Below are 57,531 nucleotides of genomic sequence, written 5' to 3'. Positions count from 1 at the left end.
TATATGTTCGCCCCGTGGATTCGACGTATCTTCATCGCGACCGATTCGCCCGCGCCGGAGTGGCTGGCCGAGCATCCGCGTGTCACGATCATGCGCAGTGAAGACTTCTTCGTTGACACGAGCGTGCTGCCCATTCATAATTCGCACGCCGTGGAAAGCCAGCTGCACCACATTCCGGGCCTGGCCGAGCACTTTCTATACTCGAACGACGACATGTTCTTCGGTCGCCCGGTCGGTCCAGAGCTGTTCTTCTCGCCGGGCGGGGTGACCAAATTCGTAGAGGCAGCCACTCGTATCGGTTTGGGCGAGAACGACCCGACCCGCAGTGGCTTCGAGAACGCCGCTCGGGTGAATCGCGCGCTGTTGCGGGGGCGCTTTGGCAAAGTCACCACTCGGCACCTCGAACACACGCCGGCGCCCATGCGCAAGAGCGTGTTGCTCGAGCTGGAACAGGAGTTTCCCGAGGATTTCAGCCGCACAGCCGCCAGCCGGTTCCGCTCGGCGACCGACATCTCGGTCACCAACTCGCTCTATCACTACTACGCCTTGATGACTGGTCGCGCGGTCGCGCAGACGCAGGCGCGCTCGCTTTATATCGAAACGACGCTGCGCATCGCCCTGCGACAGATGAATCACCTGCGCAAGCATCGCGATCAGGACATGTTCTGCCTGAACGACGGCAGTCGCCCGGAAATCTCTACCGAAGTGCGCCGCGCCGCTGTGACCGAATTTCTGGAACTGTACTTTCCGATCGTGGCACCGTGGGAACGGACCAGCCCGGCGACTAGCGCAGAACCGGGATCGGCCTGGTCATCGGGGGCTCGCGCAGTGCGGGCAGAGTTGCCGACGGCGTAGTCTCGACGCCGGAAGCGTGCAGGCGACGCGCGCTTTCGGCGGCATCGACGTATTCCAGCGTTGGATGCTGGCCTAGTGGCACCACGGAGTGCAGCACGGTGCCCGGGAAGACGTGCACCAGGTTGAATGCGCGAGCACCGTCCCTGCCGAGGGTGCCGCCGACGGGAACGTTGAGGTCCTGGGTGTAGCAGGTCGCTGACGAAACCGACACGGGGATGCCCGCGAACATCGCCATCGACGAGTAATGCAGGTGACCGGCGATGATGCTGCGCACGTCGGAACCGCGCAGTACCTCGGCCAGACGCTCCTGATCGCGCAACTCGACGGCGGTGGCCAGGTCGAGCACGCTCGGAATCGGCGGGTGGTGCATGGCGAGAATGGTGCCGTCGGGCGCGGGCACGCGCAGTTCCTCGGCGAGCCAGAGCAGCTGCTGGTTGGTCACGGCGCCGTGGTGGTGGCCCGGAACAGACGTATCAAGGGTGATGATTCGCAAACCATTGAGGTCATAGGACCGGTCGATGGGCGATTCACTGGGCAGTTGGTCGAGCAGTTCAGTGCGAAACGCCGAGCGATTGTCGTGGTTGCCCATCACCCAGATAACGCGGGCGCCAAGACGTTCAGCGGCCGGCTCGACGATTGCACGCAGCAGTTCATAAGCGCCCGGTTCGCCCTTGTCGGCGAGATCGCCGGTGAAGACGATGGCCTCGGGGCGGGCGCCAGAGGCCTCGACCTCGGCGAAAAGGTCGGCCAGATGGATTTCAGCATTGACGCTGCCATAAAGCTTCGAGCCCCCCGCCAGCAGGTGGGTGTCGCTCAGGTGTAACAGAAAGTGGTCCGGCCGGGGGAATTCAGCCGTTCGAATGCTCACAGAGCGTCCATTCGTTTGTCGCGGGCGTGCTCAATCTGGCGCGTCGTCACGATTGTTTCTCCTATTCGATCAGAAGTTCTTGAACAACGGGTGTACGCCACACATCAATCGAACATCACTGGGGTAAATGGGGAAAAAGTTCGTTCGATCAGTGAAGGCGCTACGCTGGCGGCCGGCTGTACCGCGCTACGAGGCGGTTTCGCCCGGCGGCAACGACTACGGCAACGGCAACGGCAACGGCTACGATTTCTCCGGTGTCGTCGACGAGTTAGGCGATGCTGTCGCGGGTTTTCCAATCGGTGATGCCGTTAGCGGCGGCAAGCGGATGCATGCCCAGGTAAACGTCGTCGTCGACGCGACGCGCATCCCCACGGAGCCGGCCGCGATCACCGACGGGCAGGCAGGGGGTCTCGACAGTGCGGTACGTGCAGCCTGGGCTAGTGTTGCGGCCCCGGCCTGATCGCAGGCGACACCGTACCTCCCCGAAACACGTGGCATGCTTGACCGTGCGCAATTGGTTACCTCGAAGCTCCCTCCGGCAGGGATCGCTGATGTACCTCGTCGGGGCGTCGTTGACCGCGTTCGCCTTCTTTGGCCTCTACCTGTTCTTCGTGCGCAGCCACGCCGGCCAGGAGGCCGACCAGCTCGCGTATGACGGCGCCGAATTCGGTCGCCTCAGCATCACGCCGTTCACCGGCCGGGTGCTCGACTCCGTGCCGGATATCGCCGTGGTATTCGGGGTGGTCCTGACTGCGATCATCGCGCGGGTGCGCCGCAACTGGCGCACCCTGATCGTTGCGCTGGTCGCGGCGGCGGCGGCCACGGCGTCGGCGCAACTGCTGAAATACGGGATACTGGCCCGGCCCGACCTTGCGGTCGAGGGGTATGCCGGAAATTCATTCCCGTCGGGGCATACGACGGTGGCGGCGGCATCCGCTCTCGTGGTGTTTCTGGTCGCGAGCCCGCGCCTACGCCCGATGGTCGCGGGCTGGGGCACAGCCTTCGCTGTGCTGGCCGGTGTGGCAACGCTCGCCAACCAATGGCATCGACCGAGTGACGTCATCGCAGCCCTGCTCTGGGTCGCCCTGTGGGGGTGCCTCGCCGGGGCGGTTCTGGCCTGGCCGCGCCCGGGCATCGTGACGCGAGCCGGTACTGCGACCCCGGCCCCGACAGCCCGGCGCCGGGAATTCACCGGGCTGCGCCACTCGACGGTTCGCATTGTTCGGTGGGTATCGATTGGCTGTGGGGCGTTCTCTGCCGTGGCGTTCATCGCGACTCTCGTGTTGGACAGCAGCCTGTTCGAGCGCGTCGGCACGCTGGGAACCGTCATTGCCTACCTGGGCGGAGTGGCGGCCATCGTGACGGCCGGGCTGCTGCTCGCGCTCAGCGGAACCCGGCTGTTCGCCCGCCTGCACTAGATTCATCGCCGAGGGGTGTACTCAATCAGAGCCACGTGCGACACTGACTCATGGCCGTCACGCTAAGAGCGATCCAGACTGTAGTTCCCCCGACGATTCTGATTCAAGAGCAGGTGCGCGATATCTTCGCCGCCCAGCCGGGGCTGAGCCGACTAGCTCAACGGCTGGTCAGCACGAGTTTCAACGTGTCGGGCATCGAGACCCGACACACCGTCATCGACGAACTCACCATCGACAACGATTCGGCCGAACCACATTTCTTCGATGCGCGCCAGCAGCTTCTGCTGGTGCCGAGCACCAAAGTGCGCAACGAGCTCTACATCACCGAGGCCACCAAACTCTTCGTTGAGGCTGGCCGCCGGGCGCTCGCCGCCTGCCCCGACATCCGGCCCGACGATGTGACCCACGTCGTCACCGTCTCCTGCACCGGGTTCTACGCGCCCGGCCCCGACTACATGCTGGTGCGGGAGCTCGGGCTGAAGGCCAATACCCAGCGTTACCACCTGGGATTCATGGGCTGCTACGCAGCAATGCCGGCCCTTCGCACCGCAAAGCAGTTCGTCGAGGCTGACCCGAACGCGGTCGTGCTCGTGGTGAGCGCGGAACTCTGCTCGCTGCACCTGCGCACCTCGAACGACCCGGACACCATCGTTGCCTCCTCGCTATTTTCTGACGGTGCCGCCGCCGGCATCGTTAGCGCCAGAGCCCCGCTGCCCGGTGAGAAGGCCCTCGGCCTCGACCTGTTCGAAACGGTGATCACCCCGGTCGGCGAAGGCGACATGGCGTGGAAGATCGGCGATGAGGGCTTCGAGATGATTTTGAGTACTTATGTGCCGCACATCATCGACGAGCACATCGAGGGAGCCCTCGCCCCACTGTTCGCCCGCGATGCGTCAATTACCGCGCAGCTCGCGGCTCCGCTCCGCGAGGAAACGAGCGAATCAGCTGCGGGAGGTAGCGAGGCCGCCCATGTTCTCACCCTCGCGCCCCCGGCCTCGCTCAGCTCGGTGATCGAGCACTGGGCAATCCACCCCGGCGGCCGAAGCATTCTCGACAAGACCGAAGCAAAGCTCGAACTGCGCGCCGACCAGCTGAATCCATCGCGAGAGACTCTGCGCACCAATGGCAATATGAGCAGCGCGACCATTCTGTTCGTGATGAAATCCATTCTCGACGGCGCGGCCACCGCCGATGGCGAACGGGTCTGCGCCATGGCGTTTGGGCCCGGCCTCACGGTGGAGTCCGGCCTGATGACTGTGATCGAGGGCTGAATGGCCCTTCCCTCGCTCCGCGTGCGGGCGCACAGGGCCGTGGAAATCATGGATTCTCCGCTGTGCGACCCGGCCATGCTCACCCGCACCTATCAGGATTTTCGCGTGGTCAATGCAGTCGTGTCTGGCTGGTGGAAGATCTATCGCCGCAGTATCCGCCCTGCTCTGTCGACGACGACCGAGATGACACTGCTCGACGTCGGCTCCGGGGGCGGCGACGTGTCGCGGGCGCTGGCTCGCTGGGCCGTGCGCGATGGCCTGCGGCTCAAAGTGACCGGCATCGATCCGGATGCCCGCGCGCACGTGTTCGCGACCAGTCAGCCGAAAATCGTCGGGCTGTCATTTCAGCGGGCGCTGAGTTCTGACCTCGTAGCCGACGGCGAGCGCTTCGACTTCGTGGTCTCGAATCACGTGCTGCACCACTTGAGCGTCGACGAGCTGAAAGGGTTGCTCTTGGATTCGGAGGCGCTCGCCCGTCGCCGGGCGCTGCACGCCGACCTCGAGCGGTCGAATTTCGCCTACCTCGGGTTCGCGGCGGCGACGTCGCCGTTCTTTCGGCACTCCTACATACGCCCCGACGGGCTCACCTCGATTCAACGCAGCTATACCGCCGAAGAATTGCGGGCGGTTGTGCCCGCCGAGTGGACCGTGTCGCGCGGCCTCCCCTCTCGGTTGGAGCTGCGCTGGGAAGCTCCGAGGCAGCCGGCAACGACCGCGGCTGAGTCCGCGCTGCAAGAAGCGCCACCTGCCCCGGATGCGCCAGGGCCTGCGGGTAAACGATCAGGGCCTGACTCGGCGTCAGAGGCGGAAAGCACATCGGATGCGTGACGTGCTTATCGTCGGTGGGGGACCGGTGGGCACGATGCTCGCCTGCGTCCTGGCCGTCGGCGGGCTCGACGTCGAGGTACTCGAGCAGCGTGCGCAGCCGTCGCTGCGCTCGCGGGCGATCGGCATCCACCCGCCGTCGCTGCGGGCACTCGCCGCAATCGGCGTTGCCGACGCCCTCCTTGAGCGAGCCGTGCGCATTCGCGCGGGGGAGGTGCGCTCCGACGGCCGTAAGCTCGGGCAGCTGTCGTTTGAACGGGCAGCGCCGGGATATCCGTTCGTGGTCGCCCTGCCGCAGTACGAGACGGAGGCCCTGCTGCGCGCGCGGTTCGACGAGCTCCGGCCCGGACGATATCGCAGCGGCGTGACAATGACCGGTGTGCGCGACCACGGTGACGCCGTCGCGGTGTCCACCGATTCCGGCCCGATCGAGGCTCGCTATGTGATCGGGGCCGACGGAGCGCGCAGCCGGGTACGCGAGGCGGCGGGCATCGCGTGGCGGCAGCTCGGGCGCAGCGAAACCTATCTCATGGGCGACTTCGTCGACACTGCCCCGACGAGCACGCATCCGGACGACGCCGGCGCGGTGCTCTATTTCGAGCGCGGTGGCGTGGTCGAGTCGTTTCCGCTGCCCGATGGTCGTCGCCGCTGGGTGGCGATGACCGATTTTCTCGCAACGGATGCCGACAGCGCCGACCTGGCCGCGCTTATCCGTCATCGAACGGGGGTGCGTGTGGTCGAACCCCTCGGGGCCGCCAGCGCGTTTGCCGTACAGCAGAGGCTGGCCCGGCGCATGCATTCGAAATCGCTGCGCGTTCCGGGCGGGCCGATGTCCGGTCCCCGCGCTGCGGGCCGCATCGTGCTGGTTGGGGACGCGGCGCACGAGATCAGTCCGATCGGCGGGCAGGGCATGAATCTCGGCTGGCTCGACGCCGTTGCACTCGCACCGGCGCTGCAGCGGGCGCTGCTCGATCCGGCGGCGGCGGCATCCGTTTTGGCAAAATATGACCGCACCCGTCGCAGTGCAGGGCGTCGCGCTGCCCTGCAGGCCGGATTCAACATGAATATGGGCCGCCCCGCCCACGGTGCGCGGCTCCGCGCCCGCAACGCCGTCGTGCGCTCACTCACGTTGCCGCCGGCCAACGAGGTCGTTGCCCGCGCGTTCACCATGCGCTGGCTGTGACTGGTGCGGGCGCCGGCCGCGCATCGAGTTGAATAGGTGGGTGACTTCTGCAACTCTCATACCTCGCCTCCGCACCGACCTCGCTGCCGCCCACTTCTCGGTTCCCGGCCTGACCGGCCTGTGGGGGATCGAAGCGGATGCCGCGCTGCACCGCAACCAGCGGGTTCCGGCCCGGCGGGCGCTCGCCGCCCTTGCCGTCAAACTCGGCCGAAACGAGCCCGCCGCGACCCTGGCCCGGCTGTTCCTGCTCGGTGACCCGGTTTCGGTCGTTGACCTCGACGCCGCGCTGCCGTCGCTCGGGGCTGCCGGCGCTCGGGAGCTTGGTCTTGTGGCCACCGACGATGACTCGCGCGTGCGCCCGCTCGTCGACCTGCGCCCGTATAGCTTCATCGACGCCCACGGCGCCGACAGCTGGTGGATCGTGAGCGATCTCGGGGAGCTGGCGCTTGGGCATGCGCTCGGCGAAACCCATGTTCTCGGCATCGGCGGGGCGTCCCTCACCCTGAGCGGACTCATGATGCCGAACCCGGTGGAGCGCACGCTCGACATCGGCACCGGCTGCGGAATCCAGGCCATGCATGCCTCCCGGAACGCCGAGCATGTCGTTGCGACCGATATCTCGGTGCGGGCGCTCGAGCTCGCGGCGCTGAACGCGACGCTCAACGAGATCGACAATATCGAGTTTCGGTTCGGCAGCCTGTTCGAGCCGGTGGCGGGGGAGAAGTTCGATCACATCATCTCGAATCCGCCGTTCGTGATCACCCCCCGGGCCGAGGGCGTGCCGAGCTACGAGTACCGCGACGGCGGAATGGTCGGCGACGCGCTGGTCGAGGCCGTCGTGCGCGGGGCCGCCAGCCACCTCACGCCCGGCGGCGTCGTGCAGCTGCTCGGCAATTGGGAATACCACGGCGAAACGGATGCCTTCGAGCGGCTCGAGCGCTGGCTCACGCCCGCGACGCTCCCGGGGGCCGGCGCGCCCGCGACATTCCCGGGGGCCGCACCAGCGGCATCCTCGCCGGCACTCGACGCCTGGATCATCGAACGCGAAGTGCAATCGCCAGGCCAATACGCCGAAACCTGGATTCGCGACGGCGGCACCCGGCCCGGCCCCGACTTCGACCGGCTGTACGACGCCTGGTTACAGGACTTCGACGCGCGCGGCGTGCGCCGGGTCGGGTTCGGCTACCTGCTGCTGCGGCTGCCTCACGCGGGTCTTGCCGCCCCCACCCTGCGTCGCCTCGAACGGATGCCCGATGCCCTCGGCCACAACCCGGCCGGCCTCGGCGCGCACCTCGCCGAGTGCCTCACCGCCCACGACTGGCAGGTTCAAGCGGAGGACGCGCTCCTGTTGCGCACGCAGCTCACCGTGGCCTCCGACGTCACCGAGGAACGCCACTACTGGCCCGGTCAGCAGGATCCGACGCTCATGACCCTGCATCAGGGCAGCGGATTCGGTCGCTCGGTTCCCCTCGACACGGCCCTGGCCGGGCTGGTCGGAGCCTGCGACGGCGACCTCGCCGTCGGCGCTATCATCGGCGCTCTCGCCCAGCTGCTCGCGGCGGACGAGGCAGCGCTCACCGCCGAACTCCTGCCGAAGGTGCGCGAGCTGCTCGTCGACGGCTTCCTGTTGTTGCCCCAGCCCGCCTAGGGCAGCGGCCTCGCCCCGCCCATAACTCCTGCAATGTGCACACGCCCCAGAAAATTCGGCCGGAATTCCGGGCATCCGCTGGGTACCGGCCACAAATTGCAGGAGTTATGCGCCGGGCGGGGGCGTCGGGCGCACCGCGCTTGTCACCCGGGCGGGGAGCGCCACCGGCATCGGCTTCGCTGCAGCACGGATGCTCGGTGAACTCGGCGCCCGGGTGATTCTCACCGGAACGACGGCGCGGGTATTCGACCGCGCGGAAGAACTCACCGCCGACGGCCTCGATGCCGTCGGAATCGTCTGTACCCGCGACTCGGCCGCCGGCGCTGCGGGACTGGAGGCGGCCCTCACCGCGGGCGGGCACAAGCCGACGATTCTCGTGAACAACGCCGGCACGGTCGCCGTCGGTGACGCCAAGATGGGCCACGGCGACATTCTCACCAGCCCCGCCGAGTGGGATCGGGGCCTTGCCAGCAACCTGTCCACGGCCTTTCACGCCACGCGCGCCGTAACCAGTTTCATGCGCGCGGCCGGCTGGGGCCGCATTGTGACGGTGTCGAGCGTGAGCGGAACCATCATGGCGAGTCGCGGCGATGTCGCCTACGCCGCGGCGAAGGCCCGCTTGGTGGGGCTGACCCGAGCCCTCGACCTCGCCGTCAACGAAGCCGGTGCCGGCATCACCTCCAACGCCGTCGCCCCTGGCTGGATCGCGACCGGCTCCCAACTCACGAGCGAGGCCCTGGCAGGTGCGCTCGTACCGGCTGGTCGCAGCCGGTTCACCGGTCAGTCGGTCAGATGACTGACTAACGACCTTCAGGATAAAGTGTCAGTCCGCACGGTCTGCGGTAGTTTGGACTCATGACTGGCGCCGTACTGAACAACCACGGGCGAGCGCCCGAGATCAGCCGTTCTGAAACAGACCGATCGTGAATCGGCGCACTTTTCTGCTCGGCACGGCGTCGGGATTTTCGGTCTTGGCGCTCGCAGCGTGCGTGACGCCGCAGCCGGTGCCATCACCGTCCGTGACACCATCCACGCTGACACCGTCGATCGTGCCCCAGCCGCTCACGGTCTCCCGCACCAACTGGTCGAGCGACCCCTTCTCCCGCGGATCCTTCAGCTACGCCGCCGTCGGAGCCACTCCCGAGCACCGTGTGGACCTCGGTCAGTCCGTCGACGCCCGCGTGTTCTTCGCCGGTGAAGCTACCGCGGCTGAGGAGCCCGGAACCGTGCAGGGCGCGCGTGCCTCTGGCCTGCTGGCGGCCAGCCAGGTACGTGACGTCGCGGCCCCGGGAGAACGCATCACCGTCATTGGTGCCGGAATTGCCGGCATCACGGCGGCTCGCCAACTCGTCGACGACGGCTTCAACGTGGTCGTCATCGAGGCGCGGGACCGCATCGGCGGGCGTATCGACACCGTCAGTGGCGACTGGCCGTTTCCGATCGAACGGGGTCCCTCGTTCGTGCATCGCACGTCGGTGGATTTTCTGGACGACGAACTGACCGCCCTCGGGGTGAGGCTCTTACCGTTCGCGCGCACGCCAGAGGTGCGTACCCGGGCCGGGGCTGTCGTGGACGTGTCGCCGCTGGGTGCTCAAGCCGTAGCCGGCGCCCTCAGCTGGGCGGCCAGTCAGCAGCAGGATGTCTCGGTCGAACGCGCCCTGATCGATTCGGGCGAGGCCAGCCTGTCGAAGACCCCGAACGCCGAAGGCCTCTCGGATGCCGACTGGCTCGAGTACGAAATCGCTACGAAACTCAAGGTCGAATCCGGGGCCACCCCGAGCCAGCAATCGGCCTGGTACACAACCGACATCGCGAGTACCGACGACGATCAAATCGTGATCGGCGGATACTCGACCCTGCTCAACAGCGATGCGGAAGGCCTCGAACTGTTGCTCTCCAAGGTGGTCAACCGTGTGGCCCACGACAACAACGGCGTGAGCCTGCGCCTCGGCACCGGTGAGTCGTTGTCCGCCGATCGAGTCATCGTGACCGTGCCGCTTGGCGTGCTGAAGGATGCGGCGATCGAATTCTCGCCGGCGCTGCCGTTTTCTCACCGAGGTGCCATCGCCGCCCTTGGCATGGGCGTGGTCGATAAGATCTGGCTGCGCTTCGACGTGCCGTTCTGGGACACGTCGGCCAGGCTCTGGACCATCGTGGGCGAAGACGCCGACTTTCCGGTTTGGATCAACATGATGCCGCTCACCGGCGAACCCGTTCTGATGGGCCTGGTCGCCGCCGAAAACGCGACGAGGCTATCCGAGCTCGATGATGACGCCTTTCTCGCGGCAGCGCTCACCGGCCTCGAGCCGTTCCTCGCGGTGCCTGACGCGAAGTAGCCGAACGCGAAGTAGCCGAACGCGAAGCAGCCACACGTCAAGCAGCCAAAGCGGAAGGCTCAGGCGGAGTTGCGCCACGGCGGAAGAAGATGCCGCGGCATCCGCTTCAGCCGGGTGATCCCCGTGAGCAGCGCCGCAATTCCGGTGATGATCATCACGATGATCAAGCAGTACAACACGGTCTCGCCGGGGCCGTTCACCTGCCGGGCGTCGAGAAAAAAGTAGGGGTACCAGCCCACGATCGGCCCACGAATGAGCGTGAAGACTAGCCAGAACACGGGGAAAACGATGGCCCAACCGAGATATTTCCACGGCAGGCGGGCCTTATACGGGTCGACGATCCAGTCGATGAGGGCGAATACCGGAATCACGAAGTGCAGAAACTGGCTCGACCACGGCACCTCGATGGAGTAGTTCGCGCTGGAGGACTGCCAGACGATGATGCCGTAGACCACGCCCGAAACCAGAATATAGGTCGTGACCATGGCCCGAAGCATGTCGAGCCAGGCCGGGTCGGTCGGCCGTCGCAGCGCGACAACGGCGGCCGACATGAAGACGAGAATCGATACGATGGCGCTCTGCACCGTGAAATAGCTGAAGAAATTCGCGATCGCGAACGTGGACACGCCGAGTGTGTACTGAAAATATCCGATGAGGGCAACGAGTCCCGTCGCGGTCAGTCCCAGGCGCGCCACACCGAACGCGGTCCGCGCTCTCATTCCCGTACCCTGGCAGGGCTCGTGCGCGCGGTCATGCACTAACGCTACGCCAGCGCCGGGGAGCGCCCATCCGCAGGAGATGATCAGAAACTCGCCCTCGACGGTGGCAGCGGCATCACTCACCTTGAGGGCGGTCACGGCGGCGCAGCACGGTGCGGTTTTCAGCCAGGGCAGCATGCATATAACGGATGCTTTCCACCCCTCGATCTCGACACTGCCTTCGGGTTGGTTATGAGCGCAGGTGTGCACGGTTACGGCAGGCACGAGGCCGGCCCTACTCTGGAAGCACCGAGACCCTGGAGGAACAATGACCGTTTTGACCGCCGATTTGTATGATGAGCGTGGCGACGAGCTGCAATCCGTACCCCTGCAGTTTCAGACGATCGGCGGACGAGCCCGGTTCAGCGGCCCCATCCGCACCGTCACCTGTTTCGAAGACAACGCGCTGCTCAAGTCGATCCTGTCCACGCCGGGTAATGGGGCGGTGCTCGTCATCGATGGCGGCGGCTCACTCAACACGGCGCTCATGGGCGACATGATCGCCGACCTCGCCGTGGCGAACGGCTGGTCCGGCGCGATCATCAACGGTGCCGTGCGTGACCGTATCGCTATTGGAGCCCTCGACCTTGGGGTGAAAGCCCTCGGCAGTAACCCGCGTAAGAGTTCCAAGACCGGGGCCGGTGTAGCGGATGCTGTCGTCGAGATCGCTGGCGTCGTCTTCACGCCCGGACGCACCGTCTACTGCGACGAAGACGGCATCCTGGTCGAGCGCTAACGACGTCGAACGCGTGTGGCGCTGAGCGAATTCGCTCAGCGCCACACGCGAAAACGGGTCTTACTGCTGCACGTCGTCGATGCTGACGACGACGAAGTTGGCGTCGAGGTCGACGTCCCGGTCGGTGCCATCATCGACGGTGACCTCAACCTCGTAGAGGTGGTTCCAGTCGTCGTCCCGGTCGAAGTCGGTCACCCGGCCGCTGCCGATCGCAGCGAGAGCGGCGGCCTCAGCGCTGGCTCGCTCGCTCGCCGCCTGGTCGATGGCACTCGTGTCGGCTTCGGCGCTAGGGGTGGCGTCGGGCGTGGATGAGCTGCTGCTGGTGCTTGAACTGTCGGAGTCGTCAGTGTCGAAATCGCCAACCCACACCACATCGAATGCATCGTTGAGCTCAACGTCGACGGTCCTGCCGTCGTCGAGGCGCAACTCAAGGTCATAGGCGCTTCCGCCGTCATCATTGCGTTCGGCCTTGGTCACGGTGCCGGGGCCGACCCCGGCCATGGCTGCATTGCTCGCGCGGTCGAGGGTCTCGCCGGTGAGCGGGCCGTCATTGTCGTTGCCGCTCACGGCCAGGGCAGTGCCGGCGCCGGCGAGTAGTAGAACTACGCCTGCGGCGGCAGCGATGAGAATATTCTTCTTATTCATGGTGCAAGTGCCTAACGTCGGTGCCCCCAGAAGCCGGAGACCGAACGGCCGTGCCCAAGTTGCTTGGTTCAGCATAAGCGAAGAAATGTACGCCCCTTTTATGCCGGCGCAAGCCCCAGTCGATTCCCGGGAAGATCATGCAAGCGCCGTTGACCTGCCAGCGCGGTCGGCCGGTCAGAGGCGGTTCAACGCATCCGTTGCGGCGAACTGTTCGAGCACGGCCCGCACCTGAATAGACGCCTCGGTGCGCCCCGATCGTACGTCCGGGATGCGCAGGGCCGGAAGCTCGCCCGGCGTCGGAAAATTCGTGTAGGCATCGCGCATGAATCGGTCGAGGCGCTCACCCACCTTGGGATCCTCGGTCCACGTCCGCGGAAGTCGGGCCGGCTGGCTGAGCGGATCAAAACCGAGCAGGGCTACCCGCGTAACGGATGCCGCGGTTGCGCCTGCGTCGTCCAGGGGCAGCGGGCGAGCCATGCGCACTCCGGCGAAGACCACTCCGGTGCCAAGCAGCAGCCAGGCGATGGGAAGGATCGCCTGCATGCTGACTTGACCGCCGGTGACCAGGACAAAGAAGTAGGCGAAGACCCAGACCACCGGGGACAGCAGCATAAGAGCGACACCACCTCGACGAATGGATCGCGAGCGTTGTGATCGAGACGCGGTCGTGCCCAGCTGACTCGTGGTGAAGGCTTCGCGCTGTGCCGACGAGATGACCTGGCTGGCATCGAACCGCCAGGCGGCGGTGATGGCTTCATCGCGAGCGGCGATCGCCTGGCTCAGCAGGGCTGCTCGGGGAGCCCAATCACAGTATTTCTGACCATCGAGCGACTGCACCCACAACCGATAGTTGATGTGACGCTGCTCGCTGACTCCTTGCTGGGTGGCGTAGGACGTCGCCGAAGCAGCGGCGGTCGCCCGGGCGTTCGTCGTGAAGGAGGTTTGCTGGCCCTCCGGTAGCTCCGGTGACGTGCTCGCATTGAACGCGACCACGGCGGCCGTCGCTGCGGCCTGCGTGTTTGTGACAGCGCGCGACAGATCATTGTCGATCATGGACTTCCCCTGGACATTTTTACGACTGGAGGCAACATGCCTTGCTGGTCGTGCCGTGGGGTTGCTGTCGAACAACCGGGCCCTGTCATCGTGGCACAAACCGTGGGGTGGCAGGCTATCCGGGCCGATGCCTCCCCCCGTACTGGGGTGTACGAAGTTCTCGGAACGCGGTAATTCAGGCACCTGGTGCGCGCACCGCCCGATCGGGGGCTGCTCCAACTGGCTGCCGGGCGGTTATATTCAAGCACCGAACAGGAGAACCGTGACAATCGATGCGCCCATAATGCGACTGCGGTGCCCCGCGCAGTCGATCATAGAAGTGCTCCTCCTCGAGCAACGGCTGGTTGCCCCCCGCCGGAAGCTGGAGCGCCTGGTCGGTCGGTCGCCGCTCGGCGCCGACAGCGTGCGTTGCCTCGACGCCGCCCGGGCGGAAATCGCCGTGGGGCTCGCGCTGGCCGAGCTGCCTCGGGGATGGATCGTCTTCCATTCCCTGCCGGTGGGCGACAGCGGCGCCGACGTCGACCACCTCGTGATCGGACCCGGCGGCGTATTCGCCCTCCATTCTGACCGTCAGGCGCGCAAATCTGTACTGGTCGCCGGACGCAGCGTACTCGTCGGCGCCCGAAAGATTCCGTATATAAGGGAGGCCGAATTCGAGGCGGTCAGTCTCACCACCCTGCTTTCCAAGCGGATGCCGAGCACAGTGTCGGTACGGGGTGTCGTCGTACTCGTCGATACCAAACGTGTGACCGTGCAGACGCAGCCGTCGCGGGTAAAAATCATCGAGGCCACCGACCTGTGTACCTGGTTGCAGGGGCTCCCCTCCGTACTAGCCCCCCTCGACCGGTTGGAAATTACCCGATTCGTCGAGAACCCCGCGCTCTGGCAGGCGCTCACTGCACTGAAGCCGGCTGAGATTCTGCAGCGCTTTAGCGAGCTCGAGGCAGAAGTGGCCCACGCGCGATACACCCGCCTGCGATGGATGACACTCGGAATAGTTCTCAGCACACTCGGTGCCCTGCATGTGCTGCTGCTGCTTCCGCAGATTGCCAGCGCTCGGTAGCCGCGCCGGAACCAAAGGGTCGAGCCCTGCAGAAGTGGCGCGACACTATGCGAGCGCACGGCGCAAAGCGGCTTCTGCGCGGGACTATTCGCAGCCGGCGCCGTCGCCGTCGCGATCGAGATGGCCGCCGTAGCCGGGGTCACCGACGTGAACCGGGGCTGCACCGGACTCACGGGCCGCGGTGCAGTTGTGAAAATAGACGTCGCGCGGAGTCTCGGCGACCGGCGCCGACGTAGGCGCGACGACGGCGTCCGTCGTCGGGGTCGTCGTCGTCGCGAGTTCGTTGGGGCAGTTGGACAGGATGCGCGTCATCGCATCGTGTTCGGCGGCGGTCACCCACAGCGCATAGGTCGCCTTCACCGAAACCTGCCGTGCTACGTAGGCGCAACGGAAGGTTTTCAGCGGCGGCAACCAGGTGGCCGTGTCGCCGTCACCCTTGCGTGAATTGGTCACGCCGTCAACGGCGAGCAGATTGAGGGGATCATTGGCGAGCGCCACCCGCTGTTCCTGCGACAGCTGCTGCGCTCCGGTCTGCCAGGCATTGGACAGTGCCACGAGGTGGTCGATCTGCACGAGCGACGAGGTCGCCCGCCCGCGCACGAAGGTGATGGTCAGGCCGGTGTACGGTCCGAGCAGGGTGCCGCCCTGCACCTCGCAGCCGCCCTCAACCACGAGGGCGCTCAGGTCGCGGGCCAGGATGTCGTTGCGGGTGTCGCATCCGTTCTGGTCCACGTCTTGCCAGGCCGATCCGAAACTTTCCTCGCGGTCGTAGCCGGTCTGGGGCGCGCGCCCCTTCACCGGCAGGGTCTCCAGCACGGAAAGGGCCGCGGTGTCGGTCGTGGCCGTCGCTTCGGCGGTCGAATCGGGCGTCAGTGCGGGTTCGGCTGTCGCTGTTGGCAGCGCGCTGGTTGTCGGGACGGCCAGGTTCGACGAGACGGATGATCCCGCCACCGCGGTTCCCACCAGGATCGCCCCGAGCACACCCACGACCAACCCCATCACCAGAAATGATCGGGTCGAGCGTCGAACGGTCATGATGCTCCTTCTGGCCGCACGGCACGACCCTCCGAATATACGTGGTGTGGCGCGGGCGCCTCGCAACGGGGCAAGATCCGTTTCGAAAAACGTCCCCCATTCTGGGGGTCTTGCGACAGGGGTGGCACTGGCAAGATATAGAACCCGGCGAGGAGCACTGATGATTCATATACTCTCCACGTGGCGGCGTGCTTCGACGCCCCCGGAACCACTCGAATCGAATCGCACCGCAACGCCACGATCATTGGTAGGGCCAGCCTGGCTCCCCGGCTATGCGCCCCGCCCTGCGGTCACGCCGATCGACCTGGCGTTGGCCGGAGCTCGCAGTGAATCGGCCATCGACACGCTGCTCGCGGCGCTTCCCGAAAACTGGGCCGCATTCACGTTGCCCAGGTTCGGCGGTGATGGCGCGGGCGTGATGCGCCTGCTGGTGGGCCCCGGCGGGGTTCTTGCCCTGCATGCACGACTGTTCGACGGCCAGATCGCCTGGGTGCACCGACAGACTGTGCTCGTTGCCGGGCAGCGCGCGCCGGATCTCACGGTGGCCACAGCCGGCGCCAACCGCCTCACGGTGCTCCTGCGCGGTCGACTGCCGCTGCGCACCGCGGTGCAGCCCGCACTCGTGCTGCTGGGCACCCGCGCGCTATGGATCACCGGCCGTTCGGGTTGGGTCAAGTCGGGTTTGGGCACGGCGGGGCCGACCAAAATGGCCTCTGGCCGGACACCATCGGTGCCGGTGCTCGGTGCTGCAGCGCTCGGCGACTGGCTGGTCGCACGCCCACAGGTGCTACGCCCGATCGAACGAATGGAACTCGCCGCCGTGATCGACAACCCGCTGACCTGGGGTATTCGTCCGACGATCCTGCCCCAGCCCGGTAGCGTGGGGGTCTAGCGCACGCGCTTCGTCGGGCCGTGACCCTTGGCCGACAGCAGTCGCGCGCGCACCGAGAACGCGCCACCGACGACGAGCGAGACCACGGCGGCCGGTAGGATCACGTCGACGAACTGGTTACTCGAGAGCAGGTTGGCCAGCAGCAGAAGCACGGCCAGGCCGCTGAAGGCGAGTCCCGCGATCGCGCAAACAGTGAAAGTCAGGTGTTTCACGAGTGAATCCAATCGGTGGGGTGATTTCAGGCTAGCCGACGTTGCCCTACTTAGTGGGGGAGGCCCCGGCAGGGGGCGCCACCTTATATTGACAGCAAATGCTTTGCACCAGCCTCGGGGGTCGCCTCGGAGCGTGAATGAGTATTACTTACGATTTGCTAACTAAAGCTGTGGCGCAGCCGATTGTTAGGACGGAATCGGCAGGTGTCGGTGGCACGATGATACGGGGTTCGAACCCGTGGTGAGGCAAGTGAACGTGGCTATGACAACTCTTGGTGCTGGAATGCAGGCTCATGATCACGAGCCGGCAGTCTCTGTGGCGCGCAGCATGCCCCCGGTGTCCATCGCCCCGGGTCGGTTCGCCGGTCAATCCGTTGTCGAGGAACTGCTGCGCCAGCACGAAGATCGGCCGCCGCAGTCCTGGTTCGCACGCACCCTGGGTGTCGCGCCGCTCGATGCGAATGGACTGGGCTGGCTCCGCGCTGCGCAGGCCGAGATGATTGTCGGCGACATTCTCACACGGCTGCCCGATGACTACAGTGTTTATCATTCCCTGCCCATTCGCAGTACGGCGTTCTGGGTCGACCACCTCGTCGTGGGTCCGGGAGGGGTCTTCTCGATCAACGCGAAAACTCACTGGGACCGCGACCTGACGGGGTCGCCGCGCTCGATTCCCATCGGCAACCACGCCATGCCGTACCTGCGTGATGCTCGGTTTGAATCGGCCCAGATCACCGCGTTGTTGGCGGCGGTGATGCCGGCAGCGAGCGTTGTTGAACCCATGATCGTGCTGGTCAACCCGCACAAAATTCTGCTTGACCGCAAACCCAATGCCGTCACAGTCATCGATTCGCCGAGACTGCGCCGGTGGCTCGTGGCGCGCCCGCGAACGCTCACCCCGGAACAGCAGGCCGCGGTCACCGCGCTCATCGACGACCCCGCGACCTGGCGAGCAGCTCCCCAGCGGCTTGCGCCAGCGCACCTGCACGCCCGGTTCACCGCACTCGAACAGCAGGTCGCGGCCGCCCGAACGCGGCGTACCACGTTCACGGTGCTCGCCGCCGCGGCGGCCGCGACGTTGCTTGCCGCCTTCACATCGCCCCTCATTGTCGCTGCCGTGGAGTACCTCGCCGTACGCTGAGCCAATCGGTCAGGTGAGGCGCTCGAGAACCGTGCCCTCGCGCATCCGCTCGACGCGTACGACGTGGTCGCGCAGGTCGCGCACCCCGCGCGCGATGGCGAGTTCGGCGATGTCCTGTCCCTTGGTCACCGCGTGAGAACGGGCCGGGTGCCGGTAGTCTTCGATCGATTCGAAGGTGCCCCGCCCGCGCGGCTCCTTGTTGTGCCGCTGCGCGAAGCCGGAGTTGATCGCGCTCAGCTCGATCTCGTCTTCGTGGGCAGCGACCAGGCTCCTGGTGTTCACGGTGATCACCGTGTGGGCATCGTCGCGATAGGAGCGGGCATTCAGCAGGTCGCGCAGCAGCCGTGGCTGCAGGTGAAAGAAGACGCGGTCGTTCAGCGCCGCGTACCATTCGGCCAATGTCATGTCTTCGAGGGCGTCTTCGAGCGACGGCTCATGGATGGCCTTCTGGTGACGGATGACCGCGGTGCCGAATTGGGCATGCTCCAGCACGCGCGACTCGCCTCGGCGCTTGCCCAGAATGGCAGCCTGAGGGGCACCCTGCTTGACGCCCCATCGGGTGACGAGCGCGGCTGGACTAAGCAGCCCGTGCCGCCAGATGGCGGGCCAGCTTCCATCGGCGGCCACGTGGTAGAGCTCGGGGTACAGCCGAATCAGATCGCGAGACAACACATTTCGAGCGTACTCGTCGCCGGAGCGGCCCCGAGCCAGCCCGAAAGTTCGCAGTCGGCACCGTCGGCACCGTCGGCACAGTCGGCGCATTCGGCGCAGGCAGCCGGGGCAGCCGGGGCAGGTCGAGCGTCGTGAGCGCCGCCGTCAGGGCACCATCCAGCTGAGCACGGGGGTGGATTGGAGCCAGATCAAGAGGGTCATCAGCACGAGGAGGCCCAGACTCCAACCGATCAGCTTGCGGAGGAGCGTGCTCTCCGCCCCGGCGAGCCCCACGGCGGCCGCGGCCACTGCAAGATTTTGCAGCGAGAGCATCTTGCCCAGCACTCCGGCTGAGGAATTCGCGGCAGCCATCAAGACCGGCGAGAGGCCAGCCGAGTTGGCGGCGGAGACCTGCAACTGCCCGAACAGGGAGTTGGACGAGGTGTCGGATCCCGTCAACGCCACACCGATCCACCCCAGCAGCGGGGAGAGCAGGGCGAAGAAACCGCCCGTGGAGGCGAGGGCGACGCCCAGCGTGCTGGCCTGTCCGGACAAATTCATCACGAATGACAGGGCGAGTACGGCGGTGACGGTGACGATGGTCCAACGCAGCTGCATCAGCGTTTCCCGGTAAATCCGCAGTCCCTGGCGGGGCGTGATCTTGTACAGGGCCATCAAGACCGCACCGGAGATCAGCACGGATGTGCCCGCTGCTTTGAGATGGTCCAGTTTGAAGAGCTGAGCGACAACCGGATTGCCGGCCGGGTCGATCACATCCAGCCCCGGCCACCGGAACGTCACGCTGCCGAAAGCGGTCAGCCAGGCCTTGACTACCGGCACTTGGGCAATCGAGAAGATCGCGATGATGATCAGGTAGGGAGCGATGGCCGTCCAGACCTGTCGGGCGGCGGGCCGCATCGTTTTCACCGGCGCCGCGTCGATCGATGACGTTGCCACAGCGAAGGAGGAAGCGGCAGCGGACGCCCCGGCCCGAGCCGCCAGCGCACCGCCGCTGTGGGCGGCGCCGGTGCGCACCCGCAAGTCATCCAAGGGTGAATTGGTGGCTGTCGCTGACAATCCGATGGTTTCGCGCGGCTGCCAGAACCGCAACATGGCCAGCACGGCGGCGATGGTTGCGAGGGCGGCAATCACGTCGACAAGTTCGACGGCGAGAAAGTTGGAGGCGAAAAACTGTGCCACCGCGAAGACAACGCCGGCGACTACCGCCACCGGCCAGGTCTGTTTCACGCCGCGCTTGCCGTCGACGATGAAGACCAACACGAGCGGTACCAGCAGGGCCATGAACGGGGTTTGCCGACCGATCATCGACGCGAGGTCATGAATGGGGAGCCCAGTGACGCCGCTGAGGGCGATGATCGGTGCCGCCACCGATCCAAAAGCCACCGGGGCAGTGTTTGCAAGGAGGGCCACCATCGCCGATTTGAGCGGTTTCATGCCGGCGGCCAGGAGCATGGCCGCGGTGATGGCCACCGGTGCCCCGAAACCAGCCAGTGCCTCGAGCAGGGCGCCGAAGCAGAAGGCGATCAGGATCGACAGAATCCGCATGTCATCGCTGATGGAACGGATGGTGCGTCCGAGTACCTCGAACCACGGGGTCGCGACGGTCAGCTTGAAGATCCACAGGGCGTTGATCAGGATCCACAGGATCGGGATCATTCCGTAGACGGCTCCTGCTCCGACGGCGCTGAGTGTCTGGCCGAGGGGCATCTGCCAGCCGACCAGGGCGAGCATAACGGACAGCAGCAGGCTGGCCAGGGCGGCCTTGTGCGCCTTGACCTTGAAAACGCCGAGCAGCACGAAGAGAAGAATGAGGGGCAGGGCCGCGCAGATGGCCGAAAAGACCAGGGATCCAGCGATCGGATCAATGATTTGCTGAAATGGTGCATCGACTAATTTCACAGAAAAACTCCTTTGTTTTCAAGTGGTGGTGCGTGTTGGAGCTTCAGCTCACTAGGGTCGCGTCACCTCCTCCAGGATTTCGAGTACGTGACGATACGGTTTGCCGGTGGCACGCGTCATTCCGAGTTCGCAGGTGCGGTTGCAGGAGGCGTGGGCGGTGGCGCCCATGGCGACGACGTCCGCGGCCTGAGCGCGGGTGGCAGATGCGGTGAGTTCAGGATGGAGCATTCCTCGGTCGCCGGCGAACGCGCAACACCCCCAGTTCTCAGGGATCTCGACGCGTTCGGCGATGGCGTCGGCGATGGTGTCGAGGGCCGGGTTGATGCCCATTCGGGTCGAGGAGCAGGTGGGGTGCAGCGCGAGAGACTCGATTTTTTGATACCCCGGCAGGCTCGGCAGGATGTGGGTGGCTGCGAACTCCACCGCGTCGATGACGGTCAGGGGCCGCTCGCTGGTATCGCCCTCGATGATGTGGCGAAGGCCCTCGGTGCAGGAGGAGGCATCACAGATGATGGGCAGGACGCCCTCGCCGGTGGCGGCGCGCAGTACGGCAAGGGTTTTTTGGCTCATCGTGGCGAGCCCGTCGGCCATGCCCTTGGACGACCATGGTGTGCCGCAGCACAGCGCGTCGATTCCGGCCGGAACGAGAAGGGTGATGCCGGCGCGTTCGCACAACTGCTCGAAGCCGACCTGCACGCCGCAAGTTCCCGTGGTGGCCGGACCGAACATTGTTTGCACGCAAGCGGGAAAATAGACAGCCTGCGGCGCATGTGTTGGCAGGGTACGCTGCCGGGTGGTTTCCGACGGTGGATTACGCATGTCTGGTTTCGCTTTCTTCGACTGTGATGGACGGGCGTGCTTTGGGCGCAGTCGTCACCGCCCGATGTTTGCGGCTGGCGCCGCCACCGGGCAGTTCGGGGGAATAGAGGGGCACGGCGTCTGTGCCGAGCACGGCGCGGGCCAGCTTGTTGGGTACGAGGATGACGTCGACGGGTACCGTGCGAACCACACTCAAGGCCACGCCGGCAACCCGGGTCACGGCGCCCCAGTTCTTCGCGGCAACATTCCAGATGGCCTTCTCGACCGGGTTGGCGTCATCTCGGCGCAGGCGTTTCATGAGGTCGCCGGTGTTGATCGTCACCGGGCAGGCTGTCTGGCACATGCCGTCGGCGGCGCAGGTCTGTACGGCGTCGTACTCGTAGTCTTTCTCCAGCTCGGCCACGAGGGCGAGATTGCCATCGAGCCGGGCCTGTTCGATTGCACGCAGCGACACGATGCGTTGCCGGGGGGTGAGCGTCACATTACGGCTCGGGCAGACCGGTTCGCACCAGCCACACTCGGTGCAGCGGTCTACTTCGCTTGCCACGGCTGGGATGGCCTTGAGATCTTTGAGGTGCGCGTTCGGGTCGTCATTGATGAGCACACCCGGGTTGAGCAGGCCGGCCGGGTCGAACAATACCTTGATGCGCCGCATGACGTCATAGAGCTCGTCGCCGTATTGGCGTTGCACGTAGGGTGCCATGACGCGCCCGGTGCCGTGCTCGGCTTTGAGCGAACCACCCTCGCCGAGTACGAGGTCGACCAGGTCTTCGGTGAACCGGCTGAACCGTTCCAGCCCGGTCGGGCTGCCGAAATCGTCGGTGAGCATGAAGTGTACGTTGCCGTCTTTGGCATGACCGAAAATCATCGAGTTCTCGTATTCGTACTTGGCAAATAGTCGCATGAGCTCCATGCAGGTGCGGGCGAGCGCCGGCACGGGGACCACGATGTCTTCGAGCAGGGCGCTCGTGCCCTGCGGCCGGGTGCCGCCCACGGCTGGGATGATCCCCTTGCGCAGGTACCACAGTTGGCCGCGAATGCCCGCATCGGTCGTGAAATCGGCCGGCAGGGTGAGATCCAGCATGTTGACGGTCTGCATGCCGGTCTCGAGCAGCTGCGCCAGTTTCTCGGACGACTCGGCGAGGTATTCCACGAGGAGGGCGGCATGCTCCTGAACAACGAGGTCGAGCACGATGGCCGGGGCACCGGGCATCTGCTGCCCCACAGTCAGCGATAACGCGTCCATCAGTTCCAGGGTGGCCGCGCCGGTCGCCACAAGGGCCGGCAGCGCGGCTGTGGCGGCCTCGAGCCCGGGAAACACGAGCAGCGCCGTCGTCACGTGCGGCAGTTTGGGTACGGTACGAAAAACCGTCTCGGCCACGAAGCCCAGCGTGCCCTCGCTGCCCACAATCAGGTGCGCGAGCATGTCCACCGGCCGGTCGAAGTCCAGAAGAGAGTTCACGCCATAACCCATGGTGTTCTTCATCGAGAACTGCTGCCGAATGGTGGCGACGGAGGCCGGATTGCTCCGGGTGCGCCGTGCCAGTTCGAGCAGGCCGTTATATAAAACCGGCTCCCGCTTGTGGAGCTGATCGTCGGCATCCGCTGCACCGGTGTCGACGACGGTGCCGCTAGGCAGCACCACGACGACCGATTCGAGGGTCTGGTAGGTGTTGTCGACGGTGCCGCACGCCATTCCGGAGGAATTGTTGGCCACGACGCCGCCGATGGTTGCGGCGGACTCGCTCGCCGGGTCGGGCCCGAACTTGCGGCCGTACTTGGCCAGCCGGGTGTTCACGGCCCGCACGGTGGCGCCCGGCTGCACCCGCACCCGCAGGCCCTCGTCGAGGACCTCGATGTTTTTGAAGTTGCGACGCACATCGACCAGGACCCCGTCGGTGATGGCCTGCCCGCTCAGGCTGGTGCCTCCCGACCGGAACGTGAGGTGCACACCCTGTGCGGCAGCAACGCGCAGGAGCGCGCCGACCTCCGCAGCGTCCGTGGCCACCACGACCGCCTGCGGGATCAGCAGGAAGTGCGAGGCATCGTGGGCATTGGCGTAGAGGTCGATGGCCCGGGTCTTCACCCGGGCCGGATCGGTCACGGCCGTGCGGAGGGCTCCGAACACGGTACTGCCGGTCTGGGCACTAACGGTTGTTGTACTCACAAGAACTCCTTTGTTCGTGAATTGCACGTGCACTCAGTCAATGGGGCGAGTCAGGCCGTAAAGGACAGCGCGGTGGGTACATCGGCCGCTGTCTCAGCCAGGGCTTCGAACTCGATCACGGCGTCGATCTCGGCGGCGGCCATGGAGATATTCGTGACCCGCTCGAGGATGACCTCGACGACCACGGGTACCCGGAACTCGGCCATCCATTCCCGAGCCTGGGCGAACGCTGCCTGCAGATCGTCGGCTTCGCGCACCCGGATGGCCTTGCAGCCGAGGCCCTCGGCGACCTTGACGTGGTCGACGCCGTACCCCTCGAGTTCGGGCGAGTTGATGTTCTCGAAGGCGAGCGACACCTGATAATCCATGTCGAACCGGCGCTGCGCCTGCCGGATCAGGCCGAGATAGGAGTTGTTCACGACGATATGGATGTACGGGATGTGGAATTGGGCGCCCACCGCCAGTTCTTCGATCATGAACTGAAAGTCGTAGTCGCCGCTGAGCCCGACGACCGTTTTCATCGGATCGGCCACGGCTACGCCGAGGGCGGCGGGCAGCGTCCAGCCGAGGGGACCGGCCTGGCCGCAATTGATCCAGTGCCGCGGGTGGAACACGTTCAGAAACTGTGCCCCGGCAATCTGGGAGAGCCCGATCGTGGTCACATATCGGGTCTCGGTGCCGAATGCCCGATTCATCTCCTCATACACGCGCTGCGGCTTCATCGGTAGGTTGTCGAAGTGGGTCTTGCGCTGCAGCGTGTTCTTGCGGTGCACGCAGCTCTCGACCCAGCTCTCCCAATCGGGCAATCCGCCTTCGGCCTGGTAGTGCCGTGCGAGTTCAACCAGACCGCGAAGGGCAGCCCCGGCATCGGAGACGATGCCGAAGTCGGGGGAGAAGATGCGCCCGATCTGGGTGGGTTCGATGTCGATATGAATGAACGTGCGACCCTTCGTGTACGTGTCGAGGCCTCCAGTGTGCCGGTTGGCCCAGCGGTTGCCGATGCCGAGAACGAAATCCGATTCGAGCATGGTCGCATTGCCATAGCGGTGCGAGGTCATCAGTCCCACCATGCCGGCCGCGAGCCGGTGGTCGTCCGGAATGCTGCCCCAGCCCATCAGCGTGGGAATCACCGGAATATTCAACACCTCGGCGAGCTGCACCAACTCCCTTGAGGCATCCGCGTTGATCACGCCGCCACCGGCGATGATCACCGGGCGCTTGGCCTGCAGCAGCATCGCGAGTGCCTTCTTCAGCTGGGCAACCGATGCCGCGGGCCTGGCCACCGCCAGTGGCTCATAGGTATCGATGTCGAACTCGATTTCCGTGAGCTGCACATCGATGGGCAAGTCGATCAGCACCGGGCCCGGGCGGCCGGAGCGCATCAGGTAGAACGCTTTCTGGAAGACGCCGGGAACCTGCCCGGCCTCGAGCACTGTTACGGCCATTTTGGTGACGGGGGCCGCAATAGAGGCGATGTCGACGCCTTGGAAGTCTTCCTTGTGCAGCTTGCTCACCGGCGCCTGGCCGGTGATGCAGAGGATGGCCGTGGAGTCGGCCCACGCGGAGTAGAGCCCGGTCATCATGTCGGTGCCGGCCGGTCCGGAGGTGCCGATACACACGCCGATGTTGCCGGCTTTGGTGCGGGTGAATCCCTCGGCCATGTGCGAAGCGCCCTCGACGTGACGGGCCAGGATGTGGTCGATGCCGCCATGGGCGCGCATAGCGGAGTAGAACGGGTTGATGGCGGCGCCCGGAACGCCGAAGGTTTGGGTAGCTCCCTCTTTCTCGAGGATGGCGACGGCAACGTCGACTGCACGCATTTTAGACATGTGGTTCTCCTTGGAGCTAAATAGTTGGTGGGTCGACGTGTGAGCGGCCGGACATCTGCTCGACCAGTAACAGCAGAGCCGAGTGATCGAGCGAACCGTGGCCTTCGGCGCGCAGGGCGCCCATCAGCTGGGCCACCACCGCACCCAGCGGAATGGCGACACCGGCGGCGCGGGCGGCGGCGGTGACGATGCCGAGGTCCTTGTGGTGCAGGTCGACCCGGAAACCCGGTTCGAAGCGGCGTTCCAGCATCGAGGCGGCCTTGCGGTCCAGGATGCGATTACCGGCCAGGCCGCCGGCGAGAACCGTGACGGCGGCCTGGGTGTCAACCGAGTGGGCCTCCAGAAAAACGAGCGCCTCGGAGACGAGCTGGATGGTACCCGCGACGATGAGCTGGTTAGCGGCCTTGACCGTCTGGCCGGACCCGGCCGGACCGACGTGCACAACGGTGCTGCCCATCGAGTCGAGCACGCCGCGAACGGCCTCGACGTCGGCGGCATCCCCACCGACCATGATCGACAGGGTGCCCTCGATCGCCCCGGCCTCACCGCCGGAGACGGGGGCGTCGACGGCTTTGAGGCCGGCCTCCCGTGCGGCATTGGCGAGGCGAACGGTGACGTCGGGACGGATGGTGCTGGTGTCAATCCAGGTGGCGTCGGCGGGGGTGTTGGCGAAGACGCCGTCCGGGCCGCCGACGACGTCCTCGACATCGGGCGAGTCGGGCAGCATCGTGATCACCACATCGGCTTCCCGCACGGCTTCGATGATGTTGGCCGCGCCGCGGCCGCCCGCGGCGACCAATTGATCGATCCGTGCCGGACTGCGGTTGAAGCCGATGACGTTATGGCCGGCCTTGACGAGATTGATCGCCATGGGAAGGCCCATGATTCCCAGGCCGATGACGGCAACATTGGTCATTTTCGTTGTCCTTTTCTCACTGGTGGTGGATGCTTGTGGCCGGTTGGACAGCTTCGAGCCAGGCGAACGGATTCGCTGCGGCCGTCTTGTACTCAAGCCCGATGACGCCCTGGTAGCCGAGCTCCTGACTGTGCGCGAGCCACTCCTGAATCGGCAACGTGCCCGTTCCTGGTTCGCCGCGGCCCGGTGCATCGGCAATCTGGATGTGGCCGAATTCGTGGGCGTGCTCGATGATCACGGCTTCGACGTCGTCGCCGTTGACGGCGAGGTGGTAGAAGTCGGCGAGCAATTTGATGTTCGTGTCGCCGGTCTCGGCGCGTACCCGGTCGATGACGGCCAGCACGTCGGCCGCCGTTCGCAGGGGATACCTCGGTGCACCGCTCACCGGCTCGAGCAGCACGGTGCCACCGATCCGGGCGACGGATCGCGCGGCGAGGGAGAGGTTTTCGACAGCCAGCTCGTCTTGTTCCTCGGCGGCGACGCCGTCGATGCGGTTTCCGTAGAGGGCATTGAAGGACGTGCAGCCGAGGCGCCCGCCGATACCGGCCGCGACCGCCAGGTTGTCGCGGAACTCGTGGGAACGGGCGGGCCAGGAGACCAGGCCCCGGTCTCCGGCCGGCATGTCCCCGGCCGCGAAATTCAAACCGGTCAGCCGAACATCGGCATCCGTGATCGCGTTCTCAAAGTCGGCAATGTCCGATTCGGTGGGAACCGCGGCGGCAAAGGGCCACCAGAACTCGACCGCGTCGAAGCCGGCGGCCTTGGCGGCGGCCGGGCGCTGGAGCAACGGCAGCTCGGTCAGCAGGATGGAGCAGTTTACGGTGTACGGCATGGGCGTCCTTGCTCGAGTCGACAAATCAGTGACTTCGTTCCAGATGATTTCGTATCGTGGAAGTTAGTTTCTGTTATACGAAAAGAATAGGGTCGGTGCGGCCCCGCGTCAACTGCTGTGTACTCTGAAGAACCCGGCGACGATTTTCGCAGTGCAGAAATCCGTTGTCACACACGGTCTGGAGGCTGGCAGATGGCGGAACGCGGCGCTGGTAGCGGTGTGCAGTCCGTAGAACGGGTTTTCGAGCTCCTGGAGCTGATCACGGCTGCCGGTGGAGAGGTGATGCTGAGTGAGCTCGCGGCCTCTACCGACCTGCCGCTGCCCACCATCCATCGACTGCTGCGCACGCTGATGGCCAAGGGGTACATCCGCCAGCTCGCCAATCGGCGGTACGTCCTGGGCCCCGGACTCATTCGCCTCGGAACGGCAGCAAGCCAGCAGCTTGGCGTTCTCGCCGGCCTGCAACTTCGGTCGCTGGTCGATCAGCTCGGGGAGACGGCGAACATGGCCGTTCTCGATGCCGACATGGCGCTGTACATCGCCCAGGCTCCGTCCAAACACTCCATGCGCATGTTCACGGAGGTCGGCCGACGCGCGCACACTCACGCCACCGGGGTCGGCAAGGCGATTCTGGCGCAGCTGGGCGATGACGCCGTGCGCGCCATTATGGCCAGGACAGGCATGCCGACGCCCACGACCATGAGCATCGGAACGGTGGATGATCTACTGGTGGACCTGGCTCAAATCCGGGAACGCGGGTACTCCATCGACGATGGCGAGCAGGAACTCGGTGTGCGCTGCTTCGCGATGGGGGTTCCGAATGCGCCGACGCCCACCGCCATCAGCGTGTCCGGGCCGGTGTCGCGGGTCGATGATGCGTTTGCGCAGCGTGCCATTCCCGCTCTGCGCGCCGCTGCGGACTCCATTTCTCTGGACCTGAACCCCGCAGCCTAAGTGGCATCGGGTGCGGGGCCGCACCGCACTTCCGCTCAAACGCACCCATTCCTGTCGCTCTAGCCGCCGAGCTCGAGGTCGATGCGGCTGAGGCGGGCGAGCGACGCCAGATAGGCGGCATCGGCGAAACCGACCAGTTGGCCGAGGACCGGCACGGCGATGCGGTCGTCGCTGCCCATCTCGGTTGCGCACCAGAGACGCAGCAGCTCGGCGTTTCCACTGGCGCGAACGGATGCCCCCACCGCGCTCGTGAGCTCGGCGCGCAGCGGTTCGATGGCCCGGGAGGTCGACCGGGCCAATAGTGGGGCGGTGTACGCCGCGAGGGCAGCAGCCACCTGCCCGCCGCGCACCAGTTGTAACACCCGCGCCGAGTCCGACGAGCCGCGCAGGCTCGGTGCGAGGCGATAGGGCGCAGATTCCAGCGCGTCGCCGAGCACCCGGCGAATACGGTGCATCTCGATGCGGATGGCCGCGGCGGAACCGGTCTCGCCATGAACGGCATAGGCGAGTTCGTCGGCGCTCCAGCCGCGCTCCCGCGACTCGAGCAGGGCCAGAATCTCCGCGCGGCGCAGCGTCAACGGCATCCGACTGCCGTCGGCGCCGAGTACCGACGGGCTCTCACCGAGCAGCTCGAGCGAGAGGACAGATGAAACCACCAATGATCGCCCGGCAGCCACCGCCTCGGCCCTGCGGGCCGGTTCTCGTCGCGCCGCCCGCAACAACTCCTCGGCCAGCCGCACCCCGCACTTGATCATGCGCATGCTGTCGGCCGTGACCGTGTTGAGTGGCCCGGACACGTTCAAAACCCCGATCACCACGCCACTATCCGGGTCCCGAATGGGTGAGGCCGTACACGCCCACTCGTGGTGCGTGCGCACGAGGTGTTCGGCCGAAAACAACTGCGCGGCGCGCCCGCTCAGCACCACTTCGCTGATGGCGTTGGTGCCCACGCCGGCCTCGGACCAGTCGGCACCCTCCACGAATTCCAGCCCGTCGGCCTGCCGCATGGCCGAGCGACTGCCGACCCGCCACAGTACTTCGCCGCGAGCGTCAGCGAGCACGAGCAAGTGCTGCCCCTCCGTGCTCTCATCGGCCAGAAGTTCGCGAAGCGCCGGCATCACGGTCTCCAGCGGATGCCCGCGGCGCAGCGCCACGACGTCGGCTACCTCGTGCAGATGCCGAGGCAGGTGCCGGTCGGGGTCGATGCCCGCGGCCAGGGAACGTTGCCAGGATTCCCACACGGCGGCGGTGATCGCGGGCGGTGGCGCACCGGCGTGAACGCGTTCGTGGGCCGCGCGGAGCATCCGTTCATATTCTTCGGGGCAGGAAAATCGCAGGCCAGCAGTGTGAACGGGGGTACTCGGCCGGTAGGGCATGCGCTGTCTCCTCCATTGGATCCGACGATGGCGCCGATCAGGAACACCGGGTGTAACGCCGGTGTAACCCCTGTGGCCGTGTACTTGAACATACAGGTCGCGTCCGACGAGGGGCTGACCTACCGCTGGCTCACAAAGGAGTGACATGCCCGATTCACCGACGACCGTGGTCGACAACTGGCTCGCCCGGTTCGACACGGCCCTGCAGAACCGAGATGTCGACGGCGCCGTGGCGCTGTTCGCCGACGACTGCTACTGGCGCGATTTCGTGTCCTTCACCTGGAACCTGAAGACCCTCGAAGGCAAAGCCGACATCAAACGGATGCTCGCCGCCACCCTCGACGAGGTGCGCCCGCACAACTGGGCGCTCGCCGAACCCGCGACCGGGGATGCCGGTGCTGCCGAAGCGTGGGTGACCTTCGAAACCGGCCAGGCCCGCGGGTACGCCCACCTGCGCCTGCACGATGGCCGGTGCTACACACTGCTGACCACAATGCAGGAACTCAAGGGTTTCGAAGAAAAGAAGGGTCGTAACCGCGAGCAGGGCGTCTCCCACGAAATTGCGAAGGGCCGCACCTCGTGGCTCGAGGAGAAAACCGCCCAGGAGGCGCGGCTCGGCTACGAGGAACAGCCGTACTGCGTGATCGTGGGCGGCGGACAGGGCGGCATCGGCCTGGCTGCCCGCATGCGCCGGCTCGGTGTTCCCACGATCGTGATCGAGAAGAACGCCAGGGCTGGGGATTCGTGGCGCAACCGGTACAAGTCGCTGCACCTGCATGACCCGGTGTGGTACGACCATCTGCCCTACCTGAAGTTTCCCGAGGACTGGCCGGTCTTCGCCTCGAAAGACAAGATCGGTGACTGGCTCGAGCATTACACGAGCATCATGGAACTCAACTACTGGTCGAGCACCGAATGCACGAAGGCAACCTTCGACGAGGATTCCCAGGAGTGGGTGGTTCAGGTCGTACGTGACGGCACGCCGGTCACGCTGCGCCCCAAGCAGCTGATCTTCGCGCTCGGCGTCTCGGGGTATCCGAACACGCCGGTCTTTGCGGGTGCCCGGTCTTTCACAGGTGAACAACACCATTCCTCGAAGCACCCCGGCGGCGGCGACTACACCGGCAGGAAGGCCGTCGTGATCGGGTCGAACAACTCGGCCCACGATATCTGCGCCGACCTGTGGGAGCATGGCGCTGACGTCACCATGGTGCAGCGCTCGTCGACACACATCTCCCGCAGCGACTCGCTCATGGACCTCGCGCTCGGCGGACTCTACTCCGAGGAGGCGCTGGCCAACGGAGTGACCACCGAGAAGGCCGACCTGCTCTTTGCTTCGTTGCCGTACCGCATTCTGCCGTCCGCGCAGATCCCCGTCTTCGAGCAGATGGCACAGCGTGACGCTGACTTCTACTCGAAGCTCAGTGACGTTGGTTTCGATTTGGATTTTGGAACGGATGGCTCGGGCCTGTTCCTGAAATACCTGCGCCGCGGGTCGGGCTATTACATCGACGTGGGTGCATCGCAGCTGCTCATCGACGGCCGGGTCGCCGTGAAATCGGGTCAGCTCGATCACATCACGCCCACCTCCGTGGTGCTCGCCGACGGCACCGAGCTAGACGCGGACCTGATCGTGTATGCCACCGGGTACGGCTCCATGAACGAATGGCTGGCCGACCTGGTGTCACCGGAGGTCGCCGACCAGGTGGGCCGTTGCTGGGGCTACGGCTCCGACACCCCGAAGGATCCGGGGCCGTGGGAGGGGGAGCTCCGTAACATGTGGAAGCCCACGAACGTGCCGCAACTCTGGATTCATGGCGGCAACCTGCATCAGAGCCGGCACTACTCGAACTACCTCGCTCTGCAGATCAAGGCCCGCATGGAGGGGCTCGACACCCCGGTGTACGAGGTGCAGGAGTCGCACTACACCCGCTGAATCGCGCGCGCCCTGCACCGGAACGCTCCAAGCTCGGTGCTCGATGCTCGGTGGTGTCGTGCTGGTGCCCACGGACTGCCTCGTCGCGGTCAGGGCACCAGCACGATCTTGCCCACGTGAGCGGATGCTTCCAGCCGGCGGTGCGCATCCGCTGCATTCGCGAATGAGAATCGGTCGTCGATCACCGGTCGGAACTCGCCCGAGGCGATCCACGGCCAGACCGCCGACTCGAGCGAACGCATGATGGCGACCTTTTCGGCGTGCGACCGCGCGCGCAGGGTGGTGCCCCAGTAGCGGGCGCGCTTTTGCATGAGGCGAAACGGGTCGAACGTGGCCGGTTCACCGCTCTGGTTGGCGATCACCATGATGCGCCCGTTCACCGCGACCGCCTCGATGTTGCGTGCCGCGTAGGAGCCGCCCATGATGTCGAGGATCACGTCGGCGCCCCGCCCGTCGGTCGCGGCGGTGATCTCGGCGACGAAGTCCTGCTCCCGATAGTTGATCAGGACTTCTGCCCCGAGGCTCTCACACACGGCGAGTTTCTCGGCTGACCCGGCCGTCACGGCCACGCGCGCATCGAGGAGCCGGGCGAGCTGAATGGTGGTCGTGCCGATTCCGCTTCCGCCGCCGTGCGCGAGCAACGTTTCCCCGGGCTGGAGCTCAGCGTCCATGAATACGTTCGACCACACGGTGGCCAGGGCTTCCGGAAGGGCTGCGGCGTCGATGAGGTCCATCGACAGTGGCACCAGCAACGCCAGGTCTTCGTGCACCACGGCTTCGGTGGCGTAGCCGCCGCCAGAGAGTAGCGCGCAGACGCGATCGCCGATGCCGAACCGAGTCACGTCGTCGCCCACCTCGATCACCACGCCTGACACCTCCAGCCCCGGCCACTGGGGCGCGCCGGCGGGCGAGGGGTAGTGGCCCTGCCGTTGCATGATATCCGCTCGGTTCACGCCCGCCGCAGCGACCTCCACTCGAATGTCGTGGGCCCCGAGTTCCAGGTCGGGCAGGGTTGAGAGGGTGAGGGCATCCGGCCCGCCGGGGGAGCTTACGATGATTGCGCGCATATGCGCAGCCTACGCGCGAGCAACTCAGGACCTGGGCATGCCGACCGCCGAGTACCCCGCTGCGCTCGTGCACACTCCGTAATCGTCAACGTTGGTTCCCCGCCCAGCCCCTACCGAGGCGCCATAGAACTGAAGCGTACCGGCCTGCGCCTCGGCCGCCCGCTCCCGGGTGGCCTCGTACGGCAGCGTGCGATCCACGAAGTTGCCGGCGTCGCTCATCCGTTTATTCTGCCCCGCGCAGCGTGCCAGGGCTGCGCATGGATTATTCATCGGATGCCCCGACCTCGCCGGTCGTGTGGCCCGGACGATGCTGTCCTCCGGCCTACGATGGAAGAATGTGGCTAGATGTGGTGCTCGCCGACGCGGTCGATTCAGCGAATGGCACCCCGCTGCACAGTCAGGTGGGGGCGAGCATCCGTTCTGGCAGCGCCGACACGCGAGCGCTCGTGCGCAAGTGATGTTCCGGCGCCAGTCGGGCACTCGCGCGGTGGTTCTCGCAATGGGCGCCACCATCACGGGCGGGCTTCCGGTGTTTTTGCTCGGCGCTCTGTTCGTGCGGATCCAGCTCGATATTCCGGCGCCGCAGTGGGTGCTGGGCGCGGCCGTGGCCAGTTATTGGGCCGCCGCCGCGATGATGTCAGTGCTCGCTGGGCGCGTAGTGTCCTGGTTGGGAATTCGTTCCACAACGTTGTTCGGGGTGGCGGTCGGCGCGCTGAGCCTGATTGGATCGGCTTTTCTGGTGCCGTCCTGGGCCTGGCTGCTGGTGTGGGCCGCGGTTGGTGGTGTGTGCAACGGCATCAGCCATCCTGCCGCGAATCAGCTGATCAACCTGCGGGTGCGGCGAGGAATGCTCGCGACCGCGTTCGGCATCAAGCAGTCGGCGATTCCGTTTGCCGCGTTCCTGGCCGGGCTGGCGGTGCCGGCGCTCGCGCTCACCTTGGGCTGGCACTGGGGGTTCGGCCTCGCCGGCCTGTTCGCGCTCGCCGTAGGGGGCCTGTTCTGGTGGTCTGTGCCGCGGGGGGAGCTCGCGCGTCCCCGGCTCGGCGGTTCGCACGTGCCGCTGACCCCGCCGCTGATGAAATACCTGCTGCTGATGGCCAGCGTCACCACGCTCTCGGCGGCTGCCACCGGTGCCGTGACTGCGTATGCGGTGATCACAGGCATTGAGCGCGGGCTGCCGTTGGCCGGGGCCGGCATTCTGTTGAGCGTCGCCGGGCTGCTCAGCGTCGTCGTGCGCGTTATCGTCGGCCGAATCGCCGACCGGGCCAACAGCACGTTCGCGCTCGCCACCGTGGCCGCCATGATGTTCATCGGCGGTGCCGGAGTATTGCTCATGGCGGTGGACAGCCAGTGGACGTTCGTGGCGGGCGTGCTGCTGGCCCTCGGTATCGGCTGGGGCTGGCCGGGGCTCACGCACTTCGTGGTGTCCCGGGTGGCGGGTCCGGCCACCCCGAGCGCGACCGGCGTCGTGCAGATCGGTACCTATGTCGGCAGCGGCACCGGCCCGCTCGCCTTCGGCCTGCTCTACGCGGCGCTACCGCAGACGACGTTGTGGATCATCGTCGGCGCGGTGCAGATCGTAGCCGGGTACATCGCGTTCGTGCTCGCCCGAAAGACGCCGCCCGCTGTGCCCGTCAGCTAGGGACGATTCGCAGCCTCAGTAAAACCCCTCCAAGCCCTGCTGTTCCGGGGCTTTCTCGCGGATCTCGGCGCACCTCAACCCCGATGAGGAGTTCCCCGTGATATCGGTAGTCACACCCGAGCGATTTTCGTGTTGACGCCGTGGGCCGCGCGGCGCAGCCACGGGTCACCGTCGCTGGCCCACCGCGCCAGGGAGGCATTTGCTCGGGCACGATTCGCGCCGGTCAGCGCCTGCACCAGGGGCAGCACCACGGTGAAGGTGAGCGGATCCGCGAGTTCTGGCAGCCTCGCTCCGCGCAGAAACCCCTCAATGCGGGTGAGGTCGGTGTTGTCGAGCCGGGTCACGTTCGATTGCAGCAGCACGATCGCGGCGAGGCGGCGCTCGAACACCGGCACGTTCCAGAGCTCGGAACTGAGTGCGGTCACCTCGTCGTGGCTCATGTTCTTATGCCGGCGGGCCAGGTCGCGGATGGTTCCCCGCACGGCGCCCACCGAGGCGCCGTAGAACTCGAGCTTGTTCCCGTACCGGGCCTCTGCCTCAGCCGCCCGCTCCCAGGTTGCTTCGTACTGCAGCGTGCGGTCCACGAAGTCGCCGGCATCGCTCATCCATCTATTCTGCCTCGGTTGGTGTCTCGGGCGGCAGCCGCGCGCGCGGCGCCAATGATCAACACGATCAAGGCGAGCAGGGCGGCGGCACTGACCAGATACAGCACGACACCCCACGGGGCGTGATCCCCGCCCGAAATCATGAACGTGTCGGCGATCGACATGCCGGGCCCGAAAGCCACAAAGAAGTGCCCGGGAGCCGCGAACACGAGCAGAACGAGATAGGCCGCGGCGACCGGCAAGACCGCACTCGTGTGTCGCACGATCGTCACCACGAGAACCACGGCGGCGAGCACCATTCCTATCGCCGCCCAGATGACGACGCCGTTCGCGACAAGCGGTTCATTCGCGAGGGTCATATTCGCCCGAATTTGCGCGAGCGTCGCGCCCGGCACGGCCGCCAGCGGATTCCACACCAGTATCTGCAGGACCCCGACGAGCGCGTACAGCGCAACGGCCCCGAAGCCCACGGCTGCCGCCCTGATGGCGCGGCGCGGTTGTCGTGTGTCGGTGTTCGTCATCTTGCCAGCGTAACGACCGGCCGCGCCTACTCCGAAGCGGATCCCGCCCAGCGGCTCGACGCCGCGACCGTATTGCTTTCTCATCGAGGACAGGCCTGGCCGACGTTGAAGACGTCATCAACAGAAATGCGCGATAAGGCCAGGCGCAACCATTTCACGGTGCACGCTCGCCAGCCCGGCCGGTCAGACGATCTGTTCGCCGCGCGTAAAGCGGCAAGTATGGCAGCGATTCCTGAAACCGAATGGTGCGGCCGATGGGCGCTCAGTGCACCAGTGCCAGCAGCAGGGCGACGGTCACGAACAGCACGCCGAAGGTGCGGTTGAGAATGAGCTGCCCGCGGGCGGTGTTGGTGAAGCGCTGGAACGATTTGGCCGCCACCGCGAAGAAGAACCACATCACGACGACGTCGATCAGTACGACGGTGACGGTGAGCACCAGGTATTGGGGGAGCAGCGGCTGCTCCGGCCGAATGAATTGCGGCATGAACGCGAGAAAGAAGACGAGTGCCTTGGGGTTGAGCAGGTTCACCCAGAAGCCGCGGCGAAACATCGACCTGGCTGGCTCCCGGGTCACCGGCATGGTCGGGTCCCGTTGGGAGCCGGGCTTCTGCAGAATCAAGCGGATGCCCAGATACACCAGGTAGGCGGCACCGGCATAGCGAATGACGTTGAACAGCACGGGGGAACCCGCGACGAGTACCCCGACACCGAGCGCGACCACGATGATGTGCACGATGAGCGCAGCCTGCTGCCCGAGGATTCCCCAGATCGAGCGCCGAAATCCGCTGGTCAGCGAGTTGTTCATGGTGTTGATCGCGCCGGCGCCCGGGGTGAAGCTGATCAGTACGCCGGCACCTGCAAGGGCCAGCCAGAGGGAAAGTTGCACACGTCAGCGTAGCGCGGGCGGGTCGTGCCGATGGCCCGACGAACGTAGGCCTACGCCCTCGCACGTCGCCCGGCGAGGACGCCACCTTCGGTGATACTGCTTATTCGCGGTTAAAAAAGTTGCCGAGTGCCGAGAGACCGGGGATCTCAAAGTTCGACCCCAGGTCGGACACCTGCTCGCCGAGGCCGGTCGCGTACCCGCCCGCCCCGTCGGCGACGCCCTGGGTGACTCCCTCGAGACCACCGGTGACGCCCTCGAGTCCGCCGGCGAGGCCCTCGAAATCGACGCCCAGTCCGGCCGCTTGTTCTAAAAGGGGGCCAGCCACATTGCTGAGCACCGCGCCACCGGCGACGGCTGCAAGTAACCCGCCAGCACCGAGTCCAAGGGCGGCGACACCCGCTCCGGCAAGGGCGCCGCCGGTGCCTCGGCCGGACGGCCGGGCAAACAGTTTCTTCAGCAGGCCGGGCTTCTGAGCTTCGCCGCGGGTGGCCGACCGGGCCAGGTCTTCGGGGCTGGTCGATGCCGGGTATTCGTTGGCGGGCAGCTCGGTGCGCAGCTGGGCGTCGACCTCGTCTCGTTGCGCCGGCGTGAGCCGCGCGAACGCATCGCGGTGCACCTGTTCAAGCTGCTGGGGCTCTGCGGTCTGCAGCAGGTAATCGTAGCGGGCGATGGCCGCGCGGTCGTCTGCGCTCAACGCCGACGACGTGTTCGACCCAGAACGGGGAGCGGCACTCCGCTGCACGTTGCTCGCTGGGGGCCGACTGTCTCCGGTGACCTTGTCGGCTGTGGTGCGCACCATATCGCGCCAATCTGTCTTGCCCGACCCGCCGGAAGACGGCTGCCCCTTCTGCTCGAGGGCCTTCGATGCCATGCGCAGAATGCGTTGGAGGTTGCTCATTGGGGGCCTTTCTGTTTGATTGGGTCCTCAAGTGTGCCTAGCGCGCCTGAGTAAAGCCTCCCAGCCGCCCCGCCATCCGGTTCTGAGCGTCGCCGTGCACAGCGGGCAGCCAGAGTGACACGTGCACACGGCAGCGCAGTGCAGGTGCGCGTCGATGCAGTGCTGCAGCGGATGCATCGGTTGCGGCAGCAGAACTGGCCGTGGCGTCGCGCCTACGGCAACAACAAAACCTCCGTCGCTAACCAAGGTCATCGACGCAGCTGAGACGCGAGTGCGCTTGCTCTTACCCACGCCTGCACGACAGACCGTAGCCATATCAACTTACGTGTCATAAACTGTAAGACATGAAGACCGTCGTAACGTTGAGCAGCAAGGGGCAGCTAACGCTTCCCGCGGCCGTGCGTAAGGCCCTGCGACTCGAACAGGGTGATCGATTTGAAATCTCGATCGACGAAAAGACCGGCACGATGAATATCGCACCGGTTGCAGGCATCGAAGCGCTCAGCGCGCTAATTTCTAGCTACGCGACCATCATCGAGCCCGTGACAGACGTCGACGCCTATTACCAAGAACATCGGAACGGCGAGCGCGCAAATTGAGCGCATCCTTGGATGCAAATGTCGTTCTCCGATTGCTACTCAACGATGTGCCCGAGCAACATGACGCCGCTGTGGTCCTGCTTCAGACGGGCGGCACGTTTTTCGTATCGGACATCGCACTCGTCGAGACAATCTTCGTGTTGGGCCGCGCCTACGGGCTGAATCGAGAGCAGCAGCAAGAAGCTATTCATGGCCTCGTGAATCTCCCCCAGATCGTCGCCAACGCGAGGTGACAGCGCTGGTCGCGCGGGCCGCTGCACTCATGGCCGGCATCGCGGCACTGCAACGCCTTGCCGATTTGGATCAGCCGTCTATCGCCATGTCCATCCTGCTGGCCACGCCCAAGATCGGCTACGGCAAGGGCTTGAGAAACATGGACACCAAGGCGAGTTCGATACACAAGAAGCTCGTGACGGCTGAGACCGGCGCAGTGGTGCGCGAGGCGGCGGCCGCGGCACAGGCGGCCGCAGACGCCGCGGCCGCAATGAAAGCCGTTGCCGACGCACGGGCCGCTGCTGACGCACAAGCTGCCGCTGACGCACGGGCCGCTGCCGACGCGCAAGCTCTTGCCGCCCAGCGGGCTGCCGAGCAACCGTATGTCGCTCCTTACGTTGAACCGTACGTTGCGCCCGCGGTTCCCAGCGTCGACACGTACACCGGATGCCGCGCCTACGGCAACAACGGAACCTCCGTCGACGACAAGGGTCGCCGGTACACCAAGATCCCCTGTCCGTAGGGTCAGGCAGCGGCCGACCCCGCTCTTGGTAGCGATGCCACGACCGCCAGATAGGCACTAAATCATCAAGGGATACATGACAACACAGGCACCGGGTATGCGCGATCAGATCGCCGGCCAATCGGTCATCGAAGAGTTGCTCCGCCTGCAGCAAGCGATTCCGCCACGCTCTGGCTTCGCTCGATTTTGGGGATACTCCCCACTGGCCGCGGAGAGCGTCGCCTGGTATCGCGGCGCCCAAGGCGAGATCGAGGTCGGCAGGATTCTCAGCCGTCTCCCGCCCGAATGGAGAGTTTTCCACGCTCTTCCGATCGGAAAAGCCGGCGCCGACATTGACCATCTCGTGCTCGGACCGGGCGGCATCTTCACCATCAACACCAAACACCACCGCGGTAAGAAGATCTGGATCGCCGATCGATCATTCCTGGTCAACGGCCAAAAGCAGCCCCACCTTCGCAACTCCAAATTCGAGGCCACCCGCGTCACGAGAATGCTTCGAGAGCGGATGCCGCAGCTCCCGACAGCGCAGGCCGTGATCGCGCTGGTCAGTCCCGGGCAGATCACGATCAGGAAGACGCCCGACGCGGTCACTGTTCTCGATGCAAATTACTTGCGGCGCTGGCTGCTGAAACGGCCGATAGTCCTCGCCGAGACCGATCTGGTCGAGCTCGCGGCGATCGTTGATGCGCCGCCGACCTGGCCCGCACCCGCCTTGCCGCTCACGCCGAACTTGATGGCCAAATTCGCCAGCCTCGACGTGGACGTTCGAACCGCGCGCACACGCCGCACCGTCTGGAAGCTCCTGAGTATTGGAACAGCGTCGGTGCTGGCCGTGTTCGTCGGCCTACCCCTCCTCAGCAGGGCGGTCGAAGGCTTCATCACTAATCTCTGACGCGTCATACAGGCTCAGGGGCGCGAACGGCGTGAATCAGACTTGGTGAAGACTGCCGTCACTTGGATGCGACGAACGCGGCCAAATGACGCATTTTGGGGGAGTTCTCACACAGCTGTCGCGATTTAGATCATCGCGTGCCGAAACACTTTCGCTGGCTTGCCGACCAGGCCGGGCCGGTAGGCATCCGTTTCGACGAGCTGGCCCAGCATGTGCCGACGGAAGGTGTCCTTGCCGAGCGGTTCACCTGCAATCGCAGAGTGCAGGCGCAACAGCTCGAGCAAGGTGAAGTCCGGGCCGAGCAGTCGCTCTGGATCGGCCGAGGCCCGGTACGAAGCCCGCAGCGTGCCTACCGCCAAATCGAGAATCAGTTCGTGGTCGTAGATCAGGTCGCGAACCTCTGACACCGGCGTCAGGTCGGCGTGCGAGACGGATGCCGGTGGTACCACGACGAGGTGCGCCACTGAGATCACCCAGCCACGAGTGTCCCGTTCTGGGGCGTCGAAAACATGCAACTGGCGTGGGTGCAGGCCCATAATATGGGCCTTGTCGCTCAGTGAACGGAGTACGGCATCGGCAAGGGTTTCGCGCTCGTGCACGAACGTTCCGGGTAGGCGCCACCCGGTCTGGTTCTGCACGAGCGCCACACAAAGCTTGCCGTCTTTCACCGAGAGAACGGCCGTGTCCACAGCCACCGAAGGGCGCGGATAGTCGGTTAAGAGCTTGTCGGAACTGTCGCGGTAGGTGGTCACTAGGTAATTGTCTCAGATGTGATCTATATTGGTAATAGATCACTTATGATCTAAAAACAGGGGAGACCAGATGAAGAAAACACGTGAACACCTCGACACCGCCCAGCGCGACCGTGCTGCCGGAGTGCTCCTCGGCCTGGCCTGCGGCGACGCGCTCGGCGCCGGCTACGAATTCGGGCCGCCCTTAGCGACAAGCACCGCGGTGCAGATGAAGGGTGGCGGGGGCTTCGCGTGGGCGCCGGGGGAGTGGACCGACGACACCTCCATGGCCGTTCCTATCGCCCAGGCTGCCGCGAACGGTCTCGACCTCCGCGACGAAACAGTCCTCGATGGCATCGTCGCCCAGTGGGTCGACTGGGCGAAGACGGCGCCCGACGTGGGGATCCAGCTGCGGGCGGTGCTGTCGAAGACTGAGGCCACGGCATCCGCTGTGCGCGTCGTGGCGAAGGCGCACCACGAACGCCACGGGCGCAGCGGCGGCAACGGTTCGCTCATGCGCACCGCGCCGGTGGCGCTCGCCTACCTCGACGACCCGGTCGCGCTCGCCGAGGCAGCCCGCGCCATCAGCAGCCTCACCCACTATGAAGCGGATGCCGGCGACGCCTGCGTGCTCTGGTGCCTCGCCATTCGGCACGCGGTGCTCGAGGGCGAACTCGACGTGCGCGTAGGCCTTCCGCTCCTGCCCGCCGACCGGCGGGACCTCTGGCAAACCCGTATAGCGGTGGCCGAAACCAGCGTGCCGTCAGACTTCGCTCACAACGGCTGGGTGGTTGAGGCGCTGCAGGGCGCGTGGTCGGCCATCAGCACCACCAAGGCGACGGATGCGACGCACCTGCGTCTCGCCCTCGAAGCCGCGGTGCGCGGTGGCCGCGACACCGACACCGTGGCGGCGATCGCCGGTGGTCTGCTCGGAGCGCGGTGGGGCGCATCCGCTGTTCCCGCCGAGTGGCGCCGAATCGTGCACGGCTGGCCCGGCCTGACCGCTGCGGATCTGGTGCGGCTCGGGAGTCGAGCTACCGGAGACGAGGCCGCCGTATCGGACGCGGAGGCTGAGCGCTTCGACGAGAAACTCACGGGTGTCTCGACCCTGGTACGACACCCGCACGACGACGGCATCTGGCTCGGTGACATGCGGGCGCTCGATGACTTGCCCGCTGATATTGATGCAGTGGTCTCGCTTTGCCGGGTGGGCACTCGGCAGGTGCCCGCGCGCATACGTCACCACGTGGAGGTGCGCCTGATCGACAAGGAGAACCCCGCGAAGAACCCGAATCTCGACTTCGTGCTGCTCGACAGCGTGCACGCCATTGCCGCACTGCGATCCGAGGGGCACACGGTGCTGCTGCACTGTGTGCGGGCGGAGAGCCGCACCCCGTCGGTCGCGGCGCTCTACTCAGCACGTCATAAGGGAGTACCGATCGAACGGGCGCTCAAAGAAGTCAAGGCCCTGCTGCCGAATCCGCAGCGGGCGCAGTTTCTGCGCGACGCCATCACGCGGCTGAGTGCCAGCCAGAAGGAGACGACAGCATGAGCCGCGAGGCATCAAACGATTCCGGCAACAACTTCGTGATCAATGAGAACGGCGAAGGTGGAGGCGACGGGTACGAGGAATACAACCCACCCGCCGATCGCTTTCTCACCGCGCAGATCTGGTGGATCGCAAGCGAACTCGTGCGGCGTCACCCGCACCTGCGCATCTCGGGCCACGAAGTGCCGGGTGATGGTCGCCTGGTCATGGTGCACGACGAGCAGGACAGCATGAATATCCAGTGGGATCTCGTGGGCGGCTGCAAGTATCTGGTGAACGGCGAGGTCACCAGCATCAGCTGGATCGAGATGATGGCGGCGGTCAGCCCACACGAGACGCTCAAACGCATCGAGCTGGGCACCGGGCTCGGTATTCCCAAGGCAGCCGTGGTCACCACGCCACACTCGCTCACCTACCGGGTGATCGCCAGCGCGCTTGCCACCGCGGTCGACGACCGGTACGAGTGGTACGCGGTTCCGGCGCCGATGAACCCCTACGACGACCCCGACTGCCCCTACTTTCTGCCGTTCCCATCGGCACTCCGGGCCCGCGACGACTACGCAGACGCAGCGGATGCCCAGATCGCGTCGACCGGCCGCGACATCCACTTCTTTCAGCCGTTCTGGGCGCTCTTGCGAAACCTCGAGCCGATCGCCATCTTCGACTCGGCCGGCGTGATCCACACGGTAATGGGGGCGACCGAGCTGATGCCGACTTATGAGCAAATCCACCGCCGGCTCGCCCTGACCACGGCCCGCGTTCTGGGCCCCTACCTTCCCTGATGACACCCGAACCAAGGAGCACCACCATGACGAACCACGAACTGCCCGCACCGAAGAAGATCCTCTACATCGATCTCGATAACACGCTCGTCGACTTTCCAAGCGGCATCCGACGCCTGAGCGAGGCGGCCCAGATTGAGTACAAGGGCCACTACGACGATGCCCCCGGAATCTTCGCCCTGATGGACTCGTTGCCGGATGCCCTGGCGGCCTACCGTGAGCTAGCCCAACACTTCGACACCTACATCCTGTCGACCGCGCCGTGGGACAACGCCTCTGCCTGGCACGACAAGGTGCTGTGGGTGCAGAAGCACCTCGGGCTCACGAGCGAGACCGCCGCCTACAAGCGGCTGATCCTCTCGCACCACAAGAACCTCAACCGTGGTGACTTCCTGATCGACGACCGCTCGGCGAACGGCGCCGGCGGTTTCGAAGGCGAGTGGCTGCAGTACGGGCCGGATGCCGCGTTCCCGAGTTGGGCATCCGTCACCGACTACCTCATCGCAGGCGCCAGGCCCTCACAGCTTCACGACGCGATCACCCTGGCGCGAACGGCGCATGCGGGACAGGTCGACAAACTCGGCGTCGCGTACATCTACCACCCCCTGGCTGTGATGCAGCGCGTGAGTGGCACCGACGCGAAGATCGTGGCCGTGCTGCACGACGTCGTGGAGGACACCGAAGTCACCCTCGACGACCTGCGCAGCCGCGGCTTCTCCAAAGACATCGTCGAGGCAGTGGATGCTGTCACGAAGGTGAAAGGGGAGCCGCTCGACGAGTCCATGGCGCGCGTCAAGGCCAACCCGCTCGCGCTGATCGTGAAGAAAGCCGACATCTCGCATAACGCAGACCCGGCGCGGCAGAAGGGACTGTCGGATGAATCGCGCGTCAGGCTCACGGGGAAGTACGAGAAGTCGGCGCGGCTGTTGGGCACGACTCTCGTGGTCATCCTCGAGCAGTTCGGGGCATCGCGTTCCGGTGAGCCCGTGGCAGAAATGCACGGCGCCTGACTATGAGTGACCGCTTCCTCCTTGAGCGTCAGCGCATAAGTGAGCACCCGATGGGCAACGGCAGCTTCTCCGACAATGCCAGCCATGAAGCACGACACGGCGGTCAGTTTGAGTGGTTTTGGGGTGTCCCCGGCGTCTTCCAGGCCCTTGCCGCTCCGCTCTCCGGCCAGCGGGTTCCCGCCGCGCCGGACGCGCGGGACGTGCATGAGCAGTCCCTCGGCTACTGGGCCGCGTTGCACTATTTGCTGATTCATCGGCTGGGCTGGGCCCACCCGGATAGAGGTTTGCGGTGGTGGTACGACGAGGGGAAGCCGGTCGAGGATTCAACGCTGTCTCTCATCTCTGAGGTGTGGGACCGCGATGGAAACTTGGACGCGTATCTCGGTTGGCTCTTGAAAGGTCGCCCAGTGTTCCTCAATCCAGATAGCCCCGAATCCGCGGCATGGCCAGCCGATCTCGAACCGCTGGCGCCCCACTGGGAGAGGTGGGTGAGAGAGGTCCAAGCAACAGCCGAGCTCACGGGATCCACGTACTTTCAGGGAGGATGGGATCCTCTGCATTTGACTGGTCACTCGGGCGAAGGCGGTGTGCCAGACCCAGCTTCGACAATTTCCGTGATTTCACGCAGCGACCGACGGGCCGTCTTCCGGACCAACACAATGGACGCCTGGCACTTCGACCTAGAGAAGCAGGCAAAGAATCTGCCTGATATTGGTCACCGTTTCTGGCGAGTCGATGTCATCGTCAGACCGGTTGGTTTCCTGGGAACCTACCGGCGATCGAGTGTGACCGGCCTGTGGTTCACGGGGCAGCACCGAATCCACGCGGCGGGCAACTGACTATGCCGAGGGAGCGCGAGTGGTGTCAACGACGGTTGAATGCCCGGCGAGACCCGACGGCTAAAAACTAGTCCACTCGACCTCGATTGGATTGGATTGGTGACAGTAGTTAAAGATTGCGCGCAATACTTCGCCTTCGCCTTCGCACGAGAGAGGACGTGTCGCCGGGAGTGATCGCGCGGAGTGCGGGGTTGGGTAGGAACTCGGTCGCGCGGGCATTGGGTTCTGTGAACCATTTAAGCATGCGTGATAGCAAGGCCGGACAACGCCACCGTGTGATAGACCGGGTGAGGTAGTTTTCCTGGGTCAGAAATCTCCTGACAAAGGGGATGCTTCGCTCAACCGGATCACCTCTCGCATAGCAAGCTTTGGTGGGTTCAGCGGTGGCAGCCCCATCGGCTGCAAGTAAGGACCTTACGGAAGGATGAGGCTCCCGAGTATGTCTATGACGTAACGGTTGTCACCCCGCACCCGCGCCAAGGCCCGTTGCTGGGTTGCCAGGATCTCTCTAGCCTTTGGAAGCTCCCCAGCTGGCGAGTCCAACTCTCGGGCGGTGGCTTTGACCCAGTACCCCTTCGGGTTAGCGCCAAGGGGTACTACCACCTCAATTAGCGCGCATAGCAGTTCTTCCGGGGTGCGGCCCGGAAGGAAGCGCAGATGCGCATTTATCCACTTGAGCACCTGGCGGCGCCGAAGCAGAGTCTCAAGGTCGCCATCACCACTGCCACCGTTGCGCAAAATGTGCTTGTCGCCAATACCGAGTTTCGCGAGCTCGGCCTCGAGTTCAGCATCGCTAACGGTTTGGGAATCGCGGATTGCCAGCGCCGGTCGTTGGTCTCCATCCAGAATGACCAATGCATTTGACGAGGCGACCGCCAGAGACGGGATGATTCTCGTCAGAATGGTTTGTGCCCCACCGACGAGCGGTATGACCTTGATGGTTTGTGCGAAATCGTAGTTCTTGAGCTTCGCCGCACGTTCAATAATTGCAGCTGCGAGATCGTCCTCGACGTATATTTCCCTCTTGTTGACTGTTGCTCCAATCCTGTTGAAAGCCTCGCTCGGTGATGCTTCCTGCGCCAGAATCTGCACTCGTCCGGACGCGGTGTTGAAGTCCAGAATCTTGATTGCAGCCGGAGGTAGTTCTTCAAGGATCGACGGGGAATGGGTGGCAATCACAACCTGAAGCTTCTTCGATACCGCAATCTTTGCGATGGCTCGAACAAGATTGCGCTGCGCACCTGGGTGCAGTGAGACCTCGGGCTCGTCTATGAGCACGAGAGCATGGTCCTTGGCAGCCGCCAGGGTTCGGACAAGCATGATCGCAGCAAATTCCCCGCTGCCCGCGAACGCTTCCGAATAAGAAAGATGATCCGTTTCGAGTTTCGCGGTGTATCCCTCAGCCTCAAATAGGTCGTGCTTTACGAGTCGGATCGAGCTGTACTTGCGACCCAATATCTCGCTCACCATATCTACGTCCGCTTGTTGAAGCTGCTCAGCCGGCTCCAGGATTCTGTTCTTCCGGTAATAATCGTGAGACTTCTCAAGCTCGTTTAATGCAGTGGCCACGTGCGTCGCTCTTTGACGGATCATCCTTTTCTTGTCGGCCGGACTGTTCTTCTTTCCTCGCCAGTTGAAGTAAAACTGGATGTCGTAGGCGGGCAGTTCCTGCCGGAAGTCAATGTAATGAACGTCTTTCTTCACGGCTGCCCATCGTGTTTTGTTTCTGTGCGCCTGGTCCGTAGCGGGAGTCGCGTCACGTTCAGGCATCACTGCCATTTGGTCGCGCCGCCGAGGGGCGGACGTCTCAAAGTAATCTTCAGTGCGGCCTGCCTTATCAACGCGCGACTTGATAACTTCGACCACGGAGCCAGACGGCACGCGATATCCGTGGATATAGCGATTCGGCGCCATATCTGGATCCAAACTGGTGCTGAACCAGGAGTTACCGATGTTGTAGCTGTCTGGGCAACCTTGGAGCGCGCGCAGGATCGAGCTCTTGTTGGTTCCGTTGGGGCCCACAAGTGCGGTTATTGGGTAGGTGAACTCAATCCGCAGGCCGTCTTCGAGATTCTTGAATCGCGGGAACCGAATATGCCGAATGTAAGGCTCCAACGCGCCTGATTGGGCCATTCCGTGCAATTTTTCGAAGTCTGTCGACATTGTGTTCCCCCTATTAAATTTGGGCCTGCCTCCTGCGACTACTTTTGTCGTTTTCCTGGTTATATTGGCTGACCCGGACTTATGCTTCCACGAATACATCGAGCCACAGTTTCAACACGCTGGGCCCGGTGTATTTCGTGTGCAGAAACGTCTGGCCCGGTGGAATGACATATTGTGCGCGAGTCGAATGGACAACTGGGCAGTACTAGATAGAGTTCAATCAAGTCGCTGTGAAGCGGCGGGAGAAGAACGAGCATGGATTCGAGGGGGAATTCGGCAACATGGCACTACTGTCAGACGTATTGGCGGGCACCAACCGGGGTGAGCCGATCGTCCAGGAAATCGCACAGCGTGCGCGCGAGGATCTCGCTGTCGTGCAACTCGCATTCCCACATAGTGAGAACGCTCCAACCCAGAGTTTCCAAATAGACCTTATTGCGCGCATCGCGGGCCACAGTTTTGGATCTCTTACTCGCCCAGAAGACCACGTTGCTCGCGGGAGTCGACTGCCCCGAGCTGCACGAGTGGGAGTGCCAAAAGCACCCGTTCACGAACAGGACTTTTTGGCGCCTTGTGAATACGAGGTCCGGCTTCCCAGGAAGTCCGCTGACGTGAAGCCGGTAGCGGTAGCCAAGCGAGTGCAGAAGTCGTCTTACGATCCATTCGGGTTTCGTGTCTACAGAACGGATACGCGATATAGTTCTTTCTCTATGTGCTGGGCTCATACCGTCGGCCGTGACAGAAACGCTACGCCTGCCCGATTGGCGTTTGCCGACGGTTCCCACATTCGTTTGCGCGCTGCGGTGGCTTCGCGTGTGCGGGGCGTGCTTGGTTCAAGCTTAGAAACAAGCGATGACTGAACTTCATGACTATCTCGGACTCGACCGTCAATCTGCGGTCTTGCAGTGGTCTGTGATCCTCAACCGGGGCGACCTCGAGGTCGGACGCAGGCAGGAGTCATACACCCCGGTCGAAACGCTTCTGGTTTTCGGGCTCGCCTTCGTGGTGAATCGGGGAAGTTACGGAACAGCGAATCTCGGCAAAGTACCAGAGCCCCTTCCCACAATTGCTCGTTTGTTCAGACGGTCCGTATCAAGCATCCTCGCCAAAATGGGCAACCTTGACGGGTCCAGGACGAATGGCGCCCGCAACGAGATCGAACTGGCAGGCATTCTCGGTGGCAACCTATCTTCGTACTTCCATCTTTACGACGTGATTATTGACACTGCTCGTTCAATTGGCTTGGATTCGCAAGCCCTTCCCGACTTTCTAGGACTCGACTCGATGCAGGGCGTCTTGGGCGCGGACAAAGTGACAGAAGATGAGCTCGCTGCTCACATTGAACCACTAGCCGTCAAGTGGCTCCGTGAGCGTCCTGAGATCGAGCTCATCACTACGGAGAAATTGCTGATGGGCTCGGCGCGGATCGGGCAGGCGAGATTCGCACGGGCCGTGCTCACCAATTGGAACCAACGGTGTGCATTTTGCGGCCTCACGCTTGCCGGCACGGGTCTGCCGTCTGGTCGAATGCTGATCGCGAGTCACATAAAACCTTGGCGCCACAGCTCCAACAGGGAGAGACTCGACCACCGCAATGGCCTCGCGCTCTGCCCAACTCATGACGCAGCTTTCGACACATTCCTGATCTCGGTGCAGCCTGATATGACTCTGCGGCTGGCACCAGCGCTCGAAATGGCGACTCGCAGCGACCCGATTATCGCCCGGAACTTTGGAATTGGGGTCCTCGCTGGCCAGCTCCACATCGATTCGGGGGCAGTGGCGCCGCGCGCGTCTTATCTCGAATGGCATTTGCAGCAGCTAGTTAGAGAGCCGCCGGAGATCGCCGATCGAAGTCCCCAAACCGGGACAGACAACGCGGCGAGTATCACGCGACACGGTTCCGCTCAACTCAGCACCCAAGAAGGAATCAAACATGAGCACCAACCGCAATTGGCAGAATCCCACCCATGCCCTTGTGGCAGAAGTGAACGAACATCGCTCAGCGGCGTTGGACGTATATCGGAGAAACCCGAACCTGATTCAAGAGCATATAAATCAGGAGGATAGCTACCGAACGGGCGGTTACGCCGAGCGTCAGCTTTTCGAGCTGGTCCAGAATGCAGCGGATGCCAACGTCCGCGGAACGAAACCAGGACGCGTCGAACTGCGATTGAGTGGGGGGAACCTTTACTGCGCGAACGAAGGCGAGGCTTTCACGAGCAGTGGTCTCCGTGCCGCCACTCACGCATTCTTAAGCGGAAAGCGCGGCGATGAGATCGGTCGATTCGGGCTGGGATTCAAATCGGTTCTCAGCGTCACCGACAATGCACAGATCCTCAGCCAAACAATCTCTCTCGAGTTCAATTCGCCCGATGCCCGAGCAGCGCTGAGCGCGCTTGCACCCGGTAGAAAACAGCTTCCGCAATTGCGAGTGCCAACGGTTCTTGACCCGGAAACGGTCTTCGCTGAAGATGCCGTGGCGGCCGAGCTCTCGACCTGGGCGACAACGATCATTCGCTTGCCGAACGTTGACCATGTCGATCGTTTGAAGGCGCAGTTGGCAACATTCCAGACAGAATTCCTCTTATTTGCATCGGCAGTTTCCACCCTGAGACTCGTCATCGACGAGGGCGGCGAAGATGACATGGATCTGGAGCACACTTGCGTCATCGTGGCCCCGGGTAGAGTCGAAATCAGTGCACCGGATGGGTCGAAAACCGAGTGGCTCATCAACGAACGGATGCACAAGCCGTCCTCCCGCGCGCGCGCTGAAGTTGGGGAGGCGGTGGCTCGCAAAGCGGTAAAGATCACCTACGCAGCGCCATTGCAGTCGCTCAGAGCCCTAGGACAGTTTTGGGCGTACTTCCCGCTTCGGGACGAGACGACGGCGCGTGGTTTGTTCAACGCACCTTGGAGAGTCAACGACGACCGGACATCTCTCCTGCCGGGGCTCTACAACAAGGAAATCTACGAGCAGTTCGCCCAGATGTTCGTAGAAGTCCTCCCGCTTCTGTCTTCCCTCGATGATCCGGCCCGGCATTTCGACTACATGCCCGGCCGAGGCAAAGAAATCCGTAGCGATGGCGACCAATACTTCACCCAGAGGATTCCAGTGCTCGCGGCGGCGGAGGATCTGGTTCCAGATGCCACCGGCACCTTGTGCTCTGGGAGCGAGCTGAGGCTCCTATCGCTCGATTACGCGATGGAGCCCGGAGTGATGGAACTCTGGCAGACCGCACCTGCCTCGCCAGATGAGTTTGCTCATTTCAGGTGCTTCTCAACGGCGGATCGACGTAAAAGGCTCGAGAACCTCGTTCGCAACGATTCCCGCGCCGATCCGGAGTTTCGCCGGGAACTCGGTTTTGCTGAATGGCTGACCGTGCTCGCACATGGTTCAGATTTACAGAGCCTACAGATCGCTTTGCGAATTCTTCATTTCCAGAAGGACCGCACCACGCGAGCCCTAGGCACAGAAGCACGCATCGTTCCATCTGCATCCGGAAAGTTGTTCAAGGCCAATGCCACTTATGAGCTGTACTTGCGCGGCGAGAGCGTCGGGCAAATATCCGATCTCGAACTGGTCGACCCGCGCTTCCTCGCTCTTCCCAAGGTCGAAGAGATCCTAAAAGAACTGGATTTTCATAACCTGACACCATCACAGGAATTCCGGGCGTTGCTACGTACAGTGACCGAAGACTGGAGTGATGCCCAATGGGAGGAACTCTGGAACGTCATGGATGACGTGCCCGTGCCGGAGGCTCGTCAGCTTCTGTCCATGCATAAACGCGGTGAAGGTTCCATCAAATTGCGCGCTCAGGATGGCTCCTGGCGCGATTCACGCTCGTTGATGCTGGCCACCGGGACGAACTTCGCTCCGGCCGACCTCAGATTGCGGTTGGACACAACTTTTCACGGCACGAATATCGATGTCCTGAAGGCTGTTGGAGTTGTGTGCGGCGTGGACGCCCGATTCCCAGTCAGGTATGAACCGCTCTTCCAGGAATATCGAGCGTGGGCAAACGGGAAATATCAGCAGCGCCTGTCCCGAGATGCCACAGCAACGACGGGTGATGCCACTTTCATGGACGAAGAAGGTCCTGGCCCTATCCAGTTACTTCAACGCTTGCATTCTGACGGCGACAGCGTGGCGCGGGCAGACTGGTCGGCGGCGCTCCTTCATGCTGAAGCGGATCGTACGTGGTCGATGACGCGAGTGGGAGATCCGAGAGCTGCCCCAATGGACTTTATCGCGCCCCACCTCTGGGCAATTAAGAAATACGGGCTTGTTGCCACGACCTGGGGCCCCATCGAAGCAAGCTTCGCGCTGGACCCGGCTCTCATCCAATATCGTGACTACCTACCCGTTGCCCTGACTGCGCATGCAACCAAGCTGGGGCTCGCCAAGGACCTGAAGGACGTCCCGCCGCCCGTGTGGGAGAAGTTCCTCCAGACAGTGCCTCAAAAGGTCAACCCGCAGAACCTGGGGACACTGGTTCTCGCTGCCGCGCGCAGGCTTCCGCCGTCGTTCCCGATAGGACGCGTTCCTGCAATTGTCGGCGCCGGCGTTTCCCTCGTTGACGCTGCCGATGTGCAAGTTGCAACGACCGAGCAGGAGATTGCATTCTTGCTCGCAAAGGCCACACCCTTCCTTCACATCGTCGAGGAAGATGCTGCGCAGTACTTAGTCGAACGCCTGGGTTCGTTGCGGGCAAGTGAGGAGGTGGCCTTCAGTGTGGTCACCGAGGGTGTCTCGGAAGCTGCACTTCTTTGGGACCGCTATAGAGGTTTCAAGCGTCTTCCAGGCGGTCCCCTCAGAGACGTTCAACTCGTGGCCTGTGATCGAATTGCGAAGCGCGTGACGGCGGCGGCCGGGGGGGTCGAGGACGAAACAATTCTGCATTATCGACAGGGATCCACGTTCTACTATCAGCGCGAACTAGTTGCTGATGACCTGATGACCCTGATCAATAGGGAATTCACCCTCGACCTGAGTGTCCCTGAGCTGTCCAACGTGCTCAACGTTTCCATCGAACTCGATATCAAGCTGCTGATGGAACAGTGCCAGCTTGAGGACGACGAAGTCCAGAGACTGTTGATGCTCTTCTCCTCGAATGAGCTGGAAGCGGCGCTCCCTGTTGGGCTCCTGAAGTCCGTTCGCAAACTCGGGGCGTCTACCGGACCTCTGGACGTGTCCCGGCTCTTCTTGAACGTCTATGGATTTGACTCGCTGAATGTCTTGAAAAACGAGTTCATCCGCAGAGGTTTCCCCTGTCCGGATCGCTGGTCGGGATCCCTCGACGCGTTGAAATTTGTCCGAGACCTCGGATTCAAACCCGCCTACGCTCAGGAGAAGGGGGGGCCCTCGCGGCGTCGGTTCAGGTGCTGGGCCGACCGGGCCTGCCAGCGCTTCACGGGTATCAAGTAGAACTCGCGAACCAGATCCGAGAGGTGCTTCGGGCGAAGGGCGGAGTCGAAACGAAAGCGATGCTTTTCCTGCCAACTGGAGCCGGGAAAACCCGTGTCACGGTTGAGGCGATCGTGCAGGCCTTCCTTGAGGATGGACTCGTCGGACCCGTACTTTGGATCGCTCAGTCGGAAGAGCTGTGCGAGCAGGCTGTTCAGACATGGAGTGCCGTATGGCGGGAGCTCGCGGATTTCCGAACCCTGACGATCGGCCGGCTTTGGGCCTCGAACACTGTGAGCGATTTTGAAAGCGACCTGAGCGTAATTGTCGCGACTGACGCGAAGCTTGAGAAGCTCGTCGATAAGTTTGAGTACAAGTGGTTGGCAGACGCAACAGCTGTGATCGTGGACGAGGCTCACGTGGCAGGTGACTCTCCGCGTTACACACAGATCTTCCGGTGGCTCGGTGTGGATGGGCGATCGGCCGACAAGCCGCTTCTGGGTTTGAGCGCCACAACATTCAAGAACCGAAGTGAGGGTCGAACCAAGAGCTTGGTGGCGCGTTTCGGACACAAACGGTTGAACGTCCTTGGGGATGATCCTTATGGGACGCTCCAGGGGATGGGAGTCCTGGCCCGGGTTCGTTACGACGAACTGCAAGGCGCGGATGTCAGGCTGAGCCCGCAAGAGTTAGAAGACGCGGAGAGCTGGTCCCGGCTCTCTCCCACGGTCATGGATCGCGTGGGCAATGATGAGGACCGCGCTATTCGAATTGTTGAACACATCAAGGATCTTGACCCGGAGTGGCCAGTCCTCGTATTCACGTCATCCGTGTTCTCTGCACAGGTACTGGCCGCGCTATTGCAGGCGCAGGGTATTTCCGCAGCGTCGGTGAGCGGGAAGACGCGTCGGCAGGAGCGACGTCGAGTAATTCAGGAATTCAAGGATGGCAAGATTCGAGTGCTGGCCAACTGCGATGTGCTCACGCAGGGCTTCGACGCTCCGGGGGTGCGGGCCCTGTACATCGCCAGGCCGACGCTGAGCCCAAATGCGTACATTCAGATGGTCGGCAGGGGGCTGCGCGGTCCCTTAAATGGCGGCGAGGCCGAGTGTCTCATTGTGAACCTCAAGGACACATTCTCCAACTTCTCTGGAAACCTTGACTTCACGGAGTTCGATGGCCTTTGGGAGAACACCGAGGCGGCGACGAAATGAAAATGCTGCCGCCTGAAAGTTCCTACACAGACGTCAAGAGCAAGGCCGAGATCCGCGTCGCTAACTTGATGTCGCAGATTGCCTACGAAGAGCCTGCAGCCTGCTTCTATTCCGTCCATCTCACGGAACACGAATACAAGCGGATGTCGGAGGTCGACTTTGTCGTCGTCTGGGACGACTGCGTCCTTGCCATAGAAGTGAAGGGCGGGCGCGTTGCGCGCAGCGGTGGATCGTGGACTTTCACGAATCGACACGGAGAGCAGAACTTCAAGGCCGAGGGGCCCTTTGACCAAGCCAGATCGGCGATGTTCGCGCTCAAGGATCGCCTCGAGAGGGCGGATCGCGCTTTGGATGTGTCCTTCGCATTCCTCGTTATCACTCCAGATCAGGCCCTGCCAGCGGATGCTGAATGGGATCCGTGGGAACATGCCGGGCCCATGTCAATGACCATAAACGGTTTGAAAAAGGCGCTGGATAGCGCCCGCTCGCATGCGCGAAGAGCCAGCAGCCGTGTGCCTCGTGGGCAGGCATATAGTCGGCTGCTTCGGACTCTTCGCCCGGACTTCGATCGCGTGCCGCGGTTGAGCATCCAAGCAGAGGCTCTTGAGCGGGAGTATGTGGCGCTCGTGGAGGCCCAATACGCCGTCCTGCTTGCTGCGGAGGACAATGCGCGAATTCTGTGTGAGGGAGGGGCAGGCACGGGCAAGACGCTTCTTGCTGCAGAAACGGCGCGCCGTGCATCTGCGGCAGGTAAGGACGTGGTCTTCGTTTGCCGATCCAAAGCTGTCGTCAATTACGTCGCCACTCTTTTGTCCGAGACGCCGGTTAGATGCGTCGCATTTTCGGACCTCCCAACCGAGGGAATTTGTGAGGTTCTGGTCGTTGACGAGGCGCAGGACGTCATGAACGAGTTGGACATACTGCTTCTGGATGCGGCAGTTGAGGGTGGCATTGAACTGGGAAGCTGGCGCCTCTTCTGTGACACGAATAACCAGGCACGCGTCGATGGTCGATTCTCGGAGGCAACCCACAAGGAGATTCGAAGTCTGGCGAGTCGCAGTCGGCTGACTTTGAATTGCCGCAATACCGCACCCGTGATTATCCAGACTCAGTTGCTGACTGGGGCGGATCTTGGTACTCCGAAGGTTGGCGCTGGACCCAAAGTTGTCTCGCTGGCGGTCGGGAGCGACCTGATTGCCGGAACAGCCCTCGACGCGAGACTGGCGTTACTCGTTGACGACGGCGTCGATTTGGAGGATATAGCAATCGTCTCATTGCGTCCCAATGGCAACGCAAGCGCCGCAGTAAGCAGCGCGGCTTATGGCCGGCAACAGATTGTACTTTCGGCGGAAGGCCGCCGGGCTGGTTCAGCGACGCTGTATCGTCCCGAAGAGATCAAGGGCCTGGAGGCGCCACACGTCTGCGTCATCGACGTCGACGACCTCGACGCTGAAGCAGCTCTGCCGAAACTCTATGTCGCCATGACCCGTCCTCGCGTGAGTCTTTGGGTCGCCTATTCAGATCTTGCATGGAAACAACTCCGCACCCGCGGACCGGCCCTCGCCGGGAAAGGAATCTAGACCTGTGGATGCCAAGACAAAGCGCAGACAGCAGTATGTCGATTATCTGAGGTCTCAATACCTCGGTCCATCAGGCGGGGATGACGAGCTACTTGCTAGCAGGCCCGACAAGACGTACCTCGTCGGCACACTCTTTCCCCGGGGGCGGGCTGCAAGTGATCCGGACGTAGATGTGAATGACGGTGACGTTGGTAGCGAAGACGGGGACGAAGCAATTGAGTCGGCCAATGACTGGCATCCGTCCTCTGCCGCCTTGTCGTTCATTCATAACGGAGATTCCCTCGAGTGCAAGACTGCGTTCGCGACGTATGCCAAGGAAGACAATGATGGGCCGGGATCAAGCTGGCGTCGGTCGCCGGTCCTCTTGCCGGCGTTTTTTCTGAGTCCCGCCAAAACGTTCTACGTCCCGGAGGTTCCAGGCGCTCGCGTGCGTGTCACTTCCAGGTGGAGACGCGTTCTCGACCAATGGATGGTGACAGTCGCAATTGAGAATCTCATCGAACGCAGCGACCCCGAGGACAAGATTGCAACTCAGGATTGCGTCTTCCAGACCCAGCTGTCGTGCGTGCCGATCGGCGGCGAAGTCTTGCCCTATCGCACCACGGCTTCGGTCAATATGGAACCCGAGGAGTGTGAACTCGCCCTCCGTTATCGAGATGCCCGCGTATATGCCGTGGGCCATGGAACCTCCTCATCTTGGGAAGCCCACGATGGACGTGTGCGATCGGTCGCAATCGATTTCCTCCCCACCGTGACAGTGCCCGCAATTGCCGCGGTGGCTGGCGCCGGCGAACGAGAGACACTGCGACTGTCCTTTCTTAGCGATGCGTCCGTTTCCCCTGAGGTGCTGGCTGATCACCTCAACGACTTCGTATCCGACTACGAGAGCTGGGTCGATGAGCGGGAGAACGAAGCGCGTGGCCTGCCGAGCGAACACGCAGAGGCAGCCGTGCGCATCATCGAACGAATGCGTCGGGCAGTTCTTCGTATGCGGGGCAGCATCACGGTGTTGACAGACGATCCAATTGTCTTGAAATCCTTCCGGCTGGCAATGATCGCAATGCGGGAACAGATGCTGCAATCTGGTCACGCTCGGAGGAACCCGGGCAAGCGAAGTAACCCACTCGTCGCTCGGTCCATAAACCTGAAGGAACCGGAATGGTTCCCCTTCCAATTGGGGTTCCTGCTCGTTTCCTTGGAATCGACCGCCTATGAGAGTCATGCAGATCGTTCGGTGGTGGACCTGATTTGGTTCCCTACTGGTGGCGGCAAGACCGAAGCGTACCTGGCGCTCGCTGCATTCGAAATGGTTCGGCGCCGGCTAACTCGAGGAGTCGATGGCGGTGGCACGGCCGTGATTACGAGATACACACTGCGGCTCCTCACCACCCAGCAGTTTCAACGCGCGGCGACCCTCATCTGTGCGCTCCAGCTCCTGCGGGAGAAAGACAAGGACCTTCAGAGGTTGCCGGCCTTCACCATCGGCTTGTGGCTCGGTGACGCAACCACCCCAAACAAGCTAATCGATGCTGTGAGTAGGCTGGATGAGACCTACAAGGCTCTCAAACCCGAGAATCCCTTCCAACTGGAGGCTTGCCCCTGGTGTGGAACCAACATCATTCCCGAAACGCGCGTCGATGATAGGAGCGCTTACGGAGCGAACGCAACTAAGAACGACTTCTATCTGTACTGCCCGCACAAAGATTGTGCTTTTGCGACCCGCTTGCCGATCGACGTCGTGGATGAACAGATGTATCTAACGCCTCCGACCATGCTGATGGGGACCGTCGATAAGTTCGCACGCCTACCAATTTCTGAAGCGGCAGGTTCACTGCTTGGACGGGGCTCGTCACCGTTTGATGCCCCGTCGCTCATTATTCAGGATGAGTTGCACCTTCTGTCGGGGCCGCTGGGGACGACTGTTGCCGTCTACGAGGCAGCGATCCAGAGTGTACTGAGTTGGGGTGGATCGCGCCCAAAAATCGTTGCCTCAACAGCGACGATCCGAGCGGCGTCGGAACAGGTCAAGGGCCTCTTCGCCGCTGAGGTCGAGTTGTATCCGGCGAGCGGTCTTTCGGCTGACGACAGTTACTTCGCGAGGGTCGATCGAGAAGCCCCCGGGCGACTGTACATCGGCCTGATGCCCCAAGCGTTTACCCAGTCATCATCGGTTGTTCGTAGTCTGACCGGGCTCTTGGAGGCGCCTCTCTCGCTCCTAGATGCAACTGACGAGGACCTAGACGCGTACTGGACCGTCGTGGCGTATCACAACAGCCTTCGCGAGCTCGGTCGGACGGTGACCATCGCACGAGACGACGTCGAGAGCCTGCTCCGCACTCGCGGAATTGGCGGCGCGAAAGTCCGCAGTATTCGCGGGGACGGCGTAGAGGAACTCACAAGCCATGTTCAGGCAGATCAACTTCCGAAGATTCTTGCGCGGCTCGAACGCAGATACGGTTCCGGCGACGCCGTCGATGTTGCTGCCACGACGAACATGCTCTCGGTTGGGATTGACGTTAGTCGGCTGGGCGTCATGCTGATGAACGGCCAACCCAAAACGACCTCCGAGTACATCCAAGCAACGAGCCGGGTTGGACGAGGGCCTGACGTCCCTGGGGTCGTGGTCACCCTTTTCCGCGCGACGAAGCCACGGGATCGATCCCACTACGAGACCTTCCGCGGTTACCACGAGGCGCTCTATCGCTACGTCGAGCCAACGAGCGTAACGCCCTGGTCGATTCAGTCTCGGCATCGCGCCATGGCGGCCGCCCTAGTGTTGCTGGTTCGGCACGGTGCTGGACTTCGTGCCAATAGTGCGTGTGGCGATTTTGATGCGTCCAGCGTGCAAGTGCGCCATGCGATCACAGCGCTGAAGACCGTGATCAAGCGGGTTGATCCGGATGAAGCCGACAGCGCATTCGATCAACTCGACGACCTCATCTCCCACTGGACGATGAGGGTGGCGGACGCGGCCGCTGAAGGAGAAACGCTCCAGTACGAAGCTAAGAAAGGGACATCCTTGCTCAAGAACTTTGGTGACGTGGGAGTGGCATGGCCCGTCATGAACTCGATGC

At 63.8% G+C, this 57,531-nt stretch carries 53 protein-coding genes (2 of these 53 cut by a window edge); 30 read left to right on the top strand and 23 right to left on the bottom strand.

The window, feature by feature from the left end; translation table 11 throughout:
* A protein-coding gene (locus E3T27_RS10605) for a stealth family protein (protein ID WP_104198245.1) crosses the window boundary here: on the top strand, positions 1-855 show its 3' end. 942 nt of this gene lie to the left of the window's left edge; the window shows 855 of its 1,797 coding nt (coding positions 943-1,797); its start codon lies off the left edge, out of view; its stop codon occupies positions 853-855.
* Here the strand turns inward: E3T27_RS10605 and E3T27_RS10600 are convergent.
* Positions 785-1,723, bottom strand: coding sequence for a phosphodiesterase (locus E3T27_RS10600; RefSeq protein ID WP_104198244.1), 939 nt, complete (start codon positions 1,721-1,723; stop codon positions 785-787). The two genes, E3T27_RS10605 and E3T27_RS10600, sit on opposite strands and share 71 nt — an antisense overlap.
* 151 nt (positions 1,724-1,874) lie before the next feature.
* Here E3T27_RS10600 and E3T27_RS16570 point away from each other — a divergent pair, with 151 nt between their 5' ends.
* From E3T27_RS16570 to E3T27_RS10560, 8 genes are all read left to right on the top strand, one after another.
* Positions 1,875-2,183 carry a hypothetical protein gene (locus E3T27_RS16570; RefSeq protein WP_166786186.1) on the top strand — a complete coding sequence of 103 codons (309 nt, stop codon included), beginning with the start codon at positions 1,875-1,877 and terminating at the stop codon, positions 2,181-2,183.
* A 91-nt stretch (positions 2,184-2,274) separates the two neighbouring features.
* Complete coding sequence (locus E3T27_RS10590) at positions 2,275-3,141, top strand: phosphatase PAP2 family protein (protein ID WP_104198243.1); 867 nt, start codon at positions 2,275-2,277, stop codon at positions 3,139-3,141.
* A 50-nt stretch (positions 3,142-3,191) separates the two neighbouring features.
* Positions 3,192-4,412 carry a type III polyketide synthase gene (locus E3T27_RS10585; RefSeq protein WP_134572661.1) on the top strand — a complete coding sequence of 407 codons (1,221 nt, stop codon included), beginning with the start codon at positions 3,192-3,194 and terminating at the stop codon, positions 4,410-4,412.
* A complete protein-coding gene (locus E3T27_RS10580; protein ID WP_134572660.1) occupies positions 4,413-5,240 on the top strand; it encodes a class I SAM-dependent methyltransferase in 828 nt (275 codons plus the stop codon).
* Complete coding sequence (locus E3T27_RS10575; protein ID WP_134572658.1) at positions 5,233-6,420, top strand: FAD-dependent oxidoreductase; 1,188 nt, start codon at positions 5,233-5,235, stop codon at positions 6,418-6,420. The genes E3T27_RS10580 and E3T27_RS10575 overlap by 8 nt, the downstream gene beginning before the upstream one ends.
* 40 nt (positions 6,421-6,460) lie before the next feature.
* Positions 6,461-8,068 (top strand): DUF7059 domain-containing protein, encoded by a 1,608-nt coding sequence (locus tag E3T27_RS10570; RefSeq protein ID WP_134572656.1) that lies wholly within the window; start codon positions 6,461-6,463, stop codon positions 8,066-8,068.
* Between the two features lie 28 nt (positions 8,069-8,096).
* On the top strand, positions 8,097-8,864 hold the full coding sequence (locus E3T27_RS10565) for an SDR family NAD(P)-dependent oxidoreductase (RefSeq protein WP_134572654.1): 768 nt from the start codon (positions 8,097-8,099) through the stop codon (positions 8,862-8,864).
* A gap of 127 nt (positions 8,865-8,991) precedes the next feature.
* Positions 8,992-10,404 (top strand): flavin monoamine oxidase family protein, encoded by a 1,413-nt coding sequence (locus E3T27_RS10560; RefSeq protein ID WP_104198237.1) that lies wholly within the window; start codon positions 8,992-8,994, stop codon positions 10,402-10,404.
* A 59-nt stretch (positions 10,405-10,463) separates the two neighbouring features.
* Here the strand turns inward: E3T27_RS10560 and E3T27_RS10555 are convergent, their stop codons facing one another.
* Complete coding sequence (locus E3T27_RS10555; RefSeq protein ID WP_134572652.1) at positions 10,464-11,387, bottom strand: Pr6Pr family membrane protein; 924 nt, start codon at positions 11,385-11,387, stop codon at positions 10,464-10,466.
* A gap of 43 nt (positions 11,388-11,430) precedes the next feature.
* On the opposite strand from E3T27_RS10555, the gene rraA reads away from it, so the two are divergent.
* Entirely contained in the window at positions 11,431-11,898 is a 468-nt protein-coding gene (gene rraA, locus E3T27_RS10550) for a ribonuclease E activity regulator RraA (RefSeq protein ID WP_104198235.1), read from the top strand.
* A gap of 60 nt (positions 11,899-11,958) precedes the next feature.
* Here the strand turns inward: rraA and E3T27_RS10545 are convergent, their stop codons facing one another.
* Both E3T27_RS10545 and E3T27_RS10540 read right to left on the bottom strand, forming a co-directional pair.
* A complete protein-coding gene (locus tag E3T27_RS10545) occupies positions 11,959-12,543 on the bottom strand; it encodes a PepSY domain-containing protein (protein ID WP_158251906.1) in 585 nt (194 codons plus the stop codon).
* A 174-nt stretch (positions 12,544-12,717) separates the two neighbouring features.
* Entirely contained in the window at positions 12,718-13,596 is an 879-nt protein-coding gene (locus E3T27_RS10540; protein WP_134572650.1) for a hypothetical protein, read from the bottom strand.
* Between the two features lie 319 nt (positions 13,597-13,915).
* On the opposite strand from E3T27_RS10540, the gene E3T27_RS10535 reads away from it, so the two are divergent.
* Positions 13,916-14,659, top strand: coding sequence for a nuclease-related domain-containing protein (locus E3T27_RS10535; protein ID WP_166786185.1), 744 nt, complete (start codon positions 13,916-13,918; stop codon positions 14,657-14,659).
* Positions 14,660-14,743: 84 nt separating this feature from the next.
* Here the strand turns inward: E3T27_RS10535 and E3T27_RS10530 are convergent, their stop codons facing one another.
* Entirely contained in the window at positions 14,744-15,694 is a 951-nt protein-coding gene (locus E3T27_RS10530; protein ID WP_134572646.1) for a GmrSD restriction endonuclease domain-containing protein, read from the bottom strand.
* A gap of 160 nt (positions 15,695-15,854) precedes the next feature.
* On the opposite strand from E3T27_RS10530, the gene E3T27_RS10525 reads away from it, so the two are divergent.
* A complete protein-coding gene (locus E3T27_RS10525; RefSeq protein WP_134572644.1) occupies positions 15,855-16,586 on the top strand; it encodes a hypothetical protein in 732 nt (243 codons plus the stop codon).
* Here E3T27_RS10525 and E3T27_RS10520 read toward each other — a convergent pair.
* Complete coding sequence (locus E3T27_RS10520) at positions 16,583-16,798, bottom strand: hypothetical protein (protein ID WP_134572642.1); 216 nt, start codon at positions 16,796-16,798, stop codon at positions 16,583-16,585. The genes E3T27_RS10525 and E3T27_RS10520 overlap by 4 nt on opposite strands.
* Before the next feature lie 262 nt (positions 16,799-17,060).
* On the opposite strand from E3T27_RS10520, the gene E3T27_RS10515 reads away from it, so the two are divergent.
* Positions 17,061-17,939, top strand: coding sequence for a nuclease-related domain-containing protein (locus E3T27_RS10515; RefSeq protein ID WP_134572640.1), 879 nt, complete (start codon positions 17,061-17,063; stop codon positions 17,937-17,939).
* 9 nt (positions 17,940-17,948) lie between these two features.
* Here the strand turns inward: E3T27_RS10515 and E3T27_RS10510 are convergent, their stop codons facing one another.
* From E3T27_RS10510 to E3T27_RS10485, 7 genes are all read right to left on the bottom strand, one after another.
* A complete protein-coding gene (locus E3T27_RS10510) occupies positions 17,949-18,611 on the bottom strand; it encodes a DUF7002 family protein (RefSeq protein WP_134572638.1) in 663 nt (220 codons plus the stop codon).
* 144 nt (positions 18,612-18,755) lie between these two features.
* The gene (locus E3T27_RS10505; RefSeq protein ID WP_134572636.1) at positions 18,756-20,510 is read right to left on the bottom strand and encodes an L-lactate permease; all 1,755 of its coding nucleotides are present in this window, start codon (positions 20,508-20,510) and stop codon (positions 18,756-18,758) included.
* Between the two features lie 51 nt (positions 20,511-20,561).
* A complete protein-coding gene (locus E3T27_RS17360) occupies positions 20,562-21,329 on the bottom strand; it encodes a (Fe-S)-binding protein (protein ID WP_420898058.1) in 768 nt (255 codons plus the stop codon).
* Positions 21,322-23,496 carry an FAD-binding and (Fe-S)-binding domain-containing protein gene (locus tag E3T27_RS10500; protein ID WP_420898057.1) on the bottom strand — a complete coding sequence of 725 codons (2,175 nt, stop codon included), beginning with the start codon at positions 23,494-23,496 and terminating at the stop codon, positions 21,322-21,324. Before E3T27_RS10500 ends, E3T27_RS17360 begins: the two co-directional genes overlap by 8 nt.
* Before the next feature lie 50 nt (positions 23,497-23,546).
* Positions 23,547-25,325 carry a glyoxylate carboligase gene (gene gcl / locus E3T27_RS10495; protein ID WP_134572634.1) on the bottom strand — a complete coding sequence of 593 codons (1,779 nt, stop codon included), beginning with the start codon at positions 25,323-25,325 and terminating at the stop codon, positions 23,547-23,549.
* A gap of 16 nt (positions 25,326-25,341) precedes the next feature.
* The gene (locus tag E3T27_RS10490; RefSeq protein WP_134572632.1) at positions 25,342-26,241 is read right to left on the bottom strand and encodes a 2-hydroxy-3-oxopropionate reductase; all 900 of its coding nucleotides are present in this window, start codon (positions 26,239-26,241) and stop codon (positions 25,342-25,344) included.
* A 16-nt stretch (positions 26,242-26,257) separates the two neighbouring features.
* Positions 26,258-27,073 (bottom strand): hydroxypyruvate isomerase family protein, encoded by an 816-nt coding sequence (locus E3T27_RS10485; protein ID WP_134572630.1) that lies wholly within the window; start codon positions 27,071-27,073, stop codon positions 26,258-26,260.
* Between the two features lie 192 nt (positions 27,074-27,265).
* Between E3T27_RS10485 and E3T27_RS10480 the strand changes: the two genes are divergently transcribed.
* The gene (locus tag E3T27_RS10480) at positions 27,266-28,027 is read left to right on the top strand and encodes an IclR family transcriptional regulator (RefSeq protein WP_104198222.1); all 762 of its coding nucleotides are present in this window, start codon (positions 27,266-27,268) and stop codon (positions 28,025-28,027) included.
* A gap of 59 nt (positions 28,028-28,086) precedes the next feature.
* On the opposite strand, the gene E3T27_RS10475 is transcribed toward E3T27_RS10480, so the two are convergent.
* The gene (locus E3T27_RS10475; protein ID WP_134572628.1) at positions 28,087-29,403 is read right to left on the bottom strand and encodes a helix-turn-helix domain-containing protein; all 1,317 of its coding nucleotides are present in this window, start codon (positions 29,401-29,403) and stop codon (positions 28,087-28,089) included.
* A gap of 145 nt (positions 29,404-29,548) precedes the next feature.
* Here E3T27_RS10475 and E3T27_RS10470 point away from each other — a divergent pair, with 145 nt between their 5' ends.
* Entirely contained in the window at positions 29,549-31,339 is a 1,791-nt protein-coding gene (locus E3T27_RS10470) for an NAD(P)/FAD-dependent oxidoreductase (protein ID WP_134572626.1), read from the top strand.
* A gap of 89 nt (positions 31,340-31,428) precedes the next feature.
* Here the strand turns inward: E3T27_RS10470 and E3T27_RS10465 are convergent, their stop codons facing one another.
* Together E3T27_RS10465 and E3T27_RS10460 are read right to left on the bottom strand one after the other, a co-directional pair.
* Complete coding sequence (locus E3T27_RS10465) at positions 31,429-32,406, bottom strand: NAD(P)H-quinone oxidoreductase (RefSeq protein WP_134572624.1); 978 nt, start codon at positions 32,404-32,406, stop codon at positions 31,429-31,431.
* 24 nt (positions 32,407-32,430) lie between these two features.
* Complete coding sequence (locus E3T27_RS10460) at positions 32,431-32,625, bottom strand: hypothetical protein (RefSeq protein ID WP_134572622.1); 195 nt, start codon at positions 32,623-32,625, stop codon at positions 32,431-32,433.
* A 116-nt stretch (positions 32,626-32,741) separates the two neighbouring features.
* Between E3T27_RS10460 and E3T27_RS17190 the strand changes: the two genes are divergently transcribed.
* Positions 32,742-32,864, top strand: coding sequence for a hypothetical protein (locus E3T27_RS17190; protein ID WP_277612402.1), 123 nt, complete (start codon positions 32,742-32,744; stop codon positions 32,862-32,864).
* 41 nt (positions 32,865-32,905) lie between these two features.
* Positions 32,906-34,048, top strand: a complete 1,143-nt coding sequence (locus E3T27_RS10455; RefSeq protein WP_166786184.1) for an MFS transporter — start codon at positions 32,906-32,908, stop codon at positions 34,046-34,048.
* 110 nt (positions 34,049-34,158) lie between these two features.
* Here E3T27_RS10455 and E3T27_RS10450 read toward each other — a convergent pair whose 3' ends face one another.
* From E3T27_RS10450 to E3T27_RS10435, 4 genes are all read right to left on the bottom strand, one after another.
* Positions 34,159-34,653 (bottom strand): DNA alkylation repair protein, encoded by a 495-nt coding sequence (locus tag E3T27_RS10450; protein WP_134572618.1) that lies wholly within the window; start codon positions 34,651-34,653, stop codon positions 34,159-34,161.
* Positions 34,650-35,258 carry a hypothetical protein gene (locus E3T27_RS16715; RefSeq protein WP_174722209.1) on the bottom strand — a complete coding sequence of 203 codons (609 nt, stop codon included), beginning with the start codon at positions 35,256-35,258 and terminating at the stop codon, positions 34,650-34,652. Before E3T27_RS16715 ends, E3T27_RS10450 begins: the two co-directional genes overlap by 4 nt.
* Before the next feature lie 178 nt (positions 35,259-35,436).
* On the bottom strand, positions 35,437-36,060 hold the full coding sequence (locus tag E3T27_RS10440; protein ID WP_104198210.1) for a LysE family translocator: 624 nt from the start codon (positions 36,058-36,060) through the stop codon (positions 35,437-35,439).
* A gap of 100 nt (positions 36,061-36,160) precedes the next feature.
* Positions 36,161-36,958 (bottom strand): hypothetical protein, encoded by a 798-nt coding sequence (locus E3T27_RS10435; RefSeq protein WP_134572616.1) that lies wholly within the window; start codon positions 36,956-36,958, stop codon positions 36,161-36,163.
* Between the two features lie 344 nt (positions 36,959-37,302).
* Here E3T27_RS10435 and E3T27_RS10430 point away from each other — a divergent pair, with 344 nt between their 5' ends.
* The 4 genes from E3T27_RS10430 to E3T27_RS10415 all read left to right on the top strand — a co-directional run bounded on the left by E3T27_RS10430 (position 37,303) and on the right by E3T27_RS10415 (position 39,185).
* Positions 37,303-37,557, top strand: coding sequence for an AbrB/MazE/SpoVT family DNA-binding domain-containing protein (locus E3T27_RS10430; RefSeq protein ID WP_104198208.1), 255 nt, complete (start codon positions 37,303-37,305; stop codon positions 37,555-37,557).
* Between the two features lie 8 nt (positions 37,558-37,565).
* Positions 37,566-37,790, top strand: a complete 225-nt coding sequence (locus E3T27_RS10425; protein ID WP_166786182.1) for a PIN domain-containing protein — start codon at positions 37,566-37,568, stop codon at positions 37,788-37,790.
* Positions 37,787-38,293 carry a hypothetical protein gene (locus E3T27_RS16710; RefSeq protein ID WP_174722208.1) on the top strand — a complete coding sequence of 169 codons (507 nt, stop codon included), beginning with the start codon at positions 37,787-37,789 and terminating at the stop codon, positions 38,291-38,293. The genes E3T27_RS10425 and E3T27_RS16710 overlap by 4 nt, the downstream gene beginning before the upstream one ends.
* Positions 38,294-38,369: 76 nt before the next feature.
* Positions 38,370-39,185 carry a nuclease-related domain-containing protein gene (locus E3T27_RS10415; protein WP_134572612.1) on the top strand — a complete coding sequence of 272 codons (816 nt, stop codon included), beginning with the start codon at positions 38,370-38,372 and terminating at the stop codon, positions 39,183-39,185.
* A 125-nt stretch (positions 39,186-39,310) separates the two neighbouring features.
* Here E3T27_RS10415 and E3T27_RS10410 read toward each other — a convergent pair whose 3' ends face one another.
* Positions 39,311-39,937: an NUDIX hydrolase gene (locus E3T27_RS10410; protein WP_134572610.1), complete on the bottom strand. Its 627-nt coding sequence runs from the start codon at positions 39,935-39,937 to the stop codon at positions 39,311-39,313.
* Between the two features lie 70 nt (positions 39,938-40,007).
* Between E3T27_RS10410 and E3T27_RS10405 the strand changes: the two genes are divergently transcribed.
* Genes E3T27_RS10405 through E3T27_RS10390 form a run of 4 tightly spaced genes read left to right on the top strand, consistent with a single transcriptional unit; the run spans position 40,008 to position 44,096 of the window.
* On the top strand, positions 40,008-41,468 hold the full coding sequence (locus tag E3T27_RS10405) for an ADP-ribosylglycohydrolase family protein (RefSeq protein ID WP_134572608.1): 1,461 nt from the start codon (positions 40,008-40,010) through the stop codon (positions 41,466-41,468).
* Positions 41,465-42,247 (top strand): TY-Chap2 family putative peptide chaperone, encoded by a 783-nt coding sequence (locus tag E3T27_RS10400; RefSeq protein ID WP_134572606.1) that lies wholly within the window; start codon positions 41,465-41,467, stop codon positions 42,245-42,247. Before E3T27_RS10405 ends, E3T27_RS10400 begins: the two co-directional genes overlap by 4 nt.
* A gap of 26 nt (positions 42,248-42,273) precedes the next feature.
* Positions 42,274-43,257 carry a 5' nucleotidase, NT5C type gene (locus E3T27_RS16775; protein ID WP_198416525.1) on the top strand — a complete coding sequence of 328 codons (984 nt, stop codon included), beginning with the start codon at positions 42,274-42,276 and terminating at the stop codon, positions 43,255-43,257.
* Between the two features lie 2 nt (positions 43,258-43,259).
* Complete coding sequence (locus E3T27_RS10390; protein WP_134572604.1) at positions 43,260-44,096, top strand: hypothetical protein; 837 nt, start codon at positions 43,260-43,262, stop codon at positions 44,094-44,096.
* Positions 44,097-44,510: 414 nt separating this feature from the next.
* On the opposite strand, the gene E3T27_RS10385 is transcribed toward E3T27_RS10390, so the two are convergent.
* Together E3T27_RS10385 and E3T27_RS10380 are read right to left on the bottom strand one after the other, a co-directional pair.
* Complete coding sequence (locus tag E3T27_RS10385) at positions 44,511-46,259, bottom strand: ATP-dependent nuclease (protein ID WP_166786181.1); 1,749 nt, start codon at positions 46,257-46,259, stop codon at positions 44,511-44,513.
* A gap of 293 nt (positions 46,260-46,552) precedes the next feature.
* Entirely contained in the window at positions 46,553-46,984 is a 432-nt protein-coding gene (locus E3T27_RS10380; RefSeq protein WP_134572600.1) for a very short patch repair endonuclease, read from the bottom strand.
* A gap of 127 nt (positions 46,985-47,111) precedes the next feature.
* Between E3T27_RS10380 and E3T27_RS10375 the strand changes: the two genes are divergently transcribed.
* The 5 genes in view from E3T27_RS10375 to E3T27_RS10360 are tightly spaced (at most 23 nt apart) and all read left to right on the top strand, a layout consistent with a single transcriptional unit that may run on beyond the window.
* Positions 47,112-48,326, top strand: a complete 1,215-nt coding sequence (locus E3T27_RS10375) for an HNH endonuclease (RefSeq protein WP_134572598.1) — start codon at positions 47,112-47,114, stop codon at positions 48,324-48,326.
* Positions 48,235-51,684: a sacsin N-terminal ATP-binding-like domain-containing protein gene (locus tag E3T27_RS17355; protein WP_420898064.1), complete on the top strand. Its 3,450-nt coding sequence runs from the start codon at positions 48,235-48,237 to the stop codon at positions 51,682-51,684. The genes E3T27_RS10375 and E3T27_RS17355 overlap by 92 nt, the downstream gene beginning before the upstream one ends.
* Before the next feature lie 23 nt (positions 51,685-51,707).
* A complete protein-coding gene (locus tag E3T27_RS10370) occupies positions 51,708-52,877 on the top strand; it encodes a DEAD/DEAH box helicase (RefSeq protein ID WP_241992215.1) in 1,170 nt (389 codons plus the stop codon).
* A complete protein-coding gene (locus E3T27_RS10365; protein ID WP_134572594.1) occupies positions 52,874-54,457 on the top strand; it encodes an NERD domain-containing protein in 1,584 nt (527 codons plus the stop codon). Before E3T27_RS10370 ends, E3T27_RS10365 begins: the two co-directional genes overlap by 4 nt.
* A 4-nt stretch (positions 54,458-54,461) precedes the next feature.
* A protein-coding gene (locus tag E3T27_RS10360; RefSeq protein WP_134572592.1) for a helicase-related protein crosses the window boundary here: on the top strand, positions 54,462-57,531 show its 5' portion. The gene runs 56 nt beyond the window's last position; the window shows 3,070 of its 3,126 coding nt (coding positions 1-3,070); its start codon is at positions 54,462-54,464; the stop codon falls past the right edge of the window.

This window comes from Cryobacterium lyxosi (assembly GCF_004403345.1).
Taxonomy (GTDB): Bacteria; Actinomycetota; Actinomycetes; order Actinomycetales; family Microbacteriaceae; genus Cryobacterium; species Cryobacterium lyxosi.
Note: the sequence above shows the minus strand (reverse complement) of the source record. Positions and strands in the feature narration are given on the sequence as shown.

Bases quoted from the DNA above. Each gene is read 5' to 3' on its own strand.
- E3T27_RS10590 (WP_104198243.1), top strand. From the start codon at position 2,275: ATGTACCTCGTCGGGGCGTCGTTGACCGCGTTCGCCTTCTTTGGCCTC.
- E3T27_RS10585 (WP_134572661.1), top strand. From the start codon at position 3,192: ATGGCCGTCACGCTAAGAGCGATCCAGACTGTAGTTCCCCCGACGATT.
- E3T27_RS10580 (WP_134572660.1), top strand. From the start codon at position 4,413: ATGGCCCTTCCCTCGCTCCGCGTGCGGGCGCACAGGGCCGTGGAAATC.
- E3T27_RS10575 (WP_134572658.1), top strand. From the start codon at position 5,233: ATGCGTGACGTGCTTATCGTCGGTGGGGGACCGGTGGGCACGATGCTC.
- rraA (WP_104198235.1), top strand. From the start codon at position 11,431: ATGACCGTTTTGACCGCCGATTTGTATGATGAGCGTGGCGACGAGCTG.
- E3T27_RS10545 (WP_158251906.1), bottom strand. From the start codon at position 12,543: ATGAATAAGAAGAATATTCTCATCGCTGCCGCCGCAGGCGTAGTTCTA.
- E3T27_RS10540 (WP_134572650.1), bottom strand. From the start codon at position 13,596: ATGATCGACAATGATCTGTCGCGCGCTGTCACAAACACGCAGGCCGCA.
- E3T27_RS10530 (WP_134572646.1), bottom strand. From the start codon at position 15,694: ATGACCGTTCGACGCTCGACCCGATCATTTCTGGTGATGGGGTTGGTC.
- E3T27_RS10525 (WP_134572644.1), top strand. From the start codon at position 15,855: ATGATTCATATACTCTCCACGTGGCGGCGTGCTTCGACGCCCCCGGAA.
- E3T27_RS10515 (WP_134572640.1), top strand. From the start codon at position 17,061: ATGACAACTCTTGGTGCTGGAATGCAGGCTCATGATCACGAGCCGGCA.
- E3T27_RS17360 (WP_420898058.1), bottom strand. From the start codon at position 21,329: ATGCGTAATCCACCGTCGGAAACCACCCGGCAGCGTACCCTGCCAACA.
- gcl (WP_134572634.1), bottom strand. From the start codon at position 25,325: ATGTCTAAAATGCGTGCAGTCGACGTTGCCGTCGCCATCCTCGAGAAA.
- E3T27_RS10490 (WP_134572632.1), bottom strand. From the start codon at position 26,241: ATGACCAATGTTGCCGTCATCGGCCTGGGAATCATGGGCCTTCCCATG.
- E3T27_RS10485 (WP_134572630.1), bottom strand. From the start codon at position 27,073: ATGCCGTACACCGTAAACTGCTCCATCCTGCTGACCGAGCTGCCGTTG.
- E3T27_RS10480 (WP_104198222.1), top strand. From the start codon at position 27,266: ATGGCGGAACGCGGCGCTGGTAGCGGTGTGCAGTCCGTAGAACGGGTT.
- E3T27_RS10475 (WP_134572628.1), bottom strand. From the start codon at position 29,403: ATGCCCTACCGGCCGAGTACCCCCGTTCACACTGCTGGCCTGCGATTT.
- E3T27_RS10470 (WP_134572626.1), top strand. From the start codon at position 29,549: ATGCCCGATTCACCGACGACCGTGGTCGACAACTGGCTCGCCCGGTTC.
- E3T27_RS10465 (WP_134572624.1), bottom strand. From the start codon at position 32,406: ATGCGCGCAATCATCGTAAGCTCCCCCGGCGGGCCGGATGCCCTCACC.
- E3T27_RS10460 (WP_134572622.1), bottom strand. From the start codon at position 32,625: ATGAGCGACGCCGGCAACTTCGTGGATCGCACGCTGCCGTACGAGGCC.
- E3T27_RS17190 (WP_277612402.1), top strand. From the start codon at position 32,742: ATGTGGCTAGATGTGGTGCTCGCCGACGCGGTCGATTCAGCGAATGGC.
- E3T27_RS10455 (WP_166786184.1), top strand. From the start codon at position 32,906: ATGGGCGCCACCATCACGGGCGGGCTTCCGGTGTTTTTGCTCGGCGCT.
- E3T27_RS10450 (WP_134572618.1), bottom strand. From the start codon at position 34,653: ATGAGCGATGCCGGCGACTTCGTGGACCGCACGCTGCAGTACGAAGCA.
- E3T27_RS16715 (WP_174722209.1), bottom strand. From the start codon at position 35,258: ATGAGAAAGCAATACGGTCGCGGCGTCGAGCCGCTGGGCGGGATCCGC.
- E3T27_RS10435 (WP_134572616.1), bottom strand. From the start codon at position 36,958: ATGAGCAACCTCCAACGCATTCTGCGCATGGCATCGAAGGCCCTCGAG.
- E3T27_RS10430 (WP_104198208.1), top strand. From the start codon at position 37,303: ATGAAGACCGTCGTAACGTTGAGCAGCAAGGGGCAGCTAACGCTTCCC.
- E3T27_RS10415 (WP_134572612.1), top strand. From the start codon at position 38,370: ATGACAACACAGGCACCGGGTATGCGCGATCAGATCGCCGGCCAATCG.
- E3T27_RS10405 (WP_134572608.1), top strand. From the start codon at position 40,008: ATGAAGAAAACACGTGAACACCTCGACACCGCCCAGCGCGACCGTGCT.
- E3T27_RS10400 (WP_134572606.1), top strand. From the start codon at position 41,465: ATGAGCCGCGAGGCATCAAACGATTCCGGCAACAACTTCGTGATCAAT.
- E3T27_RS16775 (WP_198416525.1), top strand. From the start codon at position 42,274: ATGACGAACCACGAACTGCCCGCACCGAAGAAGATCCTCTACATCGAT.
- E3T27_RS10390 (WP_134572604.1), top strand. From the start codon at position 43,260: ATGAGTGACCGCTTCCTCCTTGAGCGTCAGCGCATAAGTGAGCACCCG.
- E3T27_RS10385 (WP_166786181.1), bottom strand. From the start codon at position 46,259: ATGTCGACAGACTTCGAAAAATTGCACGGAATGGCCCAATCAGGCGCG.
- E3T27_RS10380 (WP_134572600.1), bottom strand. From the start codon at position 46,984: ATGAGCCCAGCACATAGAGAAAGAACTATATCGCGTATCCGTTCTGTA.
- E3T27_RS10375 (WP_134572598.1), top strand. From the start codon at position 47,112: ATGACTGAACTTCATGACTATCTCGGACTCGACCGTCAATCTGCGGTC.
- E3T27_RS10365 (WP_134572594.1), top strand. From the start codon at position 52,874: ATGAAAATGCTGCCGCCTGAAAGTTCCTACACAGACGTCAAGAGCAAG.